56 protein-coding genes (1 of these 56 cut by a window edge) are annotated in these 55,032 nt (G+C 72.3%); 24 read left to right on the top strand and 32 right to left on the bottom strand.

Going from position 1 to position 55,032, the window contains the following annotated elements:
- Positions 1-345 carry the 5' end (the start) of an AraC family transcriptional regulator gene (locus tag ACIRSS_RS45055; protein WP_400907049.1) on the bottom strand. The gene continues 582 nt to the left of window position 1, outside the view, so only the first 345 of its 927 coding nucleotides appear in the window; it begins with the start codon at positions 343-345; its stop codon lies beyond the left edge, outside the window.
- Positions 346-426: 81 nt separating this feature from the next.
- Between ACIRSS_RS45055 and ACIRSS_RS45060 the strand changes: the two genes are divergently transcribed.
- Positions 427-1,248, top strand: coding sequence for an NAD(P)H-binding protein (locus ACIRSS_RS45060; RefSeq protein WP_400907052.1), 822 nt, complete (start codon positions 427-429; stop codon positions 1,246-1,248).
- 17 nt (positions 1,249-1,265) lie between these two features.
- A complete protein-coding gene (locus tag ACIRSS_RS45065) occupies positions 1,266-1,715 on the top strand; it encodes a DUF1772 domain-containing protein (RefSeq protein ID WP_400907055.1) in 450 nt (149 codons plus the stop codon).
- A gap of 1 nt (position 1,716) precedes the next feature.
- Here ACIRSS_RS45065 and ACIRSS_RS45070 read toward each other — a convergent pair whose 3' ends face one another.
- The 5 genes from ACIRSS_RS45070 to ACIRSS_RS45090 are packed head-to-tail and all read right to left on the bottom strand — an operon-like array spanning position 1,717 to position 5,674.
- Complete coding sequence (locus ACIRSS_RS45070; RefSeq protein WP_400907057.1) at positions 1,717-2,202, bottom strand: AraC family transcriptional regulator; 486 nt, start codon at positions 2,200-2,202, stop codon at positions 1,717-1,719.
- Positions 2,202-2,534, bottom strand: coding sequence for a YciI family protein (locus tag ACIRSS_RS45075; RefSeq protein WP_400907060.1), 333 nt, complete (start codon positions 2,532-2,534; stop codon positions 2,202-2,204). Before ACIRSS_RS45075 ends, ACIRSS_RS45070 begins: the two co-directional genes overlap by 1 nt.
- 1 nt (position 2,535) lies before the next feature.
- Complete coding sequence (locus ACIRSS_RS45080) at positions 2,536-3,300, bottom strand: alpha/beta fold hydrolase (RefSeq protein WP_400907062.1); 765 nt, start codon at positions 3,298-3,300, stop codon at positions 2,536-2,538.
- A complete protein-coding gene (locus ACIRSS_RS45085) occupies positions 3,297-4,583 on the bottom strand; it encodes an RNA polymerase sigma factor (RefSeq protein WP_400907063.1) in 1,287 nt (428 codons plus the stop codon). Before ACIRSS_RS45085 ends, ACIRSS_RS45080 begins: the two co-directional genes overlap by 4 nt.
- A gap of 20 nt (positions 4,584-4,603) precedes the next feature.
- Positions 4,604-5,674: a TetR family transcriptional regulator gene (locus tag ACIRSS_RS45090; protein WP_400907065.1), complete on the bottom strand. Its 1,071-nt coding sequence runs from the start codon at positions 5,672-5,674 to the stop codon at positions 4,604-4,606.
- 86 nt (positions 5,675-5,760) lie between these two features.
- Here ACIRSS_RS45090 and ACIRSS_RS45095 point away from each other — a divergent pair, with 86 nt between their 5' ends.
- On the top strand, positions 5,761-6,930 hold the full coding sequence (locus ACIRSS_RS45095; protein ID WP_400907068.1) for a cytochrome P450: 1,170 nt from the start codon (positions 5,761-5,763) through the stop codon (positions 6,928-6,930).
- Here ACIRSS_RS45095 and ACIRSS_RS45100 read toward each other — a convergent pair.
- Complete coding sequence (locus tag ACIRSS_RS45100) at positions 6,913-7,689, bottom strand: TetR/AcrR family transcriptional regulator (protein ID WP_400907071.1); 777 nt, start codon at positions 7,687-7,689, stop codon at positions 6,913-6,915. The two genes, ACIRSS_RS45095 and ACIRSS_RS45100, sit on opposite strands and share 18 nt — an antisense overlap.
- A gap of 79 nt (positions 7,690-7,768) precedes the next feature.
- Here ACIRSS_RS45100 and ACIRSS_RS45105 point away from each other — a divergent pair, with 79 nt between their 5' ends.
- Genes ACIRSS_RS45105 through ACIRSS_RS45120 form a run of 4 tightly spaced genes read left to right on the top strand, consistent with a single transcriptional unit; the run spans position 7,769 to position 13,123 of the window.
- Positions 7,769-8,698, top strand: coding sequence for an ATP-binding cassette domain-containing protein (locus tag ACIRSS_RS45105; protein ID WP_400907074.1), 930 nt, complete (start codon positions 7,769-7,771; stop codon positions 8,696-8,698).
- Positions 8,695-9,477, top strand: coding sequence for an ABC transporter permease (locus ACIRSS_RS45110; RefSeq protein ID WP_400907077.1), 783 nt, complete (start codon positions 8,695-8,697; stop codon positions 9,475-9,477). Before ACIRSS_RS45105 ends, ACIRSS_RS45110 begins: the two co-directional genes overlap by 4 nt.
- Before the next feature lie 44 nt (positions 9,478-9,521).
- Positions 9,522-12,038, top strand: coding sequence for a DEAD/DEAH box helicase (locus ACIRSS_RS45115; protein WP_400907080.1), 2,517 nt, complete (start codon positions 9,522-9,524; stop codon positions 12,036-12,038).
- Entirely contained in the window at positions 12,035-13,123 is a 1,089-nt protein-coding gene (locus ACIRSS_RS45120; protein WP_400907082.1) for an SWIM zinc finger family protein, read from the top strand. Before ACIRSS_RS45115 ends, ACIRSS_RS45120 begins: the two co-directional genes overlap by 4 nt.
- A 171-nt stretch (positions 13,124-13,294) precedes the next feature.
- On the opposite strand, the gene ACIRSS_RS45125 is transcribed toward ACIRSS_RS45120, so the two are convergent.
- Positions 13,295-14,509 carry an FAD-dependent monooxygenase gene (locus ACIRSS_RS45125; protein WP_400907084.1) on the bottom strand — a complete coding sequence of 405 codons (1,215 nt, stop codon included), beginning with the start codon at positions 14,507-14,509 and terminating at the stop codon, positions 13,295-13,297.
- Positions 14,510-14,586: 77 nt separating this feature from the next.
- On the opposite strand from ACIRSS_RS45125, the gene ACIRSS_RS45130 reads away from it, so the two are divergent.
- A complete protein-coding gene (locus ACIRSS_RS45130) occupies positions 14,587-15,120 on the top strand; it encodes a TetR/AcrR family transcriptional regulator (RefSeq protein WP_400907087.1) in 534 nt (177 codons plus the stop codon).
- On the opposite strand, the gene ACIRSS_RS45135 is transcribed toward ACIRSS_RS45130, so the two are convergent.
- The 5 genes from ACIRSS_RS45135 to ACIRSS_RS45155 are packed head-to-tail and all read right to left on the bottom strand — an operon-like array spanning position 15,117 to position 19,084.
- A complete protein-coding gene (locus tag ACIRSS_RS45135; RefSeq protein WP_400907089.1) occupies positions 15,117-16,739 on the bottom strand; it encodes an acyl-CoA dehydrogenase family protein in 1,623 nt (540 codons plus the stop codon). The two genes, ACIRSS_RS45130 and ACIRSS_RS45135, sit on opposite strands and share 4 nt — an antisense overlap.
- The gene (locus tag ACIRSS_RS45140; RefSeq protein WP_400907092.1) at positions 16,723-17,328 is read right to left on the bottom strand and encodes a TetR/AcrR family transcriptional regulator; all 606 of its coding nucleotides are present in this window, start codon (positions 17,326-17,328) and stop codon (positions 16,723-16,725) included. The genes ACIRSS_RS45135 and ACIRSS_RS45140 overlap by 17 nt, the downstream gene beginning before the upstream one ends.
- Positions 17,329-17,368: 40 nt before the next feature.
- Positions 17,369-17,830: a DNA topology modulation protein FlaR gene (locus tag ACIRSS_RS45145; protein WP_400907095.1), complete on the bottom strand. Its 462-nt coding sequence runs from the start codon at positions 17,828-17,830 to the stop codon at positions 17,369-17,371.
- 5 nt (positions 17,831-17,835) lie between these two features.
- Positions 17,836-18,471 carry a DUF1345 domain-containing protein gene (locus ACIRSS_RS45150; RefSeq protein WP_400907098.1) on the bottom strand — a complete coding sequence of 212 codons (636 nt, stop codon included), beginning with the start codon at positions 18,469-18,471 and terminating at the stop codon, positions 17,836-17,838.
- Positions 18,472-18,520: 49 nt separating this feature from the next.
- Complete coding sequence (locus tag ACIRSS_RS45155; RefSeq protein ID WP_400907101.1) at positions 18,521-19,084, bottom strand: helix-turn-helix domain-containing protein; 564 nt, start codon at positions 19,082-19,084, stop codon at positions 18,521-18,523.
- A 43-nt stretch (positions 19,085-19,127) separates the two neighbouring features.
- Between ACIRSS_RS45155 and ACIRSS_RS45160 the strand changes: the two genes are divergently transcribed.
- The 5 genes from ACIRSS_RS45160 to ACIRSS_RS45180 all read left to right on the top strand — a co-directional run bounded on the left by ACIRSS_RS45160 (position 19,128) and on the right by ACIRSS_RS45180 (position 22,422).
- Positions 19,128-19,643, top strand: coding sequence for a GNAT family N-acetyltransferase (locus ACIRSS_RS45160; protein WP_400907104.1), 516 nt, complete (start codon positions 19,128-19,130; stop codon positions 19,641-19,643).
- 31 nt (positions 19,644-19,674) lie between these two features.
- Positions 19,675-20,121, top strand: a complete 447-nt coding sequence (locus ACIRSS_RS45165; protein WP_400907107.1) for an SRPBCC domain-containing protein — start codon at positions 19,675-19,677, stop codon at positions 20,119-20,121.
- Positions 20,118-20,453 carry an ArsR/SmtB family transcription factor gene (locus ACIRSS_RS45170; RefSeq protein ID WP_400907109.1) on the top strand — a complete coding sequence of 112 codons (336 nt, stop codon included), beginning with the start codon at positions 20,118-20,120 and terminating at the stop codon, positions 20,451-20,453. Before ACIRSS_RS45165 ends, ACIRSS_RS45170 begins: the two co-directional genes overlap by 4 nt.
- The gene (locus ACIRSS_RS45175) at positions 20,454-20,894 is read left to right on the top strand and encodes an SRPBCC domain-containing protein (protein ID WP_400907112.1); all 441 of its coding nucleotides are present in this window, start codon (positions 20,454-20,456) and stop codon (positions 20,892-20,894) included.
- 547 nt (positions 20,895-21,441) lie between these two features.
- Positions 21,442-22,422 carry a tyrosine-type recombinase/integrase gene (locus ACIRSS_RS45180; protein WP_400907114.1) on the top strand — a complete coding sequence of 327 codons (981 nt, stop codon included), beginning with the start codon at positions 21,442-21,444 and terminating at the stop codon, positions 22,420-22,422.
- A 6-nt stretch (positions 22,423-22,428) separates the two neighbouring features.
- Here ACIRSS_RS45180 and ACIRSS_RS45185 read toward each other — a convergent pair whose 3' ends face one another.
- On the bottom strand, positions 22,429-22,800 hold the full coding sequence (locus ACIRSS_RS45185; RefSeq protein WP_364456331.1) for a hypothetical protein: 372 nt from the start codon (positions 22,798-22,800) through the stop codon (positions 22,429-22,431).
- Between the two features lie 66 nt (positions 22,801-22,866).
- Here ACIRSS_RS45185 and ACIRSS_RS45190 point away from each other — a divergent pair, with 66 nt between their 5' ends.
- Positions 22,867-23,658 carry a glycerophosphodiester phosphodiesterase gene (locus ACIRSS_RS45190; RefSeq protein WP_400907117.1) on the top strand — a complete coding sequence of 264 codons (792 nt, stop codon included), beginning with the start codon at positions 22,867-22,869 and terminating at the stop codon, positions 23,656-23,658.
- A 4-nt stretch (positions 23,659-23,662) separates the two neighbouring features.
- Here the strand turns inward: ACIRSS_RS45190 and ACIRSS_RS45195 are convergent, their stop codons facing one another.
- Positions 23,663-24,331 carry a transglycosylase family protein gene (locus tag ACIRSS_RS45195; RefSeq protein WP_400907119.1) on the bottom strand — a complete coding sequence of 223 codons (669 nt, stop codon included), beginning with the start codon at positions 24,329-24,331 and terminating at the stop codon, positions 23,663-23,665.
- 245 nt (positions 24,332-24,576) lie between these two features.
- On the opposite strand from ACIRSS_RS45195, the gene ACIRSS_RS45200 reads away from it, so the two are divergent.
- The 4 genes from ACIRSS_RS45200 (at position 24,577) to ACIRSS_RS45215 (ending at position 28,523) form a co-directional block, all read left to right on the top strand.
- A complete protein-coding gene (locus ACIRSS_RS45200) occupies positions 24,577-25,977 on the top strand; it encodes an MFS transporter (RefSeq protein WP_400907122.1) in 1,401 nt (466 codons plus the stop codon).
- A 102-nt stretch (positions 25,978-26,079) separates the two neighbouring features.
- Positions 26,080-26,844: a thymidine kinase gene (locus ACIRSS_RS45205; RefSeq protein ID WP_196425389.1), complete on the top strand. Its 765-nt coding sequence runs from the start codon at positions 26,080-26,082 to the stop codon at positions 26,842-26,844.
- 224 nt (positions 26,845-27,068) lie between these two features.
- Complete coding sequence (locus tag ACIRSS_RS45210) at positions 27,069-27,416, top strand: RNA polymerase-binding protein RbpA (protein WP_003081521.1); 348 nt, start codon at positions 27,069-27,071, stop codon at positions 27,414-27,416.
- Between the two features lie 174 nt (positions 27,417-27,590).
- The gene (locus ACIRSS_RS45215) at positions 27,591-28,523 is read left to right on the top strand and encodes an RNA polymerase subunit sigma-70 (RefSeq protein WP_400907125.1); all 933 of its coding nucleotides are present in this window, start codon (positions 27,591-27,593) and stop codon (positions 28,521-28,523) included.
- Here the strand turns inward: ACIRSS_RS45215 and ACIRSS_RS45220 are convergent, their stop codons facing one another.
- Positions 28,524-29,087 (bottom strand): dihydrofolate reductase family protein, encoded by a 564-nt coding sequence (locus tag ACIRSS_RS45220; protein WP_400907128.1) that lies wholly within the window; start codon positions 29,085-29,087, stop codon positions 28,524-28,526. It abuts the gene before it with no gap.
- Positions 29,088-29,143: 56 nt separating this feature from the next.
- On the bottom strand, positions 29,144-29,752 hold the full coding sequence (locus ACIRSS_RS45225; protein ID WP_400907131.1) for an NUDIX domain-containing protein: 609 nt from the start codon (positions 29,750-29,752) through the stop codon (positions 29,144-29,146).
- A 48-nt stretch (positions 29,753-29,800) separates the two neighbouring features.
- Between ACIRSS_RS45225 and ACIRSS_RS45230 the strand changes: the two genes are divergently transcribed.
- Positions 29,801-30,541, top strand: coding sequence for a DeoR/GlpR family DNA-binding transcription regulator (locus ACIRSS_RS45230; protein WP_400907134.1), 741 nt, complete (start codon positions 29,801-29,803; stop codon positions 30,539-30,541).
- Here the strand turns inward: ACIRSS_RS45230 and ACIRSS_RS45235 are convergent.
- Complete coding sequence (locus ACIRSS_RS45235; RefSeq protein ID WP_400907136.1) at positions 30,483-31,268, bottom strand: PIG-L deacetylase family protein; 786 nt, start codon at positions 31,266-31,268, stop codon at positions 30,483-30,485. The genes ACIRSS_RS45230 and ACIRSS_RS45235 overlap by 59 nt on opposite strands.
- A gap of 35 nt (positions 31,269-31,303) precedes the next feature.
- Here ACIRSS_RS45235 and ACIRSS_RS45240 point away from each other — a divergent pair, with 35 nt between their 5' ends.
- Positions 31,304-32,050 carry a class I SAM-dependent methyltransferase gene (locus tag ACIRSS_RS45240; protein WP_400907138.1) on the top strand — a complete coding sequence of 249 codons (747 nt, stop codon included), beginning with the start codon at positions 31,304-31,306 and terminating at the stop codon, positions 32,048-32,050.
- On the opposite strand, the gene ACIRSS_RS45245 is transcribed toward ACIRSS_RS45240, so the two are convergent.
- The 3 genes from ACIRSS_RS45245 to ACIRSS_RS45255 are packed head-to-tail and all read right to left on the bottom strand — an operon-like array spanning position 32,037 to position 36,047.
- Positions 32,037-32,804, bottom strand: a complete 768-nt coding sequence (locus ACIRSS_RS45245) for a polyprenol monophosphomannose synthase (RefSeq protein ID WP_400907140.1) — start codon at positions 32,802-32,804, stop codon at positions 32,037-32,039. The genes ACIRSS_RS45240 and ACIRSS_RS45245 overlap by 14 nt on opposite strands.
- Positions 32,805-32,830: 26 nt before the next feature.
- Positions 32,831-34,441: an apolipoprotein N-acyltransferase gene (gene lnt, locus ACIRSS_RS45250; RefSeq protein WP_400907141.1), complete on the bottom strand. Its 1,611-nt coding sequence runs from the start codon at positions 34,439-34,441 to the stop codon at positions 32,831-32,833.
- A gap of 10 nt (positions 34,442-34,451) precedes the next feature.
- Complete coding sequence (locus ACIRSS_RS45255) at positions 34,452-36,047, bottom strand: amidohydrolase (protein ID WP_400907144.1); 1,596 nt, start codon at positions 36,045-36,047, stop codon at positions 34,452-34,454.
- A gap of 131 nt (positions 36,048-36,178) precedes the next feature.
- On the opposite strand from ACIRSS_RS45255, the gene ACIRSS_RS45260 reads away from it, so the two are divergent.
- The 4 genes from ACIRSS_RS45260 to ACIRSS_RS45275 all read left to right on the top strand — a co-directional run bounded on the left by ACIRSS_RS45260 (position 36,179) and on the right by ACIRSS_RS45275 (position 39,964).
- Positions 36,179-37,567, top strand: a complete 1,389-nt coding sequence (locus tag ACIRSS_RS45260; protein WP_400907147.1) for a KamA family radical SAM protein — start codon at positions 36,179-36,181, stop codon at positions 37,565-37,567.
- A 344-nt stretch (positions 37,568-37,911) separates the two neighbouring features.
- Positions 37,912-38,586 carry a sensor histidine kinase gene (locus ACIRSS_RS45265; RefSeq protein WP_400907150.1) on the top strand — a complete coding sequence of 225 codons (675 nt, stop codon included), beginning with the start codon at positions 37,912-37,914 and terminating at the stop codon, positions 38,584-38,586.
- Positions 38,587-38,590: 4 nt separating this feature from the next.
- Positions 38,591-39,241: a response regulator gene (locus tag ACIRSS_RS45270; RefSeq protein ID WP_400907153.1), complete on the top strand. Its 651-nt coding sequence runs from the start codon at positions 38,591-38,593 to the stop codon at positions 39,239-39,241.
- Between the two features lie 96 nt (positions 39,242-39,337).
- Entirely contained in the window at positions 39,338-39,964 is a 627-nt protein-coding gene (locus tag ACIRSS_RS45275; RefSeq protein ID WP_400907156.1) for a response regulator transcription factor, read from the top strand.
- Positions 39,965-39,970: 6 nt separating this feature from the next.
- Here the strand turns inward: ACIRSS_RS45275 and ACIRSS_RS45280 are convergent, their stop codons facing one another.
- The 11 genes from ACIRSS_RS45280 to ACIRSS_RS45330 form a co-directional block, all read right to left on the bottom strand.
- On the bottom strand, positions 39,971-41,290 hold the full coding sequence (locus tag ACIRSS_RS45280) for a hypothetical protein (RefSeq protein ID WP_400907159.1): 1,320 nt from the start codon (positions 41,288-41,290) through the stop codon (positions 39,971-39,973).
- 106 nt (positions 41,291-41,396) lie between these two features.
- Complete coding sequence (locus tag ACIRSS_RS45285) at positions 41,397-45,446, bottom strand: translocation protein TolB (RefSeq protein ID WP_400907162.1); 4,050 nt, start codon at positions 45,444-45,446, stop codon at positions 41,397-41,399.
- A gap of 28 nt (positions 45,447-45,474) precedes the next feature.
- A complete protein-coding gene (locus ACIRSS_RS45290) occupies positions 45,475-46,452 on the bottom strand; it encodes a zinc ribbon domain-containing protein (RefSeq protein ID WP_400907164.1) in 978 nt (325 codons plus the stop codon).
- 3 nt (positions 46,453-46,455) lie between these two features.
- On the bottom strand, positions 46,456-46,995 hold the full coding sequence (locus ACIRSS_RS45295) for a phage tail protein (protein ID WP_400907166.1): 540 nt from the start codon (positions 46,993-46,995) through the stop codon (positions 46,456-46,458).
- Entirely contained in the window at positions 46,992-48,953 is a 1,962-nt protein-coding gene (locus ACIRSS_RS45300; protein WP_400907169.1) for a putative baseplate assembly protein, read from the bottom strand. Before ACIRSS_RS45300 ends, ACIRSS_RS45295 begins: the two co-directional genes overlap by 4 nt.
- Positions 48,953-49,363 carry a GPW/gp25 family protein gene (locus tag ACIRSS_RS45305; RefSeq protein ID WP_400907172.1) on the bottom strand — a complete coding sequence of 137 codons (411 nt, stop codon included), beginning with the start codon at positions 49,361-49,363 and terminating at the stop codon, positions 48,953-48,955. Before ACIRSS_RS45305 ends, ACIRSS_RS45300 begins: the two co-directional genes overlap by 1 nt.
- 1 nt (position 49,364) lies before the next feature.
- Positions 49,365-49,646 carry a PAAR domain-containing protein gene (locus ACIRSS_RS45310; protein ID WP_364268765.1) on the bottom strand — a complete coding sequence of 94 codons (282 nt, stop codon included), beginning with the start codon at positions 49,644-49,646 and terminating at the stop codon, positions 49,365-49,367.
- 12 nt (positions 49,647-49,658) lie between these two features.
- The gene (locus ACIRSS_RS45315) at positions 49,659-51,482 is read right to left on the bottom strand and encodes a VgrG-related protein (RefSeq protein ID WP_400907175.1); all 1,824 of its coding nucleotides are present in this window, start codon (positions 51,480-51,482) and stop codon (positions 49,659-49,661) included.
- Positions 51,475-52,236: a LysM peptidoglycan-binding domain-containing protein gene (locus ACIRSS_RS45320; RefSeq protein ID WP_400907178.1), complete on the bottom strand. Its 762-nt coding sequence runs from the start codon at positions 52,234-52,236 to the stop codon at positions 51,475-51,477. The genes ACIRSS_RS45315 and ACIRSS_RS45320 overlap by 8 nt, the downstream gene beginning before the upstream one ends.
- Positions 52,237-52,240: 4 nt before the next feature.
- On the bottom strand, positions 52,241-52,687 hold the full coding sequence (locus tag ACIRSS_RS45325) for a phage tail protein (protein ID WP_400907180.1): 447 nt from the start codon (positions 52,685-52,687) through the stop codon (positions 52,241-52,243).
- A gap of 11 nt (positions 52,688-52,698) precedes the next feature.
- Complete coding sequence (locus tag ACIRSS_RS45330) at positions 52,699-52,947, bottom strand: hypothetical protein (protein WP_400907183.1); 249 nt, start codon at positions 52,945-52,947, stop codon at positions 52,699-52,701.
- Between the last annotated feature and the right edge of the window lie 2,085 nt (positions 52,948-55,032).

Raw genomic sequence — 55,032 nt, forward strand, 5'->3', positions numbered from 1 at the left:
GCCGGTGCCCCACGTGCGGACCCCCAGGTCGGCGTAGTCGGTGAGGTGACCGCCGTCGGGGGTGCGGCACTCCTGGCCGGGCAGGATCAGCGCCTGTGGTGGCGTCGACGGGTGGTCGGCGACCAGGTACGGGTCCGGGCCGCGGGCGATCGCGATGTCGCCTTCGCCCAGCAGGACGGCTTCGCCGGCGTCCAGGACGATCCACGCCTCGCCGCGCACGACCGACACCACGGTCAGCGGCGCCCGGTCCTCGATGCGCAGCGACCACGGCGGGGTCAGCACCGAGCGGAGCAGGAACGCGCCGTGGGCGCGGGGACCGTCGAGGAGCGCGGCAAGCGGGTCCATGCGCCGAGTGTAGACGCTGGAACATGCGATCGAGCCTGTGAACTATGGAGAGTCTCACCGGTGGCCGGTTGACTCAGGGGCATGACAACGAACTTCCTGGTGGTGGGCGGCACCGGCAAGACCGGGCGCCGCGTGGCGGACCGGCTGCGGGAGCGCGGCCTGCCGGTGCGGATCACGTCGCGGCGCGGGGCGCCGCCGTTCGACTGGAGCGATCGCGAGACCTGGGCGCCGGCGCTGAAGGACGTCGACGCCGTCTACCTGACGTACTACCCCGACCTGGTGGTGCCCGGTGCGGCCGCCGACATCCGGGCGTTCGCCGAGCTGGCCGTGGCGCACGGCGTCGGGCACCTGGTGCTGCTGTCGGGCCGCGGCGAGGAAGAGGCCGAGGCATGCGAGCGGATCGTGGCCGAGGCGGGGACCGGCTGGACGGTGCTGCGGTGCAGCTGGTTCGCGCAGAACTTCAGCGAGCACTTCCTGCTCGACGCGGTACGCGGTGGTGAGATCGCGTTGCCGGCGGGCGCGGTGACCGAGCCGTTCGTCGACGTCCGCGACATCGCCGACGTCGCGGTGAAGGTTCTCACCGAACCCGGGCACGCCGGAAAGCTCTACGAGCTGACCGGGCCGCGGCTGCTGAGCTTCGCCGATGCGGCCGCGGAAATCGCGGCCGCATCGGGGCGGGACGTCCGCTATGTTCCGGTTTCCGCCGAGGAGTACGCGGCCGCGGCGGTCGAGTACGGCGTGCCGGCGGACGAGATCGGCGCGTTGACCGAGCTGTTCGCGCGCGTACTGGACGGCCGCAACGAGTCGGTGACCGGCGATGTCGAGCGGGTGCTGGGGCGGCCGGCGACGGACTTCACGGACTTCGCGCGGGACGCGGCGGCGACCGGGGTCTGGGCCAGGTGAAGGGGAAGGTGACACCGATGTCCACTGTGGTGCTGGTGGCCGCGCTGGTCGCGGCCGGGTTGATCGCCGGGTTGTTCTACGCCTACGCGTGCTCGGTGCTGCCGGGGATCGGCCGCGGCGACGACAAGACGTTCGTGGAGGCGATGCGCGGGATCAACGTCGCGATCGTCAACCCGGTCTTCCTGCTGACTTTCCTGGGGGCGCCGCTGCTGGCGGGGGTGGCGATCTTCCTCGACCCGGGGCCGCGGCCGTGGGTGATCGCCGGGTTCGCGTGCCTGGCGGCGATGGTCGTGATCACCGCGGTGGTGAACATCCCGCTCAACAACGCGCTGGACTCCGGCGGGGACGACTACGCGGCGGTGCGCGCGAACTTCGAGGCGGTGTGGGTGCGCTGGAACGTCCTGCGCGCGGTGGTGAGCACGGCCGGCTTCGGCTGCCTGGTCGCCGCCGTGCTCACCAGGAGGTGACTCAGTCCGCGAGGCGGAAGAGCAGGTCGGTGACCCACTCGTTCGGGTCGGGCACCTCCAGGGGGTTGGTGCGCAGGACTTCCAGGCGGCCACCCCATTCCTCGCCGTCCGGGCCCTCCGTGACGTCCCAGGTGACGCCCTCGGCGGCGCCCCAGGCCAGGACCGCTCCGGTCGCGGCGGCCAGGCCGTCGGGGGCGCCGACGTAGGTGTCGAGCACGTACTTCCCGGCCGGGACTTCGCCGAGGAACGCCGGTTCTTCGGGGGTGAAGCCGCCTTCGATCGGGACGCCGGCTTCGACGGTGAACCGCATGCCGGGGTGCAGGACGCGGTAGCGGAAGAAGGGCGCGCCGGCCGGGACGATCCCGTGCCCGGCGAGCGTGCCGATCAGCGGGGGCAGCCGGTCGGCGATGCGCGGGAACTCCTCGATGCCGAGGGTCGCGCGCTCGGCGACGTAGGACTGGGCCGGCCGGTCCACGATGGACGGCATCAGGGCTCCTCCGGGACGAAGACGGGACGGACCTCGATACTGCCGTACGTCGCGGCGGGGTGCTTGGCCGCGATCTCCAGGGCTTCGTCGAGGTCGTCGCACTCGATGACGACGTAGCCGCCGATCTGTTCCTTGGCTTCGGCGAACGGCCCGTCGGTGAGGAGCACTTCGCCGTCGCGGACGCGGATGGTGGTGGCCTCCGACGGCGGGCGCAGGCCGCCTCCGCCGTGGATCTTGCCGCGGCGGGCGAGGTCTTCACCCCAGCCGTCGCAGCCGTCGTACTGGTGTTCTTCGGCGGTTTCGTCGCCGGCGATCAGGAGCAGGTACCGCACTTCAGCGTCCTTCCAGTACTTCGCGCAGGCGCGCGGCGAAAGCTTCCGGTTCGGTGGCGAACCCGCCGTGGTCGCCCGGGAACTCCACGGCGGTCAGGCCGAGGCCGTCGGCGAGCCCGAGGCCGGTTTCGTGGGCCGTCGACCCGGCGGACTTCTCCCCGACGGCGACGACCAGCCGTGCGGACGTCGCCCGGAGCGCGTCGAGATCGGGTTGGTAGGCGCCGGTGGCGGCCATCAGGTGGCGGAAGAAGTAGGTGAAGTTGCCTTCGCCGCGCGGGTCGAGCGGCGGCGCGGGGTCGACCCCGACGAGCGCCATGAACGCGGGGAAGGCCGCGCCGATGCCCTCGTCACGGAACAGCGCCGGGATGTCGGGCCCGTCGAGAGCGCCGGCGGGCAGGTAACGGCTGACCGGCGGCTCGTGCAACACGACCGTGCGGACGTCGCCGGGGTGGCGGACGACGTTCTCGAGCATCGTTATGGCGCCGCCGCTGCTGGCGAAGACGTCCGCGGGCCCGACCTCGGTGAGCAGGCGGTGCACGTCGTCGGCGTGCTCACCGACGATGTCGCCTCCCGGTTCGCCGTCGAGGGGGCTGCGGCCGAGGCCGCGCGGGTCGTAGGTGACGACGGTGTGGTCCTCGGCCAGCACCGGCCGGATGTGCGTGAACACCGCGGCGTCGGCGGGGCCGCCGGGAACCAGCAGCAGCACCGGACCGCGGCCGGTGACGTCGTAGGTGAGCGTGGCGCCGGGGACGGCGAGGGTGGTCATGGGCATTCCTCCGGTGGTCGGGTCTCGCCCGACCGACGAACGGGCTCGCCCGGGACCGACACGACCTCCGAAATTCTTCGCGTGAGGTAGGCGCGCTCGGCGTCGGTGGGCGCGAGGTCGCGAGCGACGGCGTACCACTCGGCGGCTTCGGCGGTCCGGCCCAGGCGGCGGAGGAAGTCGGCGCGGGTGGCGGGCAGCAGGTGGTAGCCGTCCATGTCCAGCTCGTCGAGCAGGGCGAGACCGGCGAGCGGGCCGTCGGCCATGCCCACCGCGACGGCCCGGTTGAGCTCCACGACTGCGCTGGGGACGAACTTGCGCAGCTCGCCGTAGAGGCCCGCGATCTGGGCCCAGTCGGTGTCGGCGGGTGTCTCGGCGGTGGCGTGGCAGGCGGCGATGGCGGCCTGGATCTGGTACGGCCCCGGCTGCCGACGGCGCAACGCCGTCTCCAGGACCTGGGTGCCTTCGGCGATTTCGCCCGCGTCCCACCGGGTGCGGTCCTGTTCCTCGAGCGGGACGAGTTCGCCGTCGGGGCCGGTTCGGGTGGCGCGGCGGGCGTGCTGCAACAGCATCAGCGCGAGCAGGCCGAGAACCTCGGGTTCGTCGGGCATCAGCCGGGCCAGGACGCGGGCGAGGCGGACGGCTTCGGCGGCGAGGTCGGGGCGCAGCAGGTCGGGTCCGGCGCTGGCGGAGTAGCCCTCGTTGAACGTCAGGTACAGCACGCCGAGGACGGCGGCGGTGCGTTCGGGCAGCAGGTGCGCGGGCGGGACGCGGTAGGGGATGCCGGCGCCCTTGATCTTGCGCTTCACCCGCACCAGCCGCTGGGACATGGTGGCTTCGGGGACGAGGAACGCGCGGGCGATCTCGGCGGTGGAGAGCCCGGCGAGGGTGCGCAGGGCGAGGGCGACCTGGGCTTCGGTGGCCAGGGCCGGGTGGCAGCAGGTGAAGATCAGCCGGAGCCGGTCGTCGGTGACGCCGGAGTCGTCGTCGGGTTCGAGCGCTGAGGAGTGTTCGGGGACGTGCATCAGCGCGGCCTCCCGCAGCTTGGCGGCGCCGACGGTGTCGCGGCGGAGCCGGTCGGTGGCGCGGTTGCGGGCGGCGGTGGTCAGCCAGGCACCGGGTCGCTTCGGGACGCCGTCGCGGGGCCAGGTGCGCAGGGCGAGGGCGAACGCCTCCTGGGCGCACTCCTCGGCGAGGTCCCAGTCACCGGTGATCCGGATGAGCGTGGCCACGACCTGGCCCCACTCTTCACGGAACGCTTCCGCGACCGCGGTCTCGACGTCCACCGTGCCTCCTTCGCGCCGGGTCACCCACCCGACGAACGGCTCGGGCCGGAACCGACAGCGGCCGCGTGGCAGGCGCCGAACCCTTCGGCGCGCGCGACGATCCGGCCGCCGTCGACGCGGACGGCGGTCTCGGTGGCGTCGCTGACCGCGGTGACGCCGGCGGCCGCGGCGAGCTCGCCGGTCGCGTCGCAGACCAGCCGCAGCCGGGGCCGGGCCGGGGGCGCGACGGCCTGGTCGAGGCAGCCGCGCAGGTCGGCGACGGCGAGCCGGGCCAGCGGGGCGAGTTCGCCGGGGTCGCTGGTGACGAGCACGGCGGTGACGTCGGCGCCGGTGCGCACGGCTTCTTCGAAGGCGGCCGCGCGGTGCAGGCCGAGGACGGTGACGACGCCGTCGCCGGGCCGGACCGGCTCGCCGGTCAGCAGGTCGGTCGCCGTCGGCGGGGTCCAGGGCTCGTCGGCGGGCCGCGCCTGGGCGGTGATGGGTGGGGTCGCCAGCCAGGCGTCGTCGAGGTCCAGCTCGAGCAGCGCGGCGCAGGCGGTGACGATGTGGAACGGTTCGCCGAAGCCGGGTGCGGCGGCGGCGAGCTGGCTCGCGCCGTGCAGCGTCGTCAACGCGGCTTCGGCGACGCGCACGAGGCGCCGGCCGGGGCGGAGCCGTTCCAGGGCGAACCCGAGCAGGATCGCGTCGACGCGCATGAGCTGCGCGAACGGCCGGCGGGTGTGCTCGTCGGCGAGGATCTCCGGAAGCAGGTCGCGGCCGAGGCGGGCTTCGCCGCTGTCGGCGTCGGTGGCCAGGGGCAGGCGGGCGACCCAGGCGCGGGCGAACGCGGCCAGGGCGCCGGCGGCGGTGGGGTCCGCCGGCGGGGTGGCGGGCCGGGGCGCGCGTTCGGCGAGGTCGGCCAGGACGGCGAAGTACAGGGCTCGTTTGCCGGGGAAGTTGGAGTAGACGGCGCCGCGGGTCAGCTCGGCGCGTTCGGCGATGACGTCGATCTTCGCCTCGCGGAAGCCGCGCCGGGCGAACTCGTCGCGGGCGGCGGCGAGGACCTTCGCGCGGTTGCGTTCCTGGGTTTCCGCCCTGCTGAGCCTGACCATCGTCCTCCTTGCCGTGCCGGTGCGAGCCAAGATACCGTGACCACTGAGATGATAAGAACATCTGATTACAACATCTGGAGTGGTGGATGACCCCCGAGATCGACCTGACCGACTTCAAGGTCCTGACCGACCCCTTCACCGCCTACGACCAGGCGCGCGAAGTGAGCGCGGTGGCGCGGCTGGTGATCCCCGGCTTCGGCCCGTTCTGGGCGCTCACCCGCTACCGCGAGGCCCGCGCGATGCTGGCCGACCCGCGGTTCGAGGTCCGCTCCGAGAGCTTCATGCGCCCGCCGGGCATCCCCGAGCACTGCCTCGAATACCTGCGGACGATGGCCGAGCGCGACGGCCCCGAGCACCTGCGGCTGCGGCGGCTGGTCGCCCCGGCGTTCACCCCGAAACGCGCCGCGCAGCTGCGGCCACGGCTGGCGGAGCTGACCGAACGGCTGCTCGACGAGCTGCCCGGCCACGCCGAGGACGGCGTCGTGGACCTGGTGCCGCACTTCGCCCGGCCGCTGCCGATGGACGTCATCTGCGAGCTGGCGGGCATCGCCGAGGCCGACCGGCCGCGCTGGCGGGAATACGGCGCCGCGGTCGCGGGCGGGGCCGGTCCGGACTTCGCGGCCGCGATCCCGGCGATCATCGAGGGCGCGAAGGAGGCGGTGGCGCGCAGCCGGGCCGAACCGGGTGACGACCTCATCGGCGACCTCGTCCACGCCCAGGACGGTGACCGGCTCACCGACACCGAGCTGGTCACCCTCGTCTGGCACCTGGTCCTGGCCGGGCAGACGCCGGTGAACCTGATCGCCAACGCCGTCGAAGCGCTCCTGCGGCACCCGGACCAGCTGGACCTGCTGCGGGCGGACCCGGGGTTGTGGCCGGGTGCGGTCGAGGAGCTGATGCGCTTCTGCAGCCCGCAGCTGCTGACCACGCCGCGCTTCGCCCGCGAGGACGTCGAGATCGACGGGCAGCTGATCCGCGAAGGCGAGCGGGTGACCGCGGCGATGGTGGCCGCCGACCGCGACCCGCGCGTGTTCGGCGACGCGGACCGCCTCGACGTCACGCGGACCGGGCCCGCGCAGCTCGGCTTCTCCCACGGCCCACACTTCTGCCTGGGCGCCTCGATCGCGCGGGTGGAGACGGAAGTGGCGCTCTCGACGCTGTTCCGGCGCTTCCCGAACCTGGAGCTGGCCGGCGACGTCCCCCGCGCTCCGGACGGCGGGACGTGGCGGCCGGCGAAGCTACTTCTGACGCTCTGACACGAGCGCCGCGATGCCGTCGAGGACGCGGGCGAGGCCGAAGCGGAAGGTGTAGGCCGGGTCTTCGGCGGCGTTGTGGGCTTCGCCCGCGGCCTGGCCGACGCGCGAGGCCAGGGGGTAGTGCTCGGCGGCGGCCGCCGGGATCCCGGCGAGCACCGGCGCGGCACGCTCCCACCACTGCGCGTCGGTCAGGCCGCTGGTGCGGACCAGGCGGGCGGCGTCGAGCGAGCTGCGCGCGGTGGTCCACACAAGGCCGGTGACGAGGCCGACGGCGGCGTCCATCTCGACGTCGTCGAGGCCGATGCCGTCGACCGCGCGCAGTTCGTGCTCGTACTTGGCGAAGCTGTGCGGGCCCAGCGCCGAGCGGCTGGTGGTGACGCGCAGCAGCCAGGGGTGGCGGTGGAACAGCGCCCACTGGTCTTCGGCGATCGCGGTCAGCGCGTCGCGCCAGCCGAGGGCCGGATCGGGGACGGGCAGCTCGCCGTGGGCGTGGTCGATCATCAGGTCGAGCAGCTCGGCGCGGCCCGGTACGTAGGTGTAGAGCGACATGGGGGAGACGCCGAGCTGCTCGGCGACGCGGCGGATGGTGACCGCGTCGATGGTGTCGGCGTCGGCCAGCGCGATGGCCGCGCGGACGACGTCGGCCGTGGTCAGCTTGGGTTTCGGGCCGCGTCGCGGGGGCGCGGAGACGCCCCAGAGCAGCTCGATCGCCCGTCGCGGGTCGCCGTCGCCGTTGTCCTCGGTGCTCACGCCGCTCATTCTGCCCACCGGATTCTCGTACGTCGTACAGAGTTGTGCTAACCTCTTCTTCGTACACAGTACAGAGTTAAGGGGCTTGATGACTCCGCAGATCCACGCCGAGGGACTTCGCAAGCGCTACGGCGACGCGTACGCCCTCGATGGGTTCGACCTCTCCGTCCCGGCCGGGTCGCTGCACGGCCTGCTGGGACCCAACGGCGCCGGCAAGACCACGGCCGTGCGCGTGCTGTCCACGCTGCTGCGGCACGACGGGGGTGTCGCGCGAGTGGCCGGGTTCGACGTCGCCACCGAACCGGCGAAGGTGCGCTCGGCGATCGGGCTGGTCGGCCAGCAGGCCGCGGTCGACGAAATCCTGTCCGGGCGGCAGAACCTGGTGCTGTTCGGCCGGCTGCACCACCTGGGCCGGCGCGAAGCCGCGCGCCGCGCCGACGACCTGCTCGAACGCTTCGGCCTGGCCGACACCGGTTCGAAGCCGGTCTCGGCCTACTCCGGCGGGATGCGGCGACGGCTGGACCTAGCCGCGTCGCTGCTGGCCGCCCCGCGGGTGCTGTTCCTCGACGAGCCGACGACCGGGCTGGACCCGCGCAGCCGCACCGAGGTCTGGCGTGCGGTGCGGTCGCTGGTCGCCGACGGCACCACCGTCTTGCTCACCACGCAGTACCTGGAGGAAGCCGACCGCCTGGCCGACCGGATCTCGCTGGTCGAGCACGGCCGCGTGATCGCCGAAGGAACCCCGGACGAGCTGAAGGGCTCGCTCGGCGCGACCCGGATCGAGCTGGCGCTGACCGATCCGGACGTCGTGGGTGCGGCGACGGCGTTGCTGGCGCGGGTCACCGGCGCCGAACCGGTCACCGAGGAGCTGCGGGTGAGCGCGCCGGCCGAGCCGTCGATGCTGACCGACCTGGTCCGCGAGCTGGCTGCAACCGAACTGGCCTTCGCCGACGTGGCGCTGCGGCACCCGACGCTGGACGAGGTGTTCCTGGAGCTGACCGGAAAGGCGGCGCGATGAGGTGGGCTCTCGAAGACGGCTGGACGCTGACCGGGCGCTACCTCGCGCAGTTGGCCCGGCGGCCGGCGCGGCTGGCCACGGTGGTGGCGTTCCCGATCCTGATGGTGCTGATCTTCGCCTACCTGCTCGGCGGCGGGATGACCGTGCCCGGCGGCGGCTCCTACCGCGAGTTCCTGATGCCGGGGATGTTCGCGATGACCATGGCCTTCGGGCTCTCGGGAACGATGATCGCGGTGCTCGACGACGCCACCAAGGGCGTCACCGACCGGTTCCGGTCGCTGCCGATGGCGCCCTCGGCGGTGCTCACCGGACGGGTCGCGGCGGACCTGGTGAACGCCGTGCTCGCCTTGGCGGTCCTGCTCGGCTGCGGGTTCGCCGTCGGCTGGCGGCCCCACGGCAGCCTCGCCGAGACCCTGGCCGCCTTGGGGCTGCTGCTCCTGCTGCGCACGGCGCTGGTGTGGGCCGGCATCTACCTGGGGTTGTTGACCACGGATCCGGCGATGGTGACGCTCGCGCAGACGCTGGAGTTCCCGTTCGGGTTCCTCTCCAGCGCGTTCGTGGCGACCGCGACGATGCCGGCGTGGCTGGGAACCGTGGCCGAGTGGAACCCGTTGTCCTCCACGGTGACCGCGGCGCGGGAGCTGTTCGGCAACCCGGGCGCGGCCGGGACGTCCTGGGTGAGTGCGCACCCGGTGCCGATGGCGGTGGTCTGGCCGCTGGTGCTGCTCGCGGTGTTCGTGCCGCTGTCGGTCCGCCGATACAGGAGGCTGGGGAACTGAACGCCGATTTCGAACCGGGTGAACCACCACGCGCGGGACGGCTGGTGCTCGACGGGCGCCGGGTGTCGCTTGTGGACGGTCTGCCGGCGCTGCTGACCGCGACCGATCCCGATCCTGCGACGCTGTTCTGGGCGACCGCGGCGAAGGCGGCGCTGCGGCTGGTCGCCGCCGGTCGGCTGCTGCCCGGGGTCACCGACGCCGGGCACGACGCCTGGCGCGTCGGCCCCCTGGAGCCGGCGGAAGCGGCGTGGCTGCGGGATCTGGCGGCGGCGATGCCGGTGGACGAGCGCGCGCCGGGGCCGCTGCTGCGGGCGTTCCTCGACGCCGTCGCCGACACCCTGCCTCGCACGCCCGCCGCCGCGAAGGCGGCTGGGACGCGGTTGTACGCCGCGGTGACCCCGCACCGGGCGGAGTCGCTGCGGGACTGGGCGGACGAGCTGGCGGCAGGGCTCGACTCGGGCATCCGGGTGTCGCTGCGCGTCGAGGCACCGGACGGGTTCGACACCGGCCGCTTCCACGCCGTCGTCCAGGTGCACAGCCTCGCCGAACCGGGCGAGATCGCCGACGCGGCGCAGCTGTGGGAAACGGGCCGGTTCGGGCCGCGCGCCCGCATCGACGTCGTGCTCGCGCTGCGGCGCGGCGCGCAGGTGTGGCCGGCGCTGAGCCCGCTGCTCACCTCCGCCGTGCCCGACGAACTCGTGCTGGGCGAGGACGACGTGACCGAGCTGGTCGCGACCGCGGCCCCGCGGCTGGCGGCGGTGGGCATCGACGTCCACTGGCCGGCGGAGCTCGCGGGATCGCTGACCGCGCGGGCGGTGGTGAGCGCCGGGGACGCCCCCGGCGACCTGCCGTCGTTCTTCGGCGGCGGCCGGGCGCTGGCCTTCGACTGGCAGCTCGCGCTGGGCGGGCAGGTCCTGACCGAGGCGGAACTGGACGCACTCGCCGAGGCCCGCCGCCCGGTCGTGCGGCTGCGCGACCGCTGGGTGCTGGTCGATCCGGCGTTGGCGGCGAAGGCCCGGGACCGGACGCTCAAGCCGTTGACACCGGTCGACGCGCTCGGCGCGGTGCTGACCGGGACCACCGAGGTCGACGGCGAGCACGTCGAGGTCGTCACCGAAGGCTGGCTCGCGCGGTTGCGGGAACGGCTGTCGGCGCCGCCGGAACCCCAGTCCCCGCCGGCCGGGCTGGCCGCGACGCTGCGGGACTACCAGCTGCGCGGGCTGCAGTGGCTGGCCACCGTCACCGGCCTGGGCCTCGGCGGCTGCCTGGCCGACGACATGGGCCTGGGCAAGACGGTCACGCTGATCGCGCTGCACCTGCACCGGGCTTCCGGCCCGACGCTGGTGGTGTGCCCGGCGTCGCTGCTGGGCAACTGGGAACGCGAGATCCGCCGGTTCGCCCCGGGCGTGCCGGTGCGGCGCTTCCACGGCACCGCCCGTTCGCTCGACGACGTCGAGGGCTTCGTGCTCACCACCTACGGCACGCTGCGCGCCGATCCCGCGCCACTGGCCGCGGTGCCGTGGGGGTTGCTGGTGGCCGATGAGGCCCAGCACGTCAAGAACCACCGGTCCGAAACGGCGAAGGCGCTGCGGCTGGTGCCCGCGGCCGCGCGGGTGGCGCTGACCGGCACCCCGGTGGAGAACACGCTCTCGGAGCTGTGGGCGATCCTCGACTGGTCCGCACCGGGCCTGCTGGGGTCGCTGTCGGAGTTCCGGACGCGGTGGGCGAAACCGATCGAAGCCGGGGACCCGGTCGCGGCCGAGCGGCTGTCCCGGCTGCTGCGGCCGTTCCTGCTGCGGCGCCGCAAGTCCGACCCCGGGATCGCACCCGAGCTGCCGGCGAAGACCGAGACCGACCGGCCGGTGGCGCTCAGCCCGGAGCAGGTCGCGCTCTACGAGGCCGTGGTGCGGGAGATGATGGCCGACATCGCCGCGAGCGACGGCATGGCCCGGCGCGGCCGGATCGTCAAGCTGCTGACCGCGCTCAAGCAGATCTGCAACCACCCGGCGCAGTACCTCAAAGAGCCCGGCGGCCGGTCGGGCAAGCTCGAGCTGCTCGACGAGCTCCTGGACACGATCCTCGCCGAGGGCGGCGCCGTGCTGGTGTTCACCCAGTACGTCGCGATGGCCCGGCTGCTGGAGCAGCACCTGACCGCCCGTGGCATCGGGACGCAGCTGCTGCACGGCGGCACCCCGGTCGCCCGGCGCGAAGAACTCGTCCAGCGGTTCCAGGACGGTGAGGTGCCGGTGTTCCTGTTGTCGCTCAAGGCGGCCGGGACCGGGCTGAACCTGACGCGCGCCGACCACGTCGTGCACTTCGACCGCTGGTGGAACCCGGCGGTCGAGGACCAGGCGACCGACCGGGCCTACCGGATCGGGCAGACGCGGCCGGTGCAGGTGCACCGGCTGGTCGCCGAGGGCACGGTCGAAGACCGGATCGCGGCGATGCTGCGGGAGAAGCGGGCGCTGGCCGAGGCGGTGCTGGCCGGCGGCGAGGCGGCGTTGACGGAACTGTCCGACACCGAGCTCGCGGAGCTCGTCGAGCTGAGGAGCCGCGGATGAGCGACGAGGCGGTGCGCGGGTTCCCCGCGTTCGGCGCGGGCGGGCACCTGGCCCGCTCGTGGTGGGGGCGGGCGTGGGTGCGCGCGATGGAGGACACCGCGCTGGACCTGCGGCAGCTCAAGGCCGGGCGCAAGTACGCCGCGGCCGGGCTGGTCGGCTCGATCACGGTGAGCCCGGGCCGGATCGCGGCGGTGGTCGACGACGCCGACAGCGGCCCGTTCCGCACCGAGCTGCGGCTGGCGGAGTTGTCCGAAGCAGACTGGACGCGGTTCCTGGACCGGGTGGCCTCCCGCGCCGGGCACCTGGCGGCGCTGCTGGACCGGGACATGCCCCGGGACCTGGTGACCGCGGCCGACGACGTCGGAGTCCACCTGCTGCCGGGGATCGGCGACCTGGACCCGGAGTGCGACTGCCCGGGGTGGGAGCTGCCGTGCCGGCACGCGGCGGCGTTGTCGTTCCAGGCGTCGTGGCTGCTGGACGCGGACCCGTTCGTGCTGCTGCTGATGCGCGGCAAGGGCGAACGGGAGATCCGGGAGGAGCTGGAGAGCCGCACGGCACCGCGGGCGGAGCTGGAGGTCGGGGACCGGACGCCGGGGGTGCTGCCGGACCTGGCGGAGTTCGTGCCGTCGGGGTCGCCGTCGATCCCGGCCGCGCCGGGCGTGCCCGCCGAGGCGTTCGCGCTGCTGGCGGCCCACGCGTCCGCGCAGGCCCGCGCGGTGCTGGCCGGTCAGCCGTGGCCGGGCCGCCGGCTCGACACCGTCCGGCTGGCCGCGCAGTTTCCTGCCGTGGCTTCGCGGCTGGGTGCGGGGCCGGAGTTCGAGCGGGCGGTGGCGGCCTGGACGCACGGCGGGCGCGCGGGCCTCGAGGTCCTGGACGCGGCGTGGACCCCACCGAAAGCGGCCCTGGCGGCGGCGCGGGCCGCGCTCGCCGGCGAGGATCCGATGTTCGACCGCAACCGGTGCACGGCCGGGGACGTCCAGCTGCGGCTGGACCGGACGGGCCGCTGGCACCCCTACCGGCGCGAGGGCGGCGAGTGGTGGCCGGCAGGGCCGCCGGAGGCCGATCCGGGCCTGCTGATCGGCTGACGCTTCTTCACGGGTTCAGCGGGTGTCAGGCCAGGGATTTTCGTGGGATTTCGCGGTATCCAGCGTGATCCTCATCGTCTCCTGTCCGCGACGGCGGGGTTTCCGCCGGGGCCCACTGGGGGTGCGGGCGCGCGGGGCGGGCGTTTTCCCCGCGCGCCCGCCCGGTTTCCGTCAGCCCACCGGGGTGACCGCGTAGTCCTTGACCCGCATCGAGTCGTGCATCCGGACGCCGCCGGTGTTGAGCTTCGCCAGCGCCGTCGTCACGCGGGCCGGCAGCGCCGACACCAGCTGACCGCCGCGGGCGAGTGCCCACACCCCCGCACGCGTGCCGGGGATCAGGCTGCGGGCCGCGCCGGCGGCGAACGCGCGGCTCTTGCGGACCAGCTCGCCCATCTCCTGTTCGTAGGCGGGGAAGGCGCGTTCGTGGTCGCCGCCCGCCGCGGCCAGCTCGCCGGCCAGGACGTACGCGCCGAGCACCGCGAGGCTGGTGCTGCCGCCGACCGCGGGGCCGGGGCAGTAGCCGGCGTCGCCGACGAGCGTGACGCGCCCGCGTGACCACGTCTCCAGCTGCAGCTGGGTGATCGAGTCGAAGTAGAACGGGCCCGGGCCGTCGAGGCCGGCGAGCCAGCCGTCGATCCGCGGGTGCATCCCGGCGTAGGCCTCGCGCAGCAGCTGCTTCTGCCGCTCGACGTCGTGGTGGTCGTACTCGAGCTGCTCGTCGCGGCGGAAGAGGAACACCGCGCGGGTCTCCGCCAGGTGCCGGGCGCGGTAGATGCCGGCGGTGCGGCCGGGGCCCAGGTGCATGACGGTTTCGCCGTCGTCGAGGCCGGAGGTGCCGGGCAGGGACAGCACGGCCAGGTAGGCGCCGATGAACTTCGTCAGCCCGGCCTCCTCGCCGAAGACCAGGCGCCGGACGTTCGAGTGCAGCCCGTCGGCGCCGACGACGAGGTCGAACTTCCGCGCCGCGGCGTGCTCGAAGGTGACGTCGCCGGCGGGGGAGAGGGCCGTGATCGAGTCGCCGAAGAGGTACTCGACGTCGTCGCGGCCGGCCTCGTAGTAGATCTCGCTGAGGTCGTCGCGCATGATCTCGACGTGCCGGTCGGAGGTGGCGCGGTAGATCTTCGACAGGTCCACGCGCGCCGGGCGGCGCACGCCTTCGCGGTGCAGCGTCATCCGGGTCGTGCCGGTGGCGTGGGCTTCCACGCGGGGTAGCACGCCCATCCGTTCGGTGATGTCCATGGCGGGCCGGAAGAGGTCGACGGCGTGGCCGCCGGTCTTGCGCAGCGCCGGGGCGCGTTCGACGACGGTGACGTCGAAGCCGTGGCGGGTGAGCCAATAGGCGAGCACCGGACCCGCGATGCTGGCGCCCGAGACGAGGATCCGCATGAGTACCTCCCTGACTTAACGGTAGGTAAGTTGTACCACAGACCCTTACCTATCGTTAAGTCAGTTATGCTGGGCGCGTGCCGAAACCCTCCGACACCAAGCAGCGCATCCTCGACGTCGCCCGCGACCTCTTCACGACCCAAGGGGTCCAGCGCACCAGCCTGCAGGACATCGCCGACCGGCTGGGCATCACCAAACCCGCGCTCTACTACCACTTCCCGTCGCGCGACGACCTCGTCCGCAGCATCGTCGCCCCGATGCTCGACGACGGCGAGCAGTTCCTCCTCGCCCAGGAAGCCCGCGGCGACGCCCCCGTCCGCGAGCTGATCGAAGGGTTCTTCGACTTCAACTACCGGCACCGCGCCGACGTGATCATGCTGCTGGCCGAGATGCCGACGCTGGCCGACCTCGGCCTCATCGACAAGGCACTGGGCTGGCGCACCCGGCTCACCGCGCTGATCTGCGGCCCGTCGCCGACCCTCGAGCAGCAGGCCAGGGCCATCCTCGCGCTCGGCGGCCTGCAGGACGTCTGCATGCAGTTCCCCGACGCCCCCGTCGAGGAACTCAAGGCCGCCGCGGTCGCCGGCGCCCTCGACGCCCTCGGGAGCTAACGCACCGCCGCGCGCTCGATGATCGCGCCCGCGTCCACCCCGACCGGCAGCGTGCCGAACGCGATGCCCCAGTCGCCGCCGAAGCGGGACGCGCAGAACGCGTCCGCGACCGCCGGGTGGCCGTGGCGCACCAGCAGCGACCCCTGCAGCACCAGCGCCATCGCCTCGACCACCCGCCGGGCCCGGTACTCGATGCCGTCGAGGTCGGTCAGCTCCTTGCGGACGCGGCCCACGGCGTCGTCGAGCCGCGCGTCGCCGCCCGCCGCCTGCTCGACCTCGGCGAAGAACGCCGCGACCGACTCCGGCTGCTTGCCCATGGCGCGCAACGCGTCCAGCGCCGCGACGTTGCCCGAGCCCTCCCAGATCGACGACAGCGGCGCCTCGCGGTAGAGCCGCGGCATGCCCGACTCCTCGACGTACCCGTTGCCGCCGAAGCACTCCAGCGCCTCGGCCGCGTGCATCGGCGCCCGCTTGCACACCCAGTACTTCGACACCGCCAGGCCCAGCCGCCGGAACGCCTGCTCCTGCGCGTCCCCGCGCCGGTCGCCCGCCGCGGCCAGCCGCATCGCCACCGTCGTCGCCGCCTCCGACTCGACCACGAGATCCGCGAGCACATTGGCCATCAGCGGCTGGTCGACCAGCGCCTTGCCGAACGCGTGCCGGTGGGTCGCGTGGTGCACCGCGCGGACCGCGCCCAGCCGCATCCCGGACGCGCTGCCCAGCGTGCAGTCCAGCCGGGTGTTGTTGACCATCTCGATGATCGTGCGGACCCCGCGGCCCTCCTCGCCGACCAGCCAGCCCACCGCATTGTCGTACTCGATCTCCGACGAGGCGTTGGACCGGTTGCCCAGCTTGTCCTTCAGCCGCTGCAACCGGATCGGGTTGCGCGAGCCGTCGGGCAGGACGCGGGGGAGCAGGAAGCACGAAAGCCCGCCGGGCGCCTGGGCCAGCGTCAGGAACATGTCCGACATCGGCGCCGAGGTGAACCACTTGTGCCCGACGAGGGTGTAGCTGCCGTCCGCGCTCGGCGTCGCCGTCGTCGTGTTGGCCCGGACGTCGGAGCCGCCCTGCTTCTCCGTCATCGACATGCCCGCGATCAGGCCGCGCTTGCCGCTCGGCTCCCGCAGCCCGAAGTCGTACTCGGTCGCCGCCAGCAGCGGCTCGTACCGCGCGGCCAGCTCCGGGTTCGCCCGCAGCGCCGGAACCGCCGCGTACGTCATCGAAATCGGGCAGCTGTGCCCCGCCTCGACCTGGCCCCAGACGTAGAACTTCGCCGCCCGCGCCGCGTGCGCGCCCTCGCGCCGGTCCTGCCACGGCGTGCCGTGCAACCCGTGCGACACCGCGACGGTCATCAGGTCGTGCCAGTGCGGGTGGAACTCGACCTCGTCGATGCGGTTCCCGTACCGGTCGTGGGTGCGCAGCACCGGCTCGTTCTCGTTGACCAGCCGGCCCCACTCCTGGGCCTGCTCGCTCCCGGCCAGCCGGCCCAGCTCGTGCACCTCGCCCGCGGCCCAGCCCGCGCCCGCCCGCTCCAGGCCCTCGAGCAACGCCGGGTCCGCACCGACGTCGTGGCCGGTCAGCGGCGGGACCTGGTTGGTGACCTCATGCGTGGCGGGCATCGGAACCTCCTAGAGCGCGGACGACGAACGTGCGGAGTTCGGCGACGTCACCGGCGTTGCCGCTGGTCAACGGGCCGATGAGGACTTCGGCGGTCGCGCCGACCAGCGCGGCGGCGGTGAGCCGGCCGTCCTGCGGCGGCAGGGTGCCGTCTTTGACACCGGCCGCGACGTGCTCGGCGACGACCTCGGTGAACGCGCGCCGGAACTCCAGCCGCTCGGCGTCGATCAGCGCGTCGACCGGCTCGGCGAGCAGCGCGTAGGCCTGCCTCGGGGCTTTCAGGGCGCGCTGGGCGAAGGTCTCGAACACCGCCAGGACCCGTTCGGCGGGCGTACCGGGCTGCGCGGACACCGCCCGGACGGCGTCGACCTCCCGCGTCACGACCTGCCGGAACACGTGCACGACCAGGTCGGCCTTGGTGGGGAAGTGCTGGTAGACGCTGCCGACGGCAACCCCGGCGCGCTCGGCCACCGCGGCGACGGAGCAGCCGCCATAGCCGTGTTCGGCCAGCTGCTCGGTCGCGGCGGCGACGATCATCGCGCGCTGGGCATCCAGGCGTTCCTGCACCTTCGGGGTGCGACGGTAGGGCACGTCAAGAAGTGAAGCACTGATTCATTGCTTCAGTCAACGCTCAAGCCGACCTGAGAAACGCCCGCACCGCCCGCGGCGACCGCAGCTCCACGACGTCCACACCGGACTCCGCCAGTACCCGCCGCACTCCCGGCAGATGCCGCCACCGGTAGGTCAGCACCCACCACCAGAAGTCCCACTGCTCCCGGCCTCGCCGCCAGGCCCGCCACGCACACCGCACCGGCGACAGGTTCAGCAGCACCACCGTGTCCGCCGCCGCCAGCCGCACCTCGAGCACGTCGTACGGCCCGAGGTCACCGTCCAAGATCCACTTCGGACCCGCGACCAGCTCCCGCTGCCGCGCCACCCACTCCGGACGCGAAAGCCCCACCAAGCCCGGCTGCCAGAACACCGAGTCCAGCTCCACCACGGGCAATCCCGTCCGCGCCCCCAGCCGCCGCGCGAAAACCGACTTCCCCGAACCGCCGCAGCCCAGCACCAGCACCCACTCCACGCCGGCCATTGTCGCTACTTGCCGGTGATCACACCCACCGCGATCCCCAGGATCGCCGTGTTGTAGACGAACGACACCACGCTGTGCGTCAGCACCGTGTACCGGATCGGCCGCGCCTGAACCTCCACATCGGACGTCGCGAACGACGTCCCCACCGTGAACGCGAAGTACGCGAAATCCAGCAGGTTCGGCTTCTCCACCGACGGGAACCGCAACCCCGTGCCCGTCCGGTAGTGCAAGTGCGCGTACCGGTCCGCGTACCCGAAGTGCAGCAGGATCCACGCCCCCAGCACCGCCGGCACCGCGCAGACCTGCAACGCGAACGCGTACTCGTCGTCCTCCTCCGCGATCGCGTTCGCCACCAGGATCAACCCGCCCGCCGACATCCCCACCACGCTCACCAGCAGCGTCGCCGCGAAGCTCGACCGGCGCCCCAGCAGGCTGTGCAACCACGTCGGCTCCGCGTCGTCCACCACCCGGTACCGGCGGATCCGCAGGAACCGCGTCCCGATCACCGCCACCGCCAGCACGTCCCACGCCAGCAGGAACACCACGTCCAGCCCCGTGTCCGGCGCGAACAACCACCCCAACCCCAGCAGCACCAGCAGGAACTCCGCGCACTGGTACCAGAACCTCCGCAGACGACGCACCGCGCGAAGCTAACCGCCCCCGCCCGCGCCGGCACCCCGGATCACCTGGTCAGGTGGCCCGCTTCACCAGCGCCACCAGGTAGCGGCAGGGGAGCGGCCCCGGGTTCGCGAACACGCAGTCCGCCGCCGGCCCCAGCTGCAGGCAGTCCCCGGCGTCCAGCTCGTGCACCTCCGCGTCCTCGTGGAACCGCAGATGCCCCTCCAGCACCCAGATCTGCTGGTGCAGGAACGCGTACGTCCCCGCCGCCAACGGCACCCGCGCCCCCGGCGGCAGCTCGACCTCCACCAGCTCCAGCGGACGCCCGCCCGCGGGGGAGACCGCCCGCCGCCGGTACCCGGAGTCCGGGTCCACCCACACCGGCTGCTCCGCCGCGCGCACCAGCCGCCGCTCGTCGCCCTCGGCCCGCGCGATCAGCTCCGACAACGTCATGCCCAGCGCTGCCGACAGCTTCGCCAGCAACGCGGCCGTCGGCTGCACGTCACCCCGCTCGATCTTGCCGATCATCGCGCGCGACACACCGGACTGCTCCGCGAGCGCCGCGGCCGACAGGCCTCGGGACGTGCGAGCCGCGTGGACGGTGGCCGCCAAGCGCGCGGTCAGGGGATCGGTCATAACTCGGGATACTATACGACTCAATTTGGCTACCATATGAGCCATGATTCGAGACGCCCTCCCCGCCGACGCCGCCGCGTGCGCCGCCGTCTATGCGCCCTACGTCACCGACACCGCCATCTCCTTCGAAACCGAACCGCCCTCCGCCGCCGAAATGGCCCACCGCATCGCCCACGCGCACGCCTGGTTCGTCCTCGAAGACGACGGCCACATCGCCGGCTTCGCCTACGCCCACCCCTTCGCCGAACGAGCCGCCTACCAGTGGTCCTGCGAAACCAGCATCTACCTCGAACGCGGCCGCCACCGCACCGGCGCCGGCCGCGCCCTCTACGAGAAACTGTTCGAACGCTTGCGGGACAAGGGTTTCTGCCGCGCCTTCGCCGGGATGACCCTCCCGAACGACGCCAGCGCCGGCCTGCACCGCGCGCTCGGCTTCGAGCCCGCCGGCGTCTACCGCCGCGTCGGCTGGAAACACGGCGCGTGGCACGACGTCGCCTGGGTTCAGAGAGACCTTCAAGCAACCGATGGTTGCGCATCGCCGCCACCGCGGCTACCGTAACGAGCAACCAAACGTTGCACGAGGAGACGGCATGGACCACGGAACACTCGAACGCGAAATCCACATCGAAGCGACCCCCGACGTCGTCTTCGACGTCGTCAGCAACCCCGAACACGTCCGCGAATGGTGGCCCGACGAAGCCGAATACCCCGTCGAACCCGGGGGAGAAGGCCGCATCGCCTTCGGCGGCCAGTGGGTCGGGTTCACCGTCGTCGACGCCATCCCACCCAAACACTTCTCCTTCCGCTGGACCCACGCCGAGGGGGAGACCGCCGCCGAAGGCAACTCGTTCCTCGTCGTCTTCGAACTCGAACCCACCGCCACCGGCACCCGCCTGCGGATGACCGAAACCGGCTTCCGCGAACGCGGCTGGGACGAAGCCAAGATCGCCGCCGAATACGCCGACCACGTCAGCGGCTGGGACCACTTCCTGCCCCGCATCCCCGCCTGCGCCGCCAAGGCGGGAGCCCGCCGGTGAGCACCGCCGTGGACGACGACCTCTGGTCCGCCATCGGCGACCCCACCCGCCGCCGCATGCTCGACCTGCTGCTCAGCGAAGGCGGGGGAACGGCGACCAGCCTCAGTGAACACCTCCCGGTCACCCGTCAAGCCGTCGCCAAGCACCTCACCGTCCTCGACCGCGTCGGCCTCGTCCACGCCCGGCCCGAAGGACGCGAAAAGCAGTTCCACGTCGACGAAACCCAGCTCGCCCGCGCCGCCGCCCAGCTCGCCGACGTCGGCAAGACCTGGGACGCCCGCCTCCAGCGCATCAAGCGCATCGCCGAAACCATCGAACGGAAGAAGAAGTAAATGGACATCCTGCACCGCATCGGCATCCAGAAGTCCACTCCGGACCAGGTCTACGGGGCACTCACCACCATCGACGGCCTCTCCGGCTGGTGGACCGAGAAGACCGTGGGGGACACCGACCTCGGCGGCGTCATCGCGTTCCGGTTCATCCCCGGCGGCTTCGACATGAAGGTCATCGAACTCGACCCGGGCCGGCTCGTCCGCTGGGAGGTCGTCGACGGGCCGCCGGAGTGGATCGGCACGACGATCCGCTGGGACGTCGAGCAGCGCGCCGACCACACGATCGTGCTGTTCAAGCACGAAGGCTGGCGCGAGGCCGGCGAGTTCATGCACCACTGCAGCACGAAGTGGGCCATCTACCTGATGAGCCTCAAGCAGCTCCTGGAGACCGGGGAGGGCGCCCCGGCACCGCGGGACGTCATGATCAGCGACTGGCACTGACGTTACTTGACATAATGTACATTATCGGCACTTGGGGACACGCTGCGGCGACGAGCCGGGAGGGGTGCCGAAGGCGGGAATCCCGGGAGACGCGTTCGGTTCGTCAGGACGGCTTCTCCTGAGGTTTCCGGCTGAGCCTCACGTCGTCTCGGGTCTTCAGTACCTCTGGAGGCGCCTCCAGAGGCCGCAGGAGCATCCCCTGGAGGCGCGCTGCCGATAGCCCGCCACCCGACCTCAAAACGTCACGGTGACGAAACTACGGTGATCGATCGGGCGCCAGGAAGCCGATTGGCGACGCTGACGCAGCCGGCTCCCGAGATGCTCCGTCAGCCTGAGGCCTCGGACTGACCCTGCGACCGGCCAGGCTCTCGAACATACGTGCGCATCCCCGCCGTGTGCATCGAGGGGGCGATTCGGGGCCGAAATCGTCTCAGAGAGAGTCCGGGATCCCCCGGGAGGCCGTTCCGGGCTAAACCGACATTTCATGCATAATTGCCATTATGCATGAAACCGGGAGAGTGACCCGGCATCCGAAATTGTCGGTGGTGTGCGGTACAAGATCCACATGAAGGTTTCCGAGGCCCAGCAAGCCTTCTTCGCGGCCCGCCGGCCCCGCAAGGACTCTCCGCACACCACCGACGCCTACCGTCGCGACCTCGCCGGGATCACCACTCTCCTGGTTTCCGAGCTCGGGCGCCCGGCCGAGGACCTGGACGTCGCCGACCTGACCGGGCCGGCGCTGCGGGCGGTGTTCGGGGTGTTCGCCGACGGGCACGCGAAGAGCTCGGTACTGCGCGCGTGGTCGACGTGGAACCAGTTCCTGACCTTCTGCGTGGCGGACGGGCTGCTGGAGGGCAATCCGATGGGTGCCGTGGCGCGGCCGCGGACGCCGGCGTTGACGCCGAAGCCGTTGCGGGGTGAGGAAACCCCGGAGCAGCTGCTGTCGGCGGCGGCCGCGGGTTCGCGGCGCGCGCGGGATCCGTGGCCGGAGCGGGACGTGCTGGTGATCGCGCTGGGGCTGGTGGCGGGGTTGCGGGCGGCGGAGATGCGGGCGTTGACGGCGCGGTCGCTGGTGGGGCGTGCGGGTGAGCTGCGGTTGCACGTGACGGGTAAGGGCAGCCGGGACCGGTCGATCCCGGTGCAGCCGGTGCTGGCGGAGCTGATCGAGCGGTACCGGGAGTCGTGCCGGGCGCGGTTCCCGAGTGTGCGGTTCTCCCCCGGTTCGCCGTTGCTGCTGGATCGGTCGGGTGAGCCGATCGGGCGGGGTGCGCTTGAGTACCTGGTGAAGTCGTGCTACCGGGGTGCGGGGTTGCACGATCGGGTGCCGGTGGGGGCGAATCTGCACGCGTTGCGGCACACGTTCGCGACGCGGTTGGCGGAGGACGGGGCGTCGGCTTCGGAGATCATGGCGTTGCTGGGGCACGCGAGCTTGGCGACGAGCCAGAACTACATCGAGGCGACGGGCCGGGAGCAGCGGGCGGCGGCGGCGAGCAACCGGACGTACCGGGCCTTGGACGGTCTGGGGTGAGGCCGGTCAGCGAAGTTGTTCGAGGTCTTTGGCGGCGCGGGCGATCTCTTCGGCGAGGCCGCGCAGTTCCCGGGGGTCGGCGCCGTCGTCGGCGGCGGTGACGATGTCCTCGGCCGCGCAGCGGAGCTGGAAGAGCCGGTCCTGGAGGGCGGCGATCTCGGTGTCGGAGAGGACGACGGCGTCTTCGGGCAGTCCGCTTCGCTGCAGCGCCGTGCGGCGTTCGTAGGCGCGCTGGCGGCAGGATTGGCCGCAGTAGCGGCGGCGCCGGCCGACGTTGCCGGCTTCGGGCAGGCGGCGGCCGCACCAGCCGCAGTGCTTCGGGGCGCCGCGGCGGGCGGGGACGGGTTCGAGCTGGGTCAGTTCGGCGGCTTCCCTCACCCGGGAGACCCTAGCTGGCCACCGGTTGCTCATGCCGGGGTCATGGCGGAAGGGCACACTTGGGGGATGCAGGCGTCGTTTCCGTACCTGGCCGATCCGATCCCCCGTGCGTTCGCCCACCGGGGGTGGCACCTCGGCGAGCTCGAGGGGCTGGAGAACTCGCTGCCGGCGTTTCGGCGGGCCTGCGAGGAGGGGTACCGGTACCTGGAGACGGACGTGCACGCGACGGCGGACGGGGTGGTGGTCGTGCACCACGACCCGAACCTGGACCGGACGACGGACGGGTCGGGACCGATCGCGGCGCAGACGTGGGCGCAGCTGAAGGACGTCAAGGTCGGGGGGAAGGCTCCCCTGTCGCGGCTGGAGGACGTGCTGGAGGAGCTGCCGAACGCGCGGTTCAACGTCGATGTGAAGGTCGATCGGGCGGTGGAGCCGTTCGTGGAGGTGCTGGAGCGGACGCAGGCGCACGACCGGGTGGCGGCGGCGGCGTTTTCGGACGCGCGGCTGGTGCGGTTGCGGAAGCTGGCGGGGCCGAAGCTGGTGACGGCGATGGGGCCGCGGTCGGCGTTCGCGTTGTGGGTGCGGGGCAGGCTGCCGCTGCTCCCCCTCGGGCGGCTGGTGCTGGGGGCGATGGCGCAGGTGCCGGTGCGCCAGGGTGCGCTGCGGGTGGTGGACAAGGCGTTCGTGTCGATGGCGGGGCGTTCGGGGATCGAGGTGCACACGTGGACCATCGACGATCCGGCCGAGATGCGGATGCTGCTGGACCTCGGGGTGCACGGGATCGTGACGGACCGGCCGGACCTGCTGCGCGAGGTGCTGATCGAGCGGGGTGCGTGGCAGCGGTCGCAGGAGGCGTGAGCGGTCAGCGGGGTGCTTTGCCGTTCCAGGCGGCGTCCCAGGTCTTGGGGCCGAGCAGGCCGCTGTCCTTGATGCCGTTGGCGCGTTGCAGGTCGAGGACGGCGGTACGGGTCTTTTCGTAGTAGCAGCCGGTGCCGGTGAAGCCGTAGCCGTAGGCGTTCATGCGCAGCTGGAAGGCTTTGAGCGGGGCGGCGCAGTCGCCGTACTGGTAGACGACGCCGGGCCAGGCGGGCTTGGGGCCGCCGGGTCCCGGGGGCGGGGTGGGCAGTCCTCCCCCGCCGATGTAGGCGGATTCGGCGTAGGTGGGGACGCGTTTGCTGCGGGCGTCGGCGTCGCCGGCGAGCTTGAGCATGCCGGCGCACTGCCAGGGCTGCCAGCCGCGCATGCGGTAGAGGTAGAGGGCGCGGTAGTCCTGTTCGGCGGGGGCGGCCTGGTCGGGGCGGCCGGCGCCGCCGACGCTGCGCCAGGTGGGCAGGTCGAACTGGTAGGCGCCGTAGTAGCCGTTGCCGGTGTTGGTGGCGTAGCGGCCGCTGGATTCGCACATGCGGAGCTTGGCCCAGGTGTTCGACGCGGGGTCCGCGGACGCGGCGGCGGGGACGGTGAGCTGCAGACCCAAGGCGGCGAAGGCGAGGAGCAGGACTCTCGCGGCGGTGCGTCTCCGGTTTTGGATCATGCGTGCACAGTAGGAGCGTGTCCCACTGACCACAAGGGACACACTGAGCGCCTCAGTCTCACATGGAACACCGTTCACTTCTGTTTGCGACACGCCGGACGGGGTGGAACGTGATTGCCCCGGAAGTGGCGGATGAGCGCGAAGCGACAAAGCGGACACGGTTCGGGCGGGTGGGGTCCTTCGCGTTGCGAACGACCAGTAGTCTCCGCGCTGACCTGGAAGTTCTCGACCTCGAGGAGCCGTGGATGACGCTGGCCGGGACGCGCTCGACCAAGCGCGAGCGCTGGGGCTGGTATTTCTACGACTGGGCGAATTCGCCGTTCTATTCGTCGTCGACGACGGTGTTCGGCGCGCTCTCGATGAGCGGGATCGCGGCGGCGGACGCGAAGACGAACTTCACCCTTAATGGGGACCGTCCGTGCGTCGACGCGGCGGGCAGGACGGACACGTTGCACAACTGCGACGTGTCGTTGTTCGGGCTGCACTTCCCCGCCGGTTCGGTGTGGGGCTACCTGCTGTCGGTGGCGACGGTGGTGCAGGTGCTGGTGCTGCCGATCGCGGGGGCGGTGGCCGACCGGAGCCACAACAAGCGGCGGATCCTGGGCGGGTTCGCGTTCCTGGGGGCGGCCGCGGCGGCGGCGATGTTCTTCCTCGCGGGGTCGGACTGGCAGCTGGGGGTGGTGCTGTTCGTCGTCGCCAACATCGGGTACGGCGGCTCGCTGGTCGTCTACTACTCGTTCCTGGTGGACATCGGCGGGCCGGACGAGCGGGACGACATCTCGGCGAAGGGCTGGGCGTTCGGGTACCTGGGCGGTGGGCTGGCGCTGGCGTTGCAGCTGGGGTTCTACCTCGGGCACGACACGTTCGGGGTGAGCGAGGGCATGGCGGTGCAGATCTGCTTCCTGACCTCGGGGTTGTGGTGGGCGGCGTTCACGGTCCCGGCGGTGCGGGCGCTCCCCCGGCGGCACACGCCGGTCGACGTGGTGCCGGGTAAGTCGGTGTTGCGGGCGGGGTTCGCGGAGCTGCGGCAGACGATCGTGTCGGCGAAGGCGTTCCCGTTGACGTTGGCGTTCCTGGGCAGCTACCTGGTCTTCACCGACGGCATCAACACGGTGGTTACGGTGTCGGCGCAGTACGGCAAGGACGAGCTGGGGTTCGGCAACAGCGTGCTGATCGTGACGATCCTCGTGATCCAGTTCGTGGCTTACCTGGGTGGCACGCTGCACGGGCTGGTGGCGCGGCGGATCGGGGCGAAGCGGACGATCCTGGGCAGCCTCGTGGTGTGGGTGGCGGTGCTGGCCGGGGCGTACTTCGTGCAGCCGAAGCAGCTGGTGCAGTTCCTGGCGGTGGCGGTGGGGATCGGGCTGGTGCTGGGGGGAACGAACGCGTTGTCGCGGTCGTTGTTCAGCCAGATGATCCCGGCGGGCAAGGACGCGCAGTACTACTCGCTCTACGTCGTGGGCGAGCGCGGGACGTCGTGGCTGGGTCCGCTGGTGTTCGCCGGGGTCGGGCAGGCGACGGGGTCGTTCCGGCTGGCCATCGTGGCGCTGGTGGTTTTCTTCGCGGTGGGTCTGGTGCTGGTCTGGCTGGTGCCGGTGCGGCGGGCGATCGTGGCGGCGGGCAACACTCCGCCGGAGGTCCTGTGACGGGGTCGCGGCGGTTGTCACGCGGCGTGCTGCGACAGTTTCGGGGGGTGTTGTACCGGGCTGTCCTGGACGAGTGTCCAGGGACCGATAGGGTCGGGCGTCGTGACCTTGTTGAACGACCGAGCCGCCGGCCCTGATCCCACGGACGCGTTGTCGTCGGTTCCCGCGGCCGGTTCGCGGCGCGGGACGCCGCCGGTGGGCAGGCTGAAGTTCTGCTACGGGCCGATGGACTGCGGGAAGTCGACCCTGGCGCTGCAGATCGACCACAACCACGCGCGGCAGGGCCGGCGGGGGCTGGTGCTGGTGCGCCACGACCGGTCGGGGGCGCCGCAGATCTCGAGCCGGATCGGGTTGAGCCGGCAGGCGGTGGAGGTCGGCGAGGACACCGACGTGCGGGACCTGGTGCGGCAGGAGTGGGCGCGCGGGCAGCACGTGGACTACGTGGTGGTGGACGAGGCGCAGTTCCTCTCCCCCGGGCAGGTCGACCAGCTGGCGGAGCTCGCCGACGAGGTCGAGATCGACGTGTACTGCTTCGGGATCGCGACGGACTTCCGGAGCCGGTTGTTCCCGGGGGCCGCTCGTCTGTTCGAACTGGCGGACGAGCTGCAGCCGGTTCAGGTGGAGGTGTTGTGCTGGTGCGGGCTGCCGGGGCGGTTCAACGCGCGGGTGCTTGACGGCGAGGTTGTGCGTGAAGGTGACACCGTTGTGGTGGCAGATACCGAACAATCCGTAGTTGAATCTTCAGCTTTGGCGGGTTTTGAGGCCGAAAACGCTACTGTGCGTTATCAGGTATTGTGTCGCCGCCACTTCCGATCGGGTGACTTGGGGCCCGTTACTGGTCGTCACGGTCAGTTACGGTTGACCTGACATGGGCGCCAGTAGCCCATCCGGGGGATATCAGCACTAAGAAGGCCGTATTGACGTCACGCCGGAGCGCGAAACGCCTCCTACTAGAGGAAGCTGATGCCGTTGGGTGACGCAGCTCATCGTGAGCAACGACATGGTGTCCCGGGAATCCTCGGGGCCCCCAGGTCGTTGCATAGGGTGAGCATCACCCTGGCTCCACCCGGAGCTGACTGAAAGGACCCATCATGGCCGACCGTGTTCTTCGTGGAAGCCGGCTGGGAGCGGTCAGCTACGAGACCGACCGCAACCACGACCTCGCCCCACGCCGCACCGTGCGCTACGCCTGCCCGAAGAACCACGAGTTCGAGGTGCCGTTCTCCGACGACGCCGAGATCCCGACGGTCTGGGAATGCCGACTGCACGGCAGCGAATCGGAGATCGTGGACGGCGGGCAGCCCGAGCAGAAGAAGGTCAAGCCGCCGCGCACCCACTGGGACATGCTGCTCGAGCGGCGCACGATCCCCGAGCTCGAGGACCTGTTGAACGAACGTCTCGCCGAGCTGAAGGGCCGCCGGACCTCCCGGTCCGCGTAACGCCCGTATCCAGCGTCGGCCCGTAGCCACCGCTCCCACCACAACGGAAAGGCCCCCGCCACCTCCCCCGGCGGGGGCCTTTCGCTTGCCCGGAGGGCGGCGTCACCGATCAGGAATCCGCCGCCGCGTCGTCAGTACTGCCGACCCCCGGCACCGGTGGAAGGATCGATGACCATGACCGACGCGGCCCGGTTCGCGCTTCTCGTCGAGCCGCACCGGCGTGAGCTGCAGGTGCACTGCTACCGGATGCTCGCGAACTTCGAGGACGCCCAGGACCTGACGCAGGAGACGTTCCTGCGGGCGTGGCACAAGCGGGAGTCGTTCCGGGGCCACGCCGCCCTGCGGACCTGGCTGTACCGCATCGCGACGAACGCCTGCCTCGACTTCCTGGACAAGCGCAAACCCGAGCTGCCGGGCGAGGACCTCGAGCTGCCGTACCTGCAGCCCTTCCCCGACCGGATGCTCCCCGAGGACCCGCAGGAGTCGGTGGTCGCACGGGAGACGCTCGAGCTGGCGTTCATCGTCGCCGTCCAGCACCTGCCGCCGCGGCAGCGGGCGGTGTTCATCCTGCGCGACGTCCTCGGCTGGCCGGCGCCGAAGGCCGCCGAGACCCTCGAACTGACCGTCGCCTCGGTCACCAGCGCACTGCAACGGGCGCGCGTGACGGTGCGCGAGCAGCTGCCGGACCGCCGCCTCGACTGGCGCAGCCCCGCCACCCACGAGCTGTCGACCGACGAGCGCGCCGTGGTGAAGGCCTACATCGACGCCCACGAGCGCAACGACCTCAAGGGTCTGACGGCCCTGCTGCGCGACGACCTGCGCTTCGCGATGCTGCCCGACCCGGGCACCGTGACCACGACGGCCAAAGAGGCGGTGGACGGCTGGGTCTCCGGTGGGCTCTTCCGGCCCGGCCACGACGACTGGCGCGGGATCACCACGACGGTCAACCGCATGCCTGCCGCCGCGCTGTACGTCCGCACCGCCGACGTGCAGGAGCACCGGCTGTTCGCCGTCGCGCTCCTGCACGTCGTGGACGGGAAGATCGCCGAGCTCACCGGGTTCGACGTCACCGGCAAACCCTGGCTGGGCCTGCCCCCGGCGCTGTGATCACCTCTTCTCGTACCGGGTCAGCACCGCGCCGCCGGGAAACGTCCGCGTCTCGACGAGGTTCAGGTTCACCCAGCTGTCCAGCGCCGTGAAGAACGGCGTGCCGCCGCCCACCAGGACCGGGTGGGTGACCAGCAGGTACTCGTCGACCAGCCCGGCCCGCACGGCGGCCGCGGCGAGCGTCGCGCCGCCGATGCTCATCGGGCCGTCGTCTTCGGTCTTGAGCCGGGTGATTTCGGCGACCGCGTCGCCGGTGACCAGGCGGGTGTTCCAGTCGACCTTGTCGACCGTCGAGGAGAAGACGACCTTCGGCGTGTCCCGCCAGTTCCGCGCGAACTCGATCTGCGCCGGCGTCGCGTCCGGCTGCTGGTCGCCGGTCGGCCAGGCGGAGCTCATCGTCTCCCACAGCTTCCGCCCGTACAGCGAGAGGGTGATCGCCCGCTCCCGGTCGAGCCACCACTCGAACAGCTCGTCGCTGCGCCCGTTGCTCCAGCCGATGTCGTCGCCGGCCGCGGCGATGTAGCCGTCCAGGGTGAGGTTCATGCCGAAGGTCAGTTTCCGCATCGTGCCAGCCTTCCGTGGGTCGGTCTCCCCCGTACAGACGGGCACGGCGCGGAAACCTAATCGGTGCGAAACGGGCCCCGCAGGGCTGCCCACTGCAGGAGCATGATGGTCTTCGCGTCGGCGATCTCACCCGTCTCGATCATCTTCAGCGCGTCCTCGAAGCGCAGCTCCAGCACCTCGATGTCCTCCCCCTCCTCCGCGATCCCGCCGCCTTCCCCGCGGTCCGCGGGGTCGTAGGGCGCCGCGTAGCAGTGGAGGCGTTCGGTCACCGAACCCGGGCTCGTGTACACGTCGAACACGTGCTCCAGGGCGCCGATCCGCACGCCCGTCTCCTCCTGCGCCTCCCGGCGGATCGCCGTCTCCGGGTCGTCGGTGTCCAGCAGGCCTGCGGCCGTCTCGAGGAACATGCCGTCCGGGTGGTCGTTGACGTACACCGGGTAGCGGAACTGGCGCGTCAGCAGCACGGTGCCGCCCGCGGTGTCGTACAGCAGAACCGTCGCCCCGTTGCCGCGGTCGTAGGTCTCGCGCTGCTCGGTCGTCCAGCGGCCGTCGCGGTGCTGGTAGTCGAACGTCGTGCGGCGCAGGACGTACCAGGCCGACGACAGCAGTTCCACGTCCCGCACCCGGACACGCGGATTGCGGGACAGGCTTGTCGAAGAGGTCATGCCGCGACCATAATGTGCAGGACTCGGCAGAAACAAGGAGGACCGTGCATGTTGGTCGGGGAACGCCGTGACCTGCTGCTCGCCCGGCTCGCGACCGAGGGCAAGGTGCTGGCCAAGGACGTTGCTGCCGAGCTGGGTGTCTCGGAAGACAGCATCCGCCGGGACCTGCGCGACCTCGCCGCCGCCGGGCTCTGCCAGCGCGTCTACGGCGGGGCACTGCCCGTCTCCCCCGCCGTGGCCGACTACGCGAGCCGGACGGCCATCGCCGTCGACGGCAAGGACCGGGTCGCCCACGTCGCCGCCGGCCTGGTCCGGCCCGGCTCGACCGTCATCCTCGACGGCGGCACCACCACCCTCGCCGTCGCGAACGCCCTGCCCAGGGACCTCGAGGCCACCGTCGTCACGCACAGCCCGACCGTCGCCGTCGCCCTGCTCGACCACCCGGGCATCGACGTCTTCCTGCTCGGCGGCCGCCTGTTCCGGCACTCCGCGGTCACCTGCGGCGCCGCCGCGGCCGAGGCCGCCCAGGCGATCAGCGCCGACGTCTTCTTCCTCGGCGTCACCGGCGTCCACCCCGACGCCGGCCTCACCACCGGCGACGCCGAGGAAGCCGCGATGAAGCGCACCCTCGCCCGGCGCGCCGCCGACACCTACGTGCTGGCCAGCGCCGAGAAGATCGGCGCCGCCTCACGCTTCACCGTCCTGCCCCTCGCCGACGTCGCCGGTGTGATCACCGACGCCGAGAACGTGCAGGAACTTGCAGAGCTGGTTCCGATCCTGCCGGCGTGACCTCGACGTACCACTCCCGGCCCGCCACCACCGCGAACAGCGGCGCCGGCAGCCACACCAGCAGCCGCAGCACCGCCGCGAGCCGCCCGCTGCCGCGGACGTCGGACACGTGCGCCGCCAGCGCGGCCTGCTTGCGCCCGGCGAATCGCCGCACGTCGAACCGGTGCGTGACGGACGCGGCCGGGCTGTAGGCGCGCTCGAGCGCTTCGGCGTCGTAGTCGAACGGGATCCGCAGCGCCCGCAGGACCCGGACGAACCGCTGCGCGAAGTCCCGGGGCAGCGTGGCCTCCAGCAGCCGTGTCCCGGTCAGCCGCGCCGCCCGCCGGGCGACCTGGTGCACCTTGATGTGGTCGCGGTGCCCGTAGCCGCCGTTGGCGTCGTAGCCGAGCAGCAGGTCGGCGCGCTCCTCGTGCAGGATCGCGGCGAGCCGGTGCGCGGCCTCCTCGGTGTCGGCGCGGGCGAAACGCTGCCGCCCGGGCGGGTCCGCGTACAGCTCCGGCCCGTGCCCGCTGTCGGCGTACCCCAAGTGCACGACGCGCCGGACGCCGAGGATGGCCGCGCTCGCCTCCAGCTCGGCCCAGCGCGGGGTCGGGTGTTCGGCGGCCATGCCGTCGGTGGCCACGACGACCACCACCCGGTGCCCGTCGGCCGCCGCGCGGGCCAGGGTGCCGCCGCTGAGCAGCACGGGGTCGTCGGCGTGCGCGTGGAAGGCCACGATGGTCGTCATCCGCCCCATGATGGCCGAGAACGGGAGAAGACGACGTGAGTGAACACCGGGTCCGGTTCGCGGCGCTGTTCGACGCCGAGGTGCGCCCGCACAACCAGCGCTTCGCCGCGGCCGCCGCGGTCAAGCCGGGCGAGGACGTCCTCGACGTCGGCTGCGGCACCGGCGAGTCCACGCGCGAAGCCGCGCGGGCGGGCGCGACCGCGCTGGGCGTCGACGTCTCCGAGCAGGCGATCGCCAAGGCCCGCGAACTCGGCGGGGCGAGCTTCGAGGTCGCCGACGTGCAGACCCACGAGTTCCCGCCGGCCGCGTTCGACGTCGTGCTCAGCCGGTTCGGCGCGATGTTCTTCACCGACCCGCCCGCCGCGTTCGCCAACCTCGCCCGCGCCCTGCGGCCGGGCGGGCGCCTGGTGCTGCTGGTGTGGCAGGAGCGGGACCGCAACGAGTGGTACTCGGTGCTGCACGACGCCGTCGCGCCCGGCACCACCCCGCCACCCGCCGGGCCGCACTTCTCCCTCGGCGACCGCGGCCGCACGCACGCGCTGCTGGAAGGGGCCGGGTTCGGCGACGTCGAGTTCACCGAGCTGCGCGAGCCCGTCTGCTACGGGCCCGACGCGGCGACGGCGTGCGAGTTCGCGCTCGGTCTCAAGGACGTCCAGGAGCTGCGGCCCACCGAGCAGGCGGCGAGCCGGCTCAAAGCCGCCTTCGCCGCCCACGAGACCCCGGACGGCGTGCTGCTGGGCGCCCGGACGTGGATCGTGACCGCGCGGCTCAGCCGCGCTTGACCAGGCGGCGCAGCTGCTGCCAGCGCCGCTCGGCGCCCCACGTGGCCACCCGCAGGAAGGCCTCGCGGATGATCGAGCCGTCCATCTTCGACTCGCCGATCTCGCGCTCGGTGAAGGTGATCGGCACCTCGACGATCTCGAACCCGGCGTCGGCCGTGCGGATGGTCAGGTCGATCTGGAAGCAGTAGCCGTGCGAGTTGACCTCGTCCAGCGCCAGCTTCTCCAGCACCGGACGGCGGTAGGCGCGGAACCCGGCGGTGATGTCGCGGGTGCGCATGCCCAGCGCGACCTGCGAATAGAGGTTCGCGCCGCGCGAGAGGACCTGGCGCTTCAGCGGCCAGTTCACCACGGCGCCACCGGGCACGTACCGCGACCCGATCGCCAGGTCGGCGTCGCCGACGGCGTCCAGCAGGCGCGGCAGGTCCTCCGGCGCGTGCGAGCCGTCGGCGTCCATCTCGACGATCGTGTTGTACTCGCGCGCCAGGCCCCAGCGGAACCCGGCGATGTAGGCGGCGCCGAGGCCCGCCTTCTCCGTGCGGTGCAGCACGTGGACGTGGTCGTTGGCGGCCGCGCGCTCGTCGGCCAGCTCACCGGTGCCGTCCGGGCTCCCGTCGTCCACCACGAGCACGTGCACGTCCGGGAGTACCTTGTGCAGGCGATCCAGGATCGGGCCGAGGTTCTCCCGCTCGTTGTACGTCGGGATCACCACCAGCACCGGCTCGATTCCCCGGGCCCCCCGCGGCGCCTGCGACATCCGTGCTCCTCCGATATCCGCGGCGGTCAGTCCGCCGCTTCCCCTGCCGTGCCGGCGCTGGTGCGCCGGGTGCGAAAACGGAGCACGAGCCCGCCGGCCACCCCGGCGATCGCCAGTGCCAGCACCCCGTACTCCGTCCACGCACCGAGTCGATCCGACAGCGTAGTCTGCGTCCGCAGCGGGACGCGCCCGACCAGGGAATCCGCGGTGAAAAGGCCCGTTGAGCTGGTAACCGTCCCGTCCGGGGCGACAATCGCGCTCACACCTGAGACGGCGGACACCACGACCGCGCGGCCGTGTTCGACCGCCCGCAGCCGCGACATGGCCAGCTGCTGGACGCTCATCTCGCTCTCGCCGTACCAGGCGTTGTTGGTCGGCACCACGAGCAGCTCGGCGCCGTCGCGGACCGCGTCGCGGCCCGGGTAGTCGAACGCGGCCTCGTAGCAGACGAACATGCCGACCTTCGTCCCCGCGACGGCCATGGCCTGGTTGGCGCCGTCGCCGGGGACCATGTCGACGGTCTCCTGGTCGAGGAACGGCGTGACGAGCTCGGCGACCTTGCGGGCGGGCACGTACTCGCCGAAGGGCACCAGCTGCTGCTTCGCGTAGCGCAGTCCCGGCCCGGTGCGCGGGTCCCAGGCGATGACCGAGTTCTGCAGGTGCCCGTCGGGCAGCTCGTAGAGCGCGCCGATCAGGGCGGGCACGCCGAAGCTCGCCACGAGCTGGTCGACCTGGGGGTCGGGCCCGGTGACGGTCGTTGCGCTCTCCGGCCACAGCAGCAGGTCCGGTTTCGGGACCCGGCCGGCGCGGACGGCGTCGAGCAGCCGCTGGCTCTCGGCGATCGTGTTGCGGCGCAGCACCACGCGCTCGCCCTGCAGCGCCAGCCCGATGTTCGGGGCGTCGCCCTGCACGGTCGCGACGGTCAGTTCGCCGTCCTGCGCGCCGGTGCCGACGGCCGGCCACAGCGCCGCGCCGGCCACCACGGGCAGCAGCGTGCCCACCGCGGCGAAGACGGCCGGCCGGGTGAGCTTGCGCGTCTCCCACAGCCGTGCGGCGAGCGCGGCGAGGCAGAAGCCGCTGAGGACGACGGCGAGGCCGACCAAGGGCGCGCCGCCGATGGAGGCAAGGGGCAGGAACGCGCCTTCGGGCTGGCTGAAGGCGACCCGGCCCCACGGGAAGCCGCCGAAGGGGAACCACGCGCGCGGGGTCTCCAGCGCGATGAACACCAGCGCGGCCCACAGCGGCGCGAGGGGCAGCCGGGACACCCACGTGATGAGACCGCCGGCCAGGCCGTAGTAGAGCGCCAGCGCGAACGACAGGCCCAGCCACGGCCACGGCCCGAAGTCGGGGCCCAGGAAGTCCAGCAGCCACGTCAGCAGCGGCAGGAAGAACACGAACCCGAACGCGAAGCCGTAGCCGAACGCGCCGCGGAAGGTGCGCCCGCGCAGCACGAGCGCGAACCCGGCGAACGCCAGCGGCGCAAGCCACCACAGCGGGCGCGGCGCGAAGCTCAGGTAGTAGGCGAAGCCGGACACCAGCGCGGCGGCCAGGCGCACCAGCCAGGCACGCGGGAACCGCCGGGTTCGCGAAGGTTGGTGCGGGGCGCCCGGTTCGGGGTCGGCCACGGTGACTGCCACGGTGCCAACTCTAGGAGATCGCGTCGTGGAGGACGGCACCCGCGCGGACCGTGCGCAGGCAGCGCGGCAGCGTGGCGTCCGGTTCCAGGCGCGGCAGGGGCGGCACGCCGGCGCGCGGGTCGGTGGACCAGCGCTGCACGCGGCTGTCCGGCGTCGCGACGACGAGGTCGGTCGCGTCCCAGATCGCGTAGTGCGCCGGGGCGCCGGGGACGAGGCTGCCGGTGACGCCGTCGTTGACCCCGGCCGCGCGGTGCCCGGCCCGGGTGTGGGCGGTGAACGCCGCGCGCGGGGACAGGCCGGCGCCCGGGGTCCGGTGGTAGGCGGCGGCGCGGACGCTCGCCCACGGGTCCAGTGGCGTGACGGGCGCGTCCGAGCCGAAGGCCAGCAGGACGCCTTCGGCGGCGAGCGTGGCGAACGGGTTGAGCCCGGCCGCGCGGTCCGCGCCGAGCCGTTCGGCGTACATACCGTCTTCGCCGCCCCAGAGGGCGTCGAACAGCGGCTGCATCGAGGCGACGGCGCCCCAGCCGGCCAGTTGCTTGGCCTGCTCGGCGGTGACCATCTCCAGGTGCTCGAGGCGGTGGTGGCGGGCGGCCAGGGCGCGCTGCCCGACTTCCTTTTCGGCGAGCCGGAAGCCTTCGACCACCTCGGCGACGGCGGCGTCGCCGATGACGTGGAACCCGGCCTGCAGCCCGGCTTCGGTGCTGGCGGCCAGGTGCTCGCCGATGCGGTGCGCGTCGAGGTAGAGCGTGCCTTCGCCCGCGTGGTCGGCGTAGGGCTGCGTCAGGGCGGCGGTGTGGGAGCCGAGGGCGCCGTCGACGAACAGGTCGCCGGCCAGGCCGCGGGCGCCGAGCGTCTTGGCGGTGTCCACCGCACCGAGTTCGCCCCAGTAGCCGACGACCTCGGGCGTGCCGGGGCCGGCGAGGGCGAGCAGGGCGGCGAGGTCGTCGCGGCCGGAGATGTCCGGTCCGGCGCATTCGTGGACGCTGACGATGCCCTGCTTCGCGGCTTCGGCGAGGAATGCCCGCTGGGCGCGTTCGCGCTGGTCCGGGGTGATCGCGGCGCGCACGGCCGCGCGGACGGCGTGGTGGGCGGCGCGGGTCAGCGGGCCGTCGGGCGACCAGCCGTCGGCGTCCCGGGCGGCCGGGGCCAGCTCGACGAGCGCGGTGGAGACCAGCGCGGAGTGGACGTCGACGCGGCTGAGGTAGACGGGCGTCCCGCCGGCGGCGTCGTCGAGCTCGGCGCGGCTGGGCAGGCGTGGGTCGGTCCAGGCGCTTTCGTCCCAGCCGTGGGCGAGCAGGACCTGGCCGGGGACGACGGCGTCGCGCACGCGGGCCAGCAGCTCGGCGCCGCCGCGGACACCGGTGAGGTCGAGGCCGGTCAGGTGCAGGCCGGTGGCGGTGGCGTGGACGTGCGCGTCCACGAACGCGGGGGCGACGAAGGCGCCGTCGAGCTCGACGATCTCGGCGTCCGGGTGCAGGGCGCGGGCCGGGGCGTCCTGGCCGACCCAGACCACGGTGCCGCCGGTGACCGCCATCGCCGTGGCGTCCGGGCCGGCGGGGGTGTAGACGCGCCCGCCGAGCAGGAGCGTCGTGTGTTCGTCCGTCACACCCCTGAGTCTGCCCCGGTCCACCGGGCCTACTGCACCTGGGGGAACCCACCCCAGCATGCAGGAAGATTTACGTCGTGAGAGCGTTGTGGCAGGATATTTTAACGTGTTCCCGACGACTAGGAGTACAAGTGACTGCGATCCAGGAACCTGTGACGCCTGCCGCCGCCTTTGACCAGCCCTACGAGTACGCCCGCGCCGAGCTGGTGGAACCCGACTGGCGCCGCTTCCCCGGCTGGCACGACGTGACCGACGCCGAGTGGCGCGACGCGCAGTGGCAGCGCGTGCACTGCGTCCGCAACGTCAAGCAGCTGCGCGCGCTGATGGGCGACCTGCTGGAGGAGCGCTTCTACGACGACCTGCTCGCCGACCAGCGCGAGCTGGCGACGATGTCGATGCTGCTGCCGCCGCAGATGCTCAACACGATGGCGCCCACGGCCGGCACCGACCCGGCGAAGGTCACCGAGGCGTTCTACGCCGACCCGATCCGCCGCTACATGCTCCCGGTCAAGAGTGATCGCGACGCCACGTGGCCGAGCCACCCCCACTCCGAGCGGGACTCGCTGCACGAGGCGGAGATGTGGGTCGTGGAGGGCCTGACCCACCGCTACCCGACCAAGGTGCTGGCCGAGATGATCTCGACCTGCCCGCAGTACTGCGGCCACTGCACCCGGATGGACCTCGTCGGCAACTCCACGGAGACGGTCGAGAAGCACAAGCTGACGCTCAAGCCGGTCGACCGCCAGGACGCGATGATCGCCTACCTGAAGAAGACCCCGGGTGTGCGCGACGTCGTGGTCTCCGGCGGCGACGTCGCCAACGTGCCGTGGCCGCAGCTGGAGTCGTTCCTGATGCGCCTGATGGACATCGACACCGTCCGCGACATCCGCCTGGCGACCAAGGCCCTGGCGGCGCTGCCGCAGCACTGGCTGCAGCCGAAGGTCGTCGAAGGCCTCGAGCGCGTCGCCGTGACCGCCCAGCGCCGCGGCGTCAACCTGGCGATCCACACCCACGTCAACCACGCGCAGTCGGTGACGCCGCTGGTGGCCGAGGCCGCCCAGACGGCGCTCAACGTCGGCGTCCGCGACGTCCGCAACCAGGGCGTGCTGATGCGCGGGGTGAACGCGACCCCGGCGGCGCTGCTGGACCTTTGCTTTGCGCTGCAAGGGGAAGCGAACATCCTGCCGTACTACTTCTACATGTGCGACATGATCCCGAACGCGGAGCACTGGCGGGTCGCTGTTTGGGAAGCCCAGGAGCTGCAGCATTCGATCATGGGCTACCTGCCGGGCTACGCGACGCCGCGCATCGTGTGCGACGTGCCTTATGTCGGGAAGCGGTGGGTGCACCAGCTGGCCGAGTACGACCGGGAGCTGGGGATTTCCTACTGGACCAAGAACTACCGCACCGGGATCGAGCTGGAGGACCCGGAGGCGTTGCAGCGCCGGTACCCGTACTACGACCCGATCTCCACGCTGCCCGAGGCCGGCCAGACCTGGTGGGCCAACCAGGGCAGCTGAGGAAAGTCTCCACCGGTGCCGCCGGGTCCGATCGATCGGACCCGGCGGCACCGTTTTTCGTCGGATTCCGACCAGGTCGCGGCGCAGTTCATGAATCGATTTCCGCGCGCCCCGGTTTTCTGCGCCACTCGGCCGCTCCCGTTACTCGCACCCCCATATCGAAACAGTTCCGTGACCTTACCCGGGCGTCCGGGGTGAAACGCCGGAACCGGATGCGACGACTAGTACAACGGGTAACCACCCTGCTACGCGAAACAGCGCAACGCCGGTTGGGCCGCCCGCACGAGCCGGCTCTCCGCCTTGCGCCCGGGAGCTCGGTCCGTTCCGCCGGACGGGGGGTGGAAATGCGCCGGACGTTCGTCGTCGCCGACTTCGTTGCTCCTGCCGGGTATGAAGACCGGCTCAAACGGGTGCTCACCGATCTGCACGACGGCCTCGGGCCGACGCTCGCCGTCGCCGTGCTCGGGCTGCGCGCCGCCCGGGACCTGATCGCCCGGGACCGCGTGGCCGCCGGGGATCTGCTGGCGCGGCTCGAGGACGAGCTCTACCGCGCCATCACCGACCTGCGCCGCATCGTCGCCGACGCGCGGCCGCCGGCGCTCGACGAAGCCGGGCTCGTCCTGGCCGTGCGGCGGTACGCCGAAGCGCTCACCGACCGGGTGCCCGCCGAACACGGCCCGCTGCGCGTCGACGTCGAGGTCCACGCCGAACTGCCGCCGCTGGCCGCGGAAGTCGAAGTCACCGCGTACCGGATCATCCGGGAGGCCCTGGTGAACGTCGCCCGCCACTCCGGTGCCCGCCAGTGCACCGTCCACCTCTGGCCCCGAGACGGTGACCTGCACGTGGAGATCGTCGACGACGGGGTCGGCACCGACGGCGAGGCACTGCCCACGCTCGGCGGGACCGGGCTGCGGTCGATGCGCGAACGCGCCGGCGACCTCGGCGGCGGCTGCCGGGTCGAGCCGGTTCCCTCGGGCGGCACGCGGATCGCCGCCTGGCTCCCGCTCGCCAAGGCGTGACGCCGTGTTCGGCACCCTGCGCGTCCTCGTCGTCGACGACCACCCCGTCTTCCGGGCGGCGCTGCACGCGCTGCTCGACGGCACCGACGGCATGGAGGTCGCCGGGGAAGCCGCCGACGGCCACACTGCCGTCGCACTGGCGCACCGGCTGGAACCCGACGTCGTCCTGATGGACCTGAACCTGCCGGACCTCGACGGCGTCGAAGCGACCCGTCGGATCGTCGCCGCCGCCCCGCACACCGGCGTGCTCATGCTGACCATGTTCGAAAACGAAGCCGCGGTGTTCGCCGCCATGCGCGCGGGCGCCCGCGGCTACCTGCTCAAGGGCGCGCGCAACGAGCAGATCATCCGCGCCGTCCGGGTGATCGGCGACGGCGAAGCCATCTTCAGCCCGGCGATCGCCACCCGGGTGCTGTCCCTGCTGGGCACCGCGACCCCGCGCGACGAATCGTTCCCGCGGCTCACCGCGCGCGAAAAGGAAATCATGCTGCTCATCGCGCGCGGCATGGGCAACGCCTCGATCGCCGACCAGCTGGTGCTGAGCCAGAAAACCGTGCGCAACCACGTCTCCCACATCTTCCGCAAACTCCGGGTCACCGACCGCGCCCAAGCCATCGCCAAGGCCAGAGAAGCCGGCATTGCCCGATCGGAGTAAGGAAAGCGGGACAGGTCGGGACTCCTCCTCCCTGTTCGGCGGGACCCCGCACCCCCGATCCTGGGAACCGACATCGTCCGAGGGAGGGCTTCACCGATGATCACCGACCAGGTTCCGGTGCTGCTGCACGCCACCGACACCATCACCCGCGCGGGCGTCACCGCCGCGCTGCGGTCACGCCCCGAAATCCGCTTCGCCGACGAGGACGGCGGCGACCACGCCGTGGTGCTGGTCATCGTCGAACGCCTCAACGAGGAAGCCCGGCAGCTGCTGCGCAGCCTCCAGTGCGCCAGCCACGCGGGCATCGTCCTGGTCGCCGGGGAAGTGGAGGACTCGGAACTGCTCGACGTCGTCGGCAACGGCGTGTCGGCGATCATCCGCCGGGCCGACGCCACGCCCGACACCCTCGTCCGGCTCGTCAAGACCGCCGCCGCCGGCGACGGCGCGCTGCCGCCCGACCTGCTCGGCCGCCTGCTGTCCCGGGTGTCCCGCCTGCAACGGGACGTGCTGCACCCGAACGGGTGGGACCTCGCCGGGATGTCCCAGCGCGAGACCCGGGTGCTGCGGCTGGTCGCCGACGGCTTCGAGACCAAGGAGATCGCCGACCAGCTGAGCTACTCCGAGCGGACGGTGAAGTCGATCCTGCACGACATCACCAACCGCTTCCAGCTGCGCAACCGCGCCCACGCGGTGGCGTTCGCCATGCGCGAAGGCCTGATCTGACACCGCCTACTCGACCCGGCCGGAGAAGGACACCGACGGCGTGCAGTGGCCGCGGTCGCCCGGGTTCTGGCAGCTGACCGCGAGCACGATCTTCTCCCCCGGCTGGAACCGCCAGGCCTGCAGCCAGTGGTGGTCGAGGTCGCGGAAGTTGGCGAGGCCGACCTCCAGCAGGACGCTCTTGGTGCCACCGGAATCCCGCAGCAGCCGCAGGGTTCCGGTGTCCCCGCGCGGGTTCTGCAGGATCAGGTCGGTGATCACGAGCGTCTTGTTCGGGTCGGGCATCGTGTAGGGGAACTCGGCGAACCGGTTGACGTTCGAGTCGATGTTCGCGTCCGCGGCCACCCGGAAGTCCGTCGGTGTCCCGGCGGCGGCGTTGACCCGGCTCGGGGTGGTGCCGTCGTTGGCGGTACCCCCGCCGGTGTTCTCGCCCGGCGGGGTCAGGCCGACGGCCTTCATCGCCTGCTCGGAGTTCTGCTTGGCCTGGTCGGCGTTCTTCTTCGCCTGATCGGCCCCGGCGCCGGCGTCCTGCGCGGCCTTCACGACCTGTTGGTTCTGCTCCTGGGCGGCTTCCCGGGCGGCGGACTTCACCGCCGGCCGCAGCACGGTGAACCACAGCGTCACCAGGGCCAGCAGGAGCACCAGCAGCGCGGCGAGCGCCGGCAGCAGCCACTTGGGCAGCAGCTGGCGCTGCACCATGGTGCCTTCGGTCTTGAGCGGCTCGCCGCCGTCGGCGGTGACGAACACCTGGAAGCGGTGCCGCACGGGTTGCCCGCGCAGGAACCGTTTCCGGGGCTTCGCGCGCATCCGGAGGAACGCGGCCGTGCCGGGCGCCAAGTCGGCCCGCTCGCGTTCGAGCCGGAACTCCAGCTCGTCCTCCGGGTCGAGCGGGCTCAGCTCCACCGCCACCGGCCGGTTGCCCCGGTTGTCGACGGCGACCTCGAAATCGGCCTTGGAAGCGGCTTCCACCTTCGCCGGGACGATCTCGGCGGTCACGTCGGTGAACGCGCCGAGCTGGACGGTGCCCTCCTCGACGACCGAGCCGGCGGGGTCCTCGGTCGAGAACACCCGGACCCCGAACGGGATCGTCCCGGCGGGGACGTCGGAGGACCGCGGTGGGGCGAAGCGCACGGTGACCGTGCCCGTCTCCCCCGGCATCAGGTTGACCGTCGCCGGTTCCGCGGTGGCCCAGCCACTCGCGTCGCCCACGACGTCGACCGCGAACTGGTCGACGACCTGCCCGGCGTTGCGGATGGTCACCGAGCAGGTCGTCTCCTCGCCCGGTTCCGCGACCAGGCCGGCTTCGGACAGCGTCGCCGTTGCTCCCATGCGGGGAAGTCTCCGCGCCCGCCACCCGGTGCGGCACCGGCGGACGGGTGTGCGGCCGTGCGCCGGTGGTTGCCCGTACGGGCAGCGGTTCGCCGGAGCCCGCGGTTCAGCCGCGGGTGATGAACGGCGGCTGTTCCGTGCGCAGGACGACCAGGATCGGATTCGACCGCACCGCCTGGAACTTCGGCCCGATCACCGGAGCCACCGACACCGTGCGCGGCCCGATCAGGTCGTGGTGGAAGATCAGGAACTGGGTCTGGAACTTCCCGTCCGCGCCCACCGCCACCAGCCCCGGGGTCGCCGAGATGCCGGCCGACCACGCCAGCCGGACCGTCGCGCCCGGCGGGAAGTCCGTGCCCGTCACGCGCGGCACGAAGCCGAGCGGGCCGATCCCCGGGTCCACGGCCACCACCGGCTGCCGGATCACCACGCGCGCGCTCGCCGTGTTGTCGGCGGCGGTGGTGTCCGGCCCGGTCGTGGCGATCGTGGCCGACACCGGCGCGTCCACGGCTGACTTGGCCGCCAGCGCGACCCGGACCTCGGTCGTCTGCCCGGGTGCGAGCGTCCCGAGGGCGCAGCTGACGCCGCTCGGCGCGCACCCCGGCGTCACCGACGTCGCGGGCAGCGGCGGCGGCAGCTGGACCGCCAGGCCGACGTCCGGCATCGGGGCGCCGGAACCGTTGTGCACCAGGAAGGTCAGCACGACGTCGTCGCCGCCGACGAACAGCGGCACCGCCGACACCGCCATCCCCAGCGACAGCGACCCCGGCGTGACCGGTGGCGCCGGTTTTTCGGCGACGGTGACGACCGCGGTGGCGGAGTTGTCCCGCGCGTCGGCGTCCCCGCCGGCGGTGGTGACCGTGCCGGTCGCGGCCTGCGGGCCGGCCACCACGCCGGCGGCGCTGAACCGCACCCGTACTTGGGCGCCCGGCGCGAGCGAGCCGAACGTGCAGACCAGCTCGGGTGTGCAGGTGCCGGCGGTGGTGAGGGGCGCCTGCGGGCGCAACCCGGCCGTCAGCCGAACGAACAGCCCGGTCCCGGACGTGGCCGCGGCGCCGTGGTTGGTGACCACGAACTCGAACGTCGTGAGGCCGCCGAAGGCGATCGCGGCCGGGAGGGCGGTCGCGCTCACCCCGACGTCGGCGATCCGCTGAAACACCGGCTGCGACGCCCCGCCGGGTCCGTCGATCAGGAGCGTGGACGCACCCCCGGCCGACGGCACGACCCGGATGCTCGAGGGGGCTTCACTGAGCGCGCTGTCGAAGGCGACGAGTCTGCCGTCTGGCGACCAGGCGGGGTTGTCGACGAAGCCGGCGTTCTGCACCAGGACCCGCGCGGGTCCGCCGCCGGCGGGGGCGGCGCAGATCAGCCGGCTGTCGTTCTGGAACACGATCGTGGCGCCATCGGGTGACACGTCGGCCGAGGCCTGCCGCCCGGTGCCGCACGGCTCTCCGAACGACGGTGAGAGGTCCCGCTGGGTCCCGGTGACGACGCTGTCGGGCGCCGGGGCGATCTCGGCCTGCCACAGCTCCTGCCGTTGCCCGCCCGGGTCGACCGCCATGACGGCGGTCTCGGTGGCGGTGCCGTTCCGCCCGGTCGCCGTGCAGGTGACGGTGGTGGCCCCGACGGGGAACAGGCTGCCGGAGGACGGGGTGCAGAAGGGCGTGATCGTGGTTTCGCGGTCGGCGTCGACGGCGGTCGCCGGGTAGTCGATGACGGTCGGGGCGGTCCCGGGCACGGTCTTGTCGTGCACGGTGATCAGCGGCAGCCGGGGATCCTTGACCCGCACGGTGACGTCTTCGGTGTAGCCGGCGCGCACGAAGTCCTCGCCGTCGATCCGGAATTCCACCCGGCAGTGCAGCAGCGCGCCGAGCGGCGCGGAATCCGATACGGTGGCGGTCTCGGCGAACTTCGCGGGCGTTCCGCCGGGCACCCGCCGGGGCCCGGCGGGATCGAAGGTGAGGGTCAGGCTGGGGTCGCAGGACGGCACCGGCAGCACCGAGACCGGCAGGTCACCTATGCCCGCGATGATGGCGTCCGCGACCGACTTCTCGTCACTGGTCTGGGTGACCACGCCCCCGACCTCGCGGACGGTGTCGGTCGCCTGCTGCTTGCGGTCCAGCCCGTAATCGGGATCTTTCGCGCTCCCGCCGGTGACCACGGGCACCGCGACCAGCTTGATCTTCGCGCCCAGCAGCTCGGCACTGGCCGACAGGCGGGTCGCGACGGCGTCGCGTTCGGGGTTGCCGCTGGGGTCGTGGCTGGTGGCGTCGCCGACCAGCACGATGATCCGGCTGCTGTTCTCCCGGAAGTGGACGGCGCCGGTGGCGAGCTTGTGCAGCGCGTAGATCCAGTCCTCCGGGGTGTCGTCGCCGTCCTTCTGCTTGATCCGGGCGAAGGCCTCGTCCAGCTTGGTCGAGCCCGCGTCGTCGGCCGTGATCAGATCCTGCTGGACCTGGAAGAGCCGCCCGAGCGGCGCGGGGTTCGCCGGAGGCTCGATGGGATCGCCCCGGTCACCGAACGCCGCCACCGCGAACTGAGCCTCCGGCTCCTTGTCGTGGATGGTGCCGATGACGTTGTGCAGTTTGCCCTTCATCTCGTCGAGGATCTTGCCCATCGAGGCGGTCTGGTCCATCAGCAGCACGATGTCCGGCCGCGGCGGAACGCGGTCGGTCTGCACCGTCTTGGCGATCGACTCCGAAGTGCCGCGGCCGACGGGGATGTCCACCACCGCCGGGTCCACTCTGGACGGTCCCGGCGGCGGTACCCGCGTCGCCGCGCGGGTGAGGGTGATCTTCGTTCCGTCGGCCGACCACACCGGCTGCGAATCGTCGCCGCGCAAGTACGGCGGCAGCGGGATTTCGCCCAGCAGCCGGCCGTCCGCGACGCGGGCGATGCGGACGAGATCGCGGGGGCTCTCGTTCTCGAACACCGTGTCGGTGAACGCGATCATCGTCGCGTCCGGGGACCACGCCGGGTGCCGCTCGCGCTTGGTTCCCTCGGTCGGGGCGGTCAACGCGCGGGGCGCGCTGCCGTCCGCGTTCGCCACCATGACCGCGGTTTCCCTGACCTCGCCGGTGCCGGCCTGGGTGTAGGCGAGCAGTGTGCCGTCGGTGGAGAACGCCGGGTCGAACTCGTCGGCGTCCGGGCGCTGGGTGAGGTCGCGGCGGTCGCCGCCGCTCGCGTCCGCGCTCCAGATGTCGGTGCTGCCGCCGCCGCGCAGCTCGGTGAACACCGGCTGGCCGTTCGCGCGGAACGTCGGCTCGGACTCCCCGATGCCCGGCAGCGCCGAAATGACCGAGACGCGGCCGCCGGCGACCTGCTTGACATCGCCGAGCGGGTCCGGCGTGTGGGTCGTGAACGCCAGGCGGGCACCGTCGGGCGACCACGCCGGCTCGGCCGAGTCGCCGGGGTCGGGCACCGCGCGGGTGACCGCGCCGCCCGTGTCGGCCATCAGCACGACGTCGCCCGCCGGGTGGAAGCGCGTGGTGGTGAACGCGATCCGCGCCGGCCCCCACGCGGGCTGGGTGTCCGCGGCCGGGTCCGCGGTCAGCCGCGTCGGCGCCCCGCCGGCGGCCGGGACGGTGTAGATGTCCCCGGCCGGGTCGTCGCGCGTGCTGCTGAACGCCAGCCGGGTGCCGTCGGGCGACCAGCTCGGGGAGTCGTCGGCGGCCGGGCCGGACGTCACCTGGCGCAGGCCGCGGCCGTCCACGCCGATCACGAACAGGTTCCGGCTGCCGGTGCGGTCCGAGGCGAACGCGACCATGCGGCCGTCGGGCGAGAGCGCGGGGTGGGTGTCGACGGTCTCGTCGGCGGTGAGCCGCACCGGGACCCGCCCGCCGTCGGCGAGGTAGAAGAGCTCGCCGTCCCGCTCGGCGCCCCCGGGCGAAGCGGCGCGGTGGCTCACCCACACGACGCCCCCGGTGCCGGCGGACGCGTCGGCGTCGACGCTCCCGGTCCCGCGGGGCAACGCCGCCTGCGCGCCGTCACCGGTCGCCTGGAACAGGCCGGTGGTGGCCTCGCTGACGTACCCGATGCGGTAGGGCGCCGCCGGTGGCGGTGCCTGCGCCGCGGTCGGCGAGAGCGCTCCGCTGATCGCCCAGCCGCCGAGCACCGCGACGACCGCGACACCCGCCACCGCTCGGTTCGCGCGCATGGTCGGTCCTCCCCAAGCTGTCGATCACTCAGCCGGCTTCGAACAGCTCGATCTCGGAGATCGCGACGTCCGTGCCGTTGAGCGAGCGGTGCAGCCCGACCACGTGCAGCTCGACGCTGGTCGCGCCTTCGCTGTTCTCGATCGGGACTTCCTGGGCGTCCGGCGTGTCGGCCAGCGCCATGTCGTAGGTCTTGCCGGTGGAGAACACCAGGTGCAGCTTCTGCGGCCGGTGCTCCGCCTGGAAGTTCGCGGCGTCGCCGGAGTAGACGATCGCCTTCCGCAGGTCAGCCGGGTGGTCGAAGGTGAACACCAGCGCGGGTTCCCGGTCGGTCGGGGCCGCCCAGAACGTGTTCTTGGCGTTGTCGGTGACCAGTGGTGCCGCGTGCCCGGCGACCTGCGCGGTCGCGGTCACCTTGACCGGGTGGACCGGGTTGAGCTTGGCCTCGAAGATGCCGGTGACCTGGCTCCACAGTCCGGTCGCGGCGGTGTTGATCGCCCCGCGGAACGGCTGGTAGAGCGCGTAGACCAGCGCCGAGAGCACCAGTGCCACCGCGACCGCCCGGCGGATCACCTTGCCGACGGTCCGGCGCGCGGCCCCGGCCCGGCCGGTCCGGCGGCGGACGCCGTCCTTGCCCGGCCGCTCGCCCGCCTTGTGCTGCTTCGGTTTCCGGCCGAACAGCCGTCGCCACCACGACGTCTTGACGACCTCGGACTCGGCCAGCGACGCCCCGCACCGGCCGCAGAAGTTGCGCGTGGGCGCGTTGCCCTTGCCGCACCGGCCGCAGATGAGGTCGCCCGGGTGGAGGACCTCGTCCTCGACGGTCTGCTGCACCGGCTGCCGGACCGGGGCGAGCGGCTCGGCGGGCTGCACGACCTGCTGCTGCACCACCGGCTGCGCCCGCACCGCGACCGGGCCGTCGTCGTCCCACTTCAGGTACCGGCCGCACTCGCCGCAGAACTCGACGTCGGCGGGACCCTGGTGCCCGCACTCCGCGTAGATGACCATCCGCTACCCCTCCACCACTTCCACCGCGACCCGCACGTGGGCGGGCACCGCCTCCACGACCGCCGCCGTCAGCCGCCGCCGGTCCACCCGGGCCGCGCCGGGCACCCGGACCCGCACCTGCACCCAGGCCGGTCCCGGGTCCGGCAGCGGCGCGCCGGGCGTCGGCGAGCCGACGACGCCACCGCTGTCGGTCACCTCGACCGCGCCGCCGGTCAGCAGCCCCACGTGCTCGGCCAGGCCACGCCGGGTGCCGCGCCACCGGTGCAGCTCGACCGAGCGCGTCACCAGCTGCCGCAGCTGCTCGGGGCTCCAGCTCTCGTCGACGCGCAGCGCGACCCAGTGCGCCAGCCAGCCGACGAAGTCCTCGGGCGCCACCCCCGGGTCCAGGTAGCCGGCGAAGTTGTCCAATGTGGACAGGACCGGGGCGAGGACCTCGTCGAGCGCGCTGGTGAAGCCCCGCACGAACCGGTCGTCGGCGTAGACGGCGGGCAGCTGCTCGCCGAGCGGGTGCGCACTGGGCAGCCCCGGGATCCCCGTCCTCATGCGCCGGCCTCCCGCACGCGCACCTGGTGCCCGAACGAGAACGCGAGCGCCTGGGGCGGCAGGTCGAGCCGGTCGACCTGGTCGCCGCGTTCGCGCGTGATCGGGTTCGCGGCGAACAGGCGCACGTCCTCGACCAGTTCGACGCCGGGCAGCCGTTGCAGCACCGCGAAGACCTCGCCCGACTGCACCGGACGCCCGAACGGCCAGCCGTCGCCGTCCGGGCCGCCGCGCAGCGGGTTGAAGTAGTCGTAGAGGGCCTGGGTCGCCCGCGCGCCGAGCGTGCCCGCGGTCGTCCGGCGCCGGGCCCGCAGCCGCGCGACCACCGTGACGCCCTGGTAGAACGGCGGCTCCACCGACACCAGCGCGCCCACGCAGCGCCGTTCGTCGAGGTGGCGTTCGATCCGGGCACGCATGCCGGCGTCCAGCATCAGGGTGCCGAACGCGAGCTCGCCGGTGTCGGGCACCGCCGGCACGACCAGGACCCGGATCGCGCCGGTTTCGCGGCCGTCGGAGCCGTGCGCCGGGATGCACCGCACCCGCGCCGCCTCCGGTGCCGCCTCCCGCGCGAGCTGCTCGTAGTCCTCGGCCGTGACCGCGCGGTCGCGGGTGCGCAGCAGCAGCGGACCGCGGACCTGCGCGTCCTGCACGGATTCGCCGTCCACCCCGCCGATCGCCGGACGGCGGTTCACCACGCTGCTCACGAACGGGATCGGGTCCCGCTGCACCTCGAGGACCTCGCGGGCGACGTTGCCGCGCCGCCCGCCGCCGGAGCGGTATTCGGGGACGCGGATCGCGGCGGACTTGGCCGGGAAGGCACCGTAGTAGCGCAGGCCGCCCTCGGGCTCGCGCACCGCGGGACCGAACACGACCTCGCCGCCGATCCGGTCGAGCACGACGTGCCGGTCGTCCGGGCCGGAGCCGGCGAACGAGCGGACCTCGGTCCACTGCTGCCAGCCGTCCGGGCCCGAGACCTCCACGACCAGCTCGCCGTCCCCGGCGACCACCGGCGGCCGGCCGAGCGGGAACCGCTGGCCCGGGGTGCCGTCGGAGGTCCCGACGATCTCGTTGCGGATGATCTCGGCGTGCACGGCGGTGGCCGTGCCGCCGATGGTCGAGGCCTCGACCGCGTGCAGCCGCGGCGAACGCTGGTAGAACGGCTGGTTCTCCTTGGCCTCGACCAGCCGGCACCGCAGCCACCCCGCGCGCCGGCGGGCCAGCACCGACATCGTGTGCCCGGGCGGGACGTGCACCACGATGTCCCCGGCGCGGTTGAACGCGCCGGTGCTGTCCCGGTCCACCTCGCACGCCACCCAGCCGCTGCCGTCCCAGGCCTCCCACAGCCACGGCGGGTCGCGCGGGTCGACGCCTTGGCCCTCGACTTCGCAGTCCATCCGCAGCAGCACCGCGCAGCCGGGAACGGCGTCCGACAGCCCGAAGCAGACCGCGTCACCGGGGGCGGGGGTCTCGGCGAACGCCGCGGGACCGCCGCCGACGAGCAGCTCGTCGGTGCGGTCGACCGGCGGCAGGCCGGTGCCGGACGTGCTGGTCGCCAGGTGCGCGAACGAGCACGGCACGATGGTCAGCGTCCGCTCGACGGTGAACACCACGGGGTCCTCGACCTCGGTGCGCACGCTCGCGACCTGCTTGCCGCCCGCGACGACCACCGGGACGTCCCGGGCGGCCGAGAGCCAGAACGTCACGTCGGCGCGCGCCGCGGCCGGCGGGAACAGCCGGACCCCGATCAGGTCGAGGAACCGCAGGTAGTGCCGGTCGGGCACCCGGTTGAGCCGGTAGAGCAGCTGGTCGACCATCTGCGCGAACGTCTCGATCAACGTGACGCCGGGGTCGGAGACGTTGTGATCGGTCCACTCCGGACAGTTGCGCTGGACCAGGTACTTGGCTTCGTCGACCAGGTCCTGGAACCGGCGGTCGTCGAGGTTGGGCAGCGGCAGGGACATCACGCACCGTCCTCGATGGACTCGTGCGGCGGGATGACGTAGAAGGGGAAGACGAGGTTGCGCGGGTCGTTCGTGCCGCGCAGGCGGTAGCGGATGTCGATCAGCAGCGTCCCCTGGTCGGCCGCGTCGAAGCTGACGACGACGTCGTCGAGGGTGATCCGCGGCTCCCAGCGCTCCAGCGACGTGCGGACCTCGTAGGCGATCTGCCCGGCGGTCGCCGCGTCGGCGGGCGCGAACACGAGGTCGTGCACCGCGCAGCCGAACTCCGGCCGCATCGGGCGTTCCCCCGGCGAGGTCGCCAGGATCAGCCGGATGCTCTCGACGACCTCGCGCTCGCCGCCCACCAGCGCGATCGAGCCGGTCGCGTCGGTGTGCAGCGGGAACGCCAGTCCCCGGCCGAGGAAGTCCATTTCAACCTCCGATCAGGACGGTCGGGCAGCCCATGACGATCGGCGCGCCGCAGGCGGCGAGGTCGCCCATCCGGGCCGCCGGCATGCCGCCGATCAGGACCGTCGGGCAGCCCGGCGGCGCGATCGGCGTCGGCGGGTGCACCGCGGGCGGCGGGAACGAGCACGTGTGCAGCGTGCCGACGTTCGCGGCGGGCATCCCCCCGATGAGCACGGTCGGCACCCCCGGCCCGGCGATGACGCCCGGGTGCCCGGTCGGGTCGCCGACCCTCGCGGCTGGTGGCATGTCGCTCCCCCGTCAGTTGATCTTGACCACGCTGCCGCGCACGGTGACGACACCGCTCGCGGTCAGCTCCGTCTGGCCCTGGCCCGCGACCGACACGGTGGCGCCCTCGACCTTCACCCCGGCCGTCCCGTTCAGCTTCAGCTGCGCTCCCGCCTCGACGCTGGCGTCGGTCTGGGACTTCACGGTGACCTTCTGGCCCTTGAGCTCCAGCGGCCCGGCGCCGGCGTCGATGCTCACGCCGTTCTGCGCCTTCACCGTGACGCTCTTGCCGCTGGTCACCTCGATGACCTGGTTCTTCTGGTCGATCTTGACGACGAACTTCGCGTCGCCGGAGGACAGCGTGATCCCGTCCTCCTCGGCGAACTCCAGCTTGTGGCCCTTGCGCGAGACGAACCCGCGCAGCGCCACCTCGCCGCTGTTGCCGTCCACGACGGGCTTGGTGAACTTCGACGGCGCCGTGTCCTTGCTGTTGTAGAGGCCGCCGAGCACGTAGGGTGCTTCGAAGTCGCCGTGTTCGAAACCCACCAGGACCTCGTCACCGACTTCGGGCAGCACCAGCGCGCCGCGGTCGTGGCCCGCACCCGCCTGGACCGTGCGTGCCCAGGTGCTGGTGAACTCCTTGTCCAGCCACGGGAACGTGAGCTTGACGCGGCCGAGCTTCGCCGGGTCCTTGAGGTCGGTCACCTGCGCGGGGACGACCCCCGCCCACGACGAGTGCTTCGCCCCGCCGGCGACCAAGCCGTACAGCGAGCGTTCCTGGCGTCCCGACACGGCGAACTCGGTGGTGTAGCCGACCTCCTCGTTGAACAGGTGGCGGGTGCTGGTGAGCGTGTACTTGCCCGAGAAGGGCTGGCCGACGCCGGTGAGCGTGACGGCGGCGCCCGCGCGCAGCTTCGGGTTGCCCTTCGCGACGCCGTCGAGTTCGGTGCAGGCGCCGCCGAACCGGTCGGCCAGCGCCTTGGCGGTCGCGTCCGCCTCGCCCTGGGTGCGCCGCGGTGCGGCGGCGTCGAGGAAGGGCGGGCTCGCGAACTTCCCGGCCAGGGCGACCGGATCCACCCCCGGCACGTCCGTGCCCGCGTTCTTCGGGGTCGCGGTGGCGGTGATCGGCTGCTTGTTCTCGTAGTCCCAGCCGTTGACCCGCACCTCGGGGACCTGCTCGGCCGCGGTGACGCTGGCGCGCAGGCTGAGCAGCGTCCCGTGGGCTTCGAGGACCAGCGGGTCGGCGGTCGCCTTGGTGCTCGTGGAGGGCGCGCCGGACGGCTTCTCCGGCAGCTCGAAGTTCAGCTTCCCGTCCCGGACGGCGATCTGCGCGCCGACCGCGTCGGCCAGCCGGGACAGGAACTCCCAGTCGCTGACGTTGTCCTGGCTCAGCTGGGTGTTCGGCCGGCCGCCGAAGCCCTTGACGTCGTCGATCTTCCCGGTGGGCAGGTTCGCGCGCCGGGCGACTTTGCGCACCACGTCCGCGATCGTCATGTTCGGGTACGCCGCGACCCGGCGGCCGCGGAACAGCCGGTGCGCGTGGTCGTACCCGCGGACCTCGGTGAACGTGCCGTGCGGGTCCAGGTCGACGGCGACCGCGGTGACCTCGCCCGAGAGCAGGTCCTGCGGGGCTTCGGGGTCGGACGTCTGGACCTTGAGCTTGATCTTCGCCCCGACCTTGAACTTGCCCTTCTCCAGCACGACGGCCCCGGGGTCGCGGAAGCGCAGCACGAAGGTGTCCGGCAGGTTCCGGCTGTCGTCGACGTAGGCGTAGCCGAGCATCACCCGGACGTCGTCGGGCAGCGCGGTGCCTTCGACCTCGACCACGAGGGTGTTCGTGAAGGTTTCGTTAGCCATCGAGCTCCTCCAGCGCCGGCACCAGGAGCCGGGTGCCGGGCCGCAGCCGCATCGGGTCGTCGATGTCGTTGGCGTCGGCGATCGCGCGCCACTTCCCGGCGTCGCCGTAGGCGCGGAACGCGACCGAGGGCAGCGAGTCCCCGGCGACGAGCACGTGCGTGTCCCGGGCGGCGAGCGCGCCGGACGTCGGGTTCTGCCCGCCCAGCTCGCCGGAGATCTCCTCGAGGTTGACCGTGCAGACCGCGCGCACCGGCGTCCCCGACGGCGTGAACAGCGTGTACTTCGCGGTGACGGACGCGACGTAGGCGGGGAAGCCGGTCATGCCACCCCACTTGAAGATCACCCATGGCGGTGAGGGCTTCTTGTGCTGACGGCTGTCCTCGGTGGCCACGCAGCAGGTGAACAGCTGCTCGACCTTCTTGACGACGGCGTCGTTCATCTTGTCGGTGGCGTCGATGAACATCTCCAGCGCGAGCTTCGCCGGATCGGACCCCTTGAACTGCGGCGGCGCGCTCTTCTTGGCGTTGGGCTGGGCGTCCCGGCCCCATTTGGCGTTCTTGCTGACCGAGAACTCCTTGGGGTTGAACTGGAACTCGATGTCGAACATCCAGTCGCCGGGCGGCTGCCCGGTCCCGCCGGACTGCGGCGGCTTGTGGACTTTCAGCACCGCGCGCTGGAGGTTGCTGGGCGCGCCTGAGCTGTAGGCCGCCGTGGACTGGGAGCCGGCCGAGGTGAAGGTGACGGGCGAGGGCATCGGATCAGCCCTTCTTCGCCGGGCTGAGGAACCCGTGGTGGGCCAGTTCGAGGGTTTCGGTGGCGACCTTGGGCGAGTCGGGCGAGAGCTGCGGCCCGCTCCAGCGCACCGGCACGACGCCTTCGAGGGCCCAGCTGGCGATCACCTTGCCTTCGAGCGTGCGGGCCTCGATGGTGGCGGTCTTGCGTTCGATGCCGCTCGCCAGGCTGGCGAACCACTTGGTGATCTGCGCGCTGGCCTGGGTGACGGGTCTGGAGAGCTTGATGTTCGAGTACTTGATCCGGGTCGGCAGCTGCCAGACCATGCCGTTGTTGCCGCCCTCTTCCCGCTGTTCCATGACGAACTCGCAGCCGAGCCCGTCGCAGCTGGAGAACGCGCCGAGGTTGCCGAGGTTCTTGTCGTCCAGCTTCACGACGTAACACACGGCGACGGCCTCTTCGGTGTCCGGCATCGGCATCTCCTTCAGTGCGGGCGATCGGTGAGCGCACCCCGGCGCTCACGGTCGAGTCGGAGTTCGGTCTTGAGGCGCCGCAGGAGAGGGTCGAAGAGTTTCTTGACGAGCTCTTCGGTTTCCGGCTGCGGCGCGGCGGGTGACGGTGCCGGTTCCGGGGCGCGCTGGATCGCTGGGGCGTCGGTTTGCGGGATGGGCGTTGGCTGGGTGGGTTCGTCATGGGTGCTGGTGGGCGGCGGGGCCTCGATCGTGCGGGCCACGGGGAGGGGCAGCGGGGTTGCTCGGGCCATGGGGACTTCGGGCGGGAGCGGGAGGGGTTGCTGGGGCGGCAGCAGTCTCGCTGGGAGGCTGGGGGTCTCGATCGCTCGTGCTATCGGGAGCTGCGAGTCGTGCTGCTGCCGTTCCGCTGGGATCGTGCGTGCCACCGCGAGCAGTGGGTCAGGTGTCGGGCGTTCCGCTGCGAGGGTGGGGGCTTCGGTCGCTCGGGCTACCGGGACCAGTGGCTCGTGTGCCTGCTGTTCCGTCGGGAGTACGGGGGTTTCGATTGCTCGTGCGATTGGGAGCAGTGGCCCACGGGCCTGCCGTTCCGTCGGGAGGAGGGACGTTTCGATCGCCCGTGCTACCGGGAGCAATGGCCCTTGTGCCTGCCGTTCCGTCGGGAGGACGGACATTTCGGTTGCTCGTGCCACTGGGAGCAGTGGCACATGGGCCTGCCGTTCCGTCGGGAGGACGGACATTTCGGTTGCTCGTGCCACTGGGAGCAGTGGCACATGGGCCTGCCGTTCGATCGGGAGGACCGGCGTTTCGATTGCTCGTGCTACCGGGAGCGCTGTCTCATGGGCCGTCCGTTCTCCTGGGAGCGTGGGAACGTGGATCGCATGGGCGGCGGCCGGGAGCTGCTTCGCTGCTAGGGCGGGCGCTTCGATTGCTCGTGCCACCGGGAGCAGCGGTTCATGGGCCGCCCGTTCCGCTGGGAGCGTGGGAACGTCGATCGACTGGGCCGCTGGCAGCTGTTTCGCCGCGAGGGTCGGAGCTTCGATTGCTCGTGCCACCGGTAACGGCGGCTCGTGGGCCTGCCCTTCCGCTGGGCCCGTCGCACGGGTAACCGGGAGCGGCGGCTCGTGGGCTGCCCGTTCCGTTGCGAGGATGGGAGCTTCGATCGCTCGTGCTATCGGGAGCTGTGGCTCGTGTGCCAGCGGTTCCGTTGCGGGGGCTTCGATCGCGCGGGCCACCGGGAGCGTCGGCTCCTCTGGGCGGAGCGGCGACTCATGCGCCGCCTGCTCCCCTGGGACAGTCGCTCGTGTCACCGGGAGCACGGTTTCGTGCGTTGCTCGGCTGGCCACGAGCGGCGGGGTTTCAGCAATGCGAGCAACCGGAAGCGGTGGGTCCTGTACCGCCGTTTTCACCGGCAGAGCGGGAGTGGGGTGCGGGGAATCCTGCACCGCTCGCGCCACCGGAAGGGCCGCAGACTCGATCGCCCTCGCTGGCAACTCCTGCGCGGTTTGCTGCCTTGGCGGAACGGGCGAGTCCCGCGCCGGCCGTGCCGCCGGAGCGACCGCGGTCTCGGTCGCCGCCGAGTCCCGCGAGGTCTGCGCCACCGGGAGGGCAGGACTCGCCGACGGGGTTGAGTCCTGCACCGGTCCCACCGTCGGACGGGTCTCGGTCACCTGCGCCGTCGGCGGCGGTGTCGGGTCAACCGGCGTCTCAACGGCTCGCGCCACCGGCAAAGGTGCCTCCGGTGGCGGGGGCCCGGACCCGTTCTCCGACGTGTCGAGCGGGCGGAACGAGTTGACCGGCGGCACCTCGGCCGCCCGCGATACCGGCAGCTCAGCACCCGGTATCGGCGCACCGAGGCCGAGCCGTCGGGGCGTCGCCTGCTCGATCCGCTGCACGACCGGCAGCGCTGGCTCGGACGGGGAGGCGACCGGAACGTCCACAGGGGACTGCTCCACAGGGGACTGCTCCACGATCGCCTGCACGGTCCGCATCGGCGGAACGACCGTCGCGGACGTCAACGGCCGCACGACCTCCCGCGACGCCACCGGCAACACCAGCGGCGACTCCAAAGCAGGCTCCGGCGCGAAAACCGGCTCCGAAGGCACCTCCGGTGAGACGTCACGCTGCACTGGCGCACCCCACAGCCGGGACAGCCCGCTCCGCTTGCGGACCGCGCGCTGCACCACCGGCATGGCCGGCGCCGGCGTCTCGAGCGGCCGGGGCCGGGCGAGGTCGCCGATGACGCCGGCCGGCTCGTCCGCGCCGACCTGGTGCCCGAGCGGCTCGAGGTAGGCCGGGCTCCGCCACGACGTCAACGACGCACTGAACCGCTGCACCGGGTTGACCAG

The organism is Amycolatopsis sp. NPDC101161 (assembly GCF_044768185.1).
GTDB lineage: Bacteria > Actinomycetota > Actinomycetes > Mycobacteriales > Pseudonocardiaceae > Amycolatopsis.

Coding starts and splice junctions, on each gene's coding strand:
- ACIRSS_RS45100 (WP_400907071.1), bottom strand. CDS start 7,689: ATGAGCGGCGTGAGCACCGAGGACAACGGCGACGGCGACCCGCGACGG.
- ACIRSS_RS45305 (WP_400907172.1), bottom strand. CDS start 49,363: ATGGACTTCCTCGGCCGGGGACTGGCGTTCCCGCTGCACACCGACGCG.
- ACIRSS_RS45070 (WP_400907057.1), bottom strand. CDS start 2,202: ATGCCGTCCATCGTGGACCGGCCGGCCCAGTCCTACGTCGCCGAGCGC.
- ACIRSS_RS45095 (WP_400907068.1), top strand. CDS start 5,761: ATGACCCCCGAGATCGACCTGACCGACTTCAAGGTCCTGACCGACCCC.
- ACIRSS_RS45320 (WP_400907178.1), bottom strand. CDS start 52,236: ATGCCCTCGCCCGTCACCTTCACCTCGGCCGGCTCCCAGTCCACGGCG.
- ACIRSS_RS45125 (WP_400907084.1), bottom strand. CDS start 14,509: ATGCGGATCCTCGTCTCGGGCGCCAGCATCGCGGGTCCGGTGCTCGCC.
- ACIRSS_RS45280 (WP_400907159.1), bottom strand. CDS start 41,290: ATGGGAGCAACGGCGACGCTGTCCGAAGCCGGCCTGGTCGCGGAACCG.
- ACIRSS_RS45145 (WP_400907095.1), bottom strand. CDS start 17,830: ATGGCCGGCGTGGAGTGGGTGCTGGTGCTGGGCTGCGGCGGTTCGGGG.
- ACIRSS_RS45110 (WP_400907077.1), top strand. CDS start 8,695: ATGAGGTGGGCTCTCGAAGACGGCTGGACGCTGACCGGGCGCTACCTC.
- ACIRSS_RS45245 (WP_400907140.1), bottom strand. CDS start 32,804: ATGTCGCAGGCGCCGCGGGGGGCCCGGGGAATCGAGCCGGTGCTGGTG.
- ACIRSS_RS45160 (WP_400907104.1), top strand. CDS start 19,128: ATGATTCGAGACGCCCTCCCCGCCGACGCCGCCGCGTGCGCCGCCGTC.
- ACIRSS_RS45060 (WP_400907052.1), top strand. CDS start 427: ATGACAACGAACTTCCTGGTGGTGGGCGGCACCGGCAAGACCGGGCGC.
- ACIRSS_RS45325 (WP_400907180.1), bottom strand. CDS start 52,687: ATGCCGGACACCGAAGAGGCCGTCGCCGTGTGTTACGTCGTGAAGCTG.
- ACIRSS_RS45265 (WP_400907150.1), top strand. CDS start 37,912: ATGCGCCGGACGTTCGTCGTCGCCGACTTCGTTGCTCCTGCCGGGTAT.
- ACIRSS_RS45275 (WP_400907156.1), top strand. CDS start 39,338: ATGATCACCGACCAGGTTCCGGTGCTGCTGCACGCCACCGACACCATC.
- ACIRSS_RS45310 (WP_364268765.1), bottom strand. CDS start 49,646: ATGCCACCAGCCGCGAGGGTCGGCGACCCGACCGGGCACCCGGGCGTC.
- ACIRSS_RS45290 (WP_400907164.1), bottom strand. CDS start 46,452: ATGGTCATCTACGCGGAGTGCGGGCACCAGGGTCCCGCCGACGTCGAG.
- ACIRSS_RS45315 (WP_400907175.1), bottom strand. CDS start 51,482: ATGGCTAACGAAACCTTCACGAACACCCTCGTGGTCGAGGTCGAAGGC.
- ACIRSS_RS45225 (WP_400907131.1), bottom strand. CDS start 29,752: ATGACCTCTTCGACAAGCCTGTCCCGCAATCCGCGTGTCCGGGTGCGG.
- ACIRSS_RS45175 (WP_400907112.1), top strand. CDS start 20,454: ATGGACATCCTGCACCGCATCGGCATCCAGAAGTCCACTCCGGACCAG.
- ACIRSS_RS45230 (WP_400907134.1), top strand. CDS start 29,801: ATGTTGGTCGGGGAACGCCGTGACCTGCTGCTCGCCCGGCTCGCGACC.
- ACIRSS_RS45165 (WP_400907107.1), top strand. CDS start 19,675: ATGGACCACGGAACACTCGAACGCGAAATCCACATCGAAGCGACCCCC.
- ACIRSS_RS45135 (WP_400907089.1), bottom strand. CDS start 16,739: ATGCCCGCCACGCATGAGGTCACCAACCAGGTCCCGCCGCTGACCGGC.
- ACIRSS_RS45285 (WP_400907162.1), bottom strand. CDS start 45,446: ATGCGCGCGAACCGAGCGGTGGCGGGTGTCGCGGTCGTCGCGGTGCTC.
- ACIRSS_RS45295 (WP_400907166.1), bottom strand. CDS start 46,995: ATGAGGACGGGGATCCCGGGGCTGCCCAGTGCGCACCCGCTCGGCGAG.
- ACIRSS_RS45235 (WP_400907136.1), bottom strand. CDS start 31,268: ATGACGACCATCGTGGCCTTCCACGCGCACGCCGACGACCCCGTGCTG.
- ACIRSS_RS45090 (WP_400907065.1), bottom strand. CDS start 5,674: ATGGTCAGGCTCAGCAGGGCGGAAACCCAGGAACGCAACCGCGCGAAG.
- ACIRSS_RS45220 (WP_400907128.1), bottom strand. CDS start 29,087: ATGCGGAAACTGACCTTCGGCATGAACCTCACCCTGGACGGCTACATC.
- ACIRSS_RS45105 (WP_400907074.1), top strand. CDS start 7,769: ATGACTCCGCAGATCCACGCCGAGGGACTTCGCAAGCGCTACGGCGAC.
- ACIRSS_RS45215 (WP_400907125.1), top strand. CDS start 27,591: ATGACCGACGCGGCCCGGTTCGCGCTTCTCGTCGAGCCGCACCGGCGT.
- ACIRSS_RS45155 (WP_400907101.1), bottom strand. CDS start 19,084: ATGACCGATCCCCTGACCGCGCGCTTGGCGGCCACCGTCCACGCGGCT.
- ACIRSS_RS45195 (WP_400907119.1), bottom strand. CDS start 24,331: ATGATCCAAAACCGGAGACGCACCGCCGCGAGAGTCCTGCTCCTCGCC.
- ACIRSS_RS45210 (WP_003081521.1), top strand. CDS start 27,069: ATGGCCGACCGTGTTCTTCGTGGAAGCCGGCTGGGAGCGGTCAGCTAC.
- ACIRSS_RS45065 (WP_400907055.1), top strand. CDS start 1,266: ATGTCCACTGTGGTGCTGGTGGCCGCGCTGGTCGCGGCCGGGTTGATC.
- ACIRSS_RS45190 (WP_400907117.1), top strand. CDS start 22,867: ATGCAGGCGTCGTTTCCGTACCTGGCCGATCCGATCCCCCGTGCGTTC.
- ACIRSS_RS45120 (WP_400907082.1), top strand. CDS start 12,035: ATGAGCGACGAGGCGGTGCGCGGGTTCCCCGCGTTCGGCGCGGGCGGG.
- ACIRSS_RS45300 (WP_400907169.1), bottom strand. CDS start 48,953: ATGTCCCTGCCGCTGCCCAACCTCGACGACCGCCGGTTCCAGGACCTG.
- ACIRSS_RS45080 (WP_400907062.1), bottom strand. CDS start 3,300: ATGACCACCCTCGCCGTCCCCGGCGCCACGCTCACCTACGACGTCACC.
- ACIRSS_RS45200 (WP_400907122.1), top strand. CDS start 24,577: ATGACGCTGGCCGGGACGCGCTCGACCAAGCGCGAGCGCTGGGGCTGG.